The organism is uncultured Aquitalea sp. (assembly GCF_945957525.1).
Taxonomy (GTDB): domain Bacteria; phylum Pseudomonadota; class Gammaproteobacteria; order Burkholderiales; family Chromobacteriaceae; genus Aquitalea.
The window spans coordinates 1-53,334 of record NZ_CAMFLA010000026.1; the positions used below are offsets into that span (position 1 = coordinate 1).

The following is a 53,334-nucleotide window of genomic DNA, read 5'->3' on the forward strand; positions in this document are numbered from 1 at the left end:
GTGCATTGTGTTTGCCGGGTGGCCACGCGCCTGCCTTCGGCAAACCTCCCGCCCTTGTGTGCATTTGCACAAATGAGAACCGTCTTGTAAAACCGTTCTCATTTGATGAGATGTGGTGTGAAGCGCCCCCTGGTGAATATATGACCTTGATGCTGGCCCCGATGGAAGGCTTGGTGGACCCGATCATGCGGGATGTGCTGACCCGCATTGGCGGCATTGACCTGTGCGTTACCGAATTCGTTCGCGTAACTAATGTTTTATTGCCCGTTAAAACCTTTCATCGCTTGTCGCCAGAATTGCGTCACGATGGGAAAACCCGAGCGGGGGTTCCGGTAAGAGTGCAGTTGCTCGGATCAGATCCAGCGTGCCTGGCGCAGAATGCCGCCAGAGCGGCAGAATTGGGAGCTCCTGCCGTGGATCTAAACTTTGGTTGCCCCGCGCCAACAGTAAATCGTCATCGTGGCGGCGCCGTATTGCTGGATGAGCCGGAGTTGCTGCACGCCATTGTTGCTGCTGTCAGAGCGGCTGTGCCGGAGCGCGTGCCTGTGACTGCCAAAATGCGCCTGGGTTATGCGGACAAGTCCAAAGCTCTTGAGTGTGCGGCTGCACTGGCTTCTGCAGGCGCTGCGGAGTTGGTGGTGCATGCAAGAACCAAGGTGGAAGGGTATAGGCCGCCTGCGCATTGGGAGTGGATTGACCGCATCCGTGAGCATGTTCAAGTGCCTGTGATTGCGAATGGAGAAGTGTGGTCACTGGATGATTATGCCCAGATTCGGGCAAAAAGCGGCTGCGATCATGTGATGATTGGCCGGGGTCTGATTGCATCCCCGGATCTGGCAAGTCGTATTGGCTCCGGGCGAGGCGAGGAGCCGATGCCTTGGTCCGAGCTGCTGCCATGGTTGCAGGATTTCCTTGAGCAGTGCATCGCTCATGCTGGCGGTGATTCGCGCTACCCGGTGGCCAGACTGAAGCAATGGCTTGGGCAATTGAAGAGAACTTATCCGGAGGCCGGAATTTTCTTTGACCAGATACGCCGACTGACGGATGCGGAATCCATCCTTGGTCATCTGCGATTGGCTATCGGTAAGTAAATTTACCCATAGAAAATCAAGGGGTAACGAGATAGCATATCGCTGTGCCTGACTCTTGGTATGGAGGCAGGTACTGTAAGGCCGGCTGCCCTCAGCGCCGGTCGTTACACTTCCCCGATACCCTGTTGGTCCCTCCCCATTGCGGGAGGGCTTTTTTTTGCCTCTTTTCTGATGACCAGAAAAACGGCTTTGATCTTCAGAGTGATGATCTTGCGGTCAGCATAGCGGCGTGCTCTTCATTCTTTTGTCCAAGCACCCTTCATTTCCTTTTTCCGGCGGCCTCGCCGTTCCTGCCCTGGCGCGTTAACCGTTATTGATAAGAGCTTGGTAGAGTTGCAGCCCTTTTTGCTGGGCGGAGGTCAGGGCGCTGCCTGACGAGGTCGAGTTGTCACTGTTCAATGCCTCGGGCGCATTGTTGGTAATCCAGCTCATTGCCGAGCTCAGATTATTCATCTGCCAAGGTATTTCGTTGGCGTTGGTAGTATAAAACGTGGCGGACTGATTGGCCGCGGCGCCCATTTTATTCAGCACATCCACAACATTGGCCTTGTTGCTGTCCAGGCTTTGCGCAAGGATGGCGGCATTTACCTGCAGCAGACCATTGTTGTCCTGAGAAATGCCCAAAGAGGCGAGCGAGGCGAAGCTGCCCAGCGTTGAACCGTAGGTGGGCGAGGTTACGTCCCGGCTGATGGCGAAACTGGCTTGCGTCGCCCGGTCGCTGTTGGCCAGAGCGCCATTGCTGCCAAGGCTGGTCTGTATGCTTTGCTGGAACTGGTTGAAGCTATTGATGAAGGACTTGACGGCGCTTTGTATCTCGGCGGTTGAGGCGTTGTTGTCCAATGTGGCCATGCTTTGGGTTGCGGGAAGAATGTCGTTTTGTATCGATGTGCTTAACTGATTCAGCGCGTTGAGCTGATTGGTAAAACCGGTGTAGGCGGAATTCAGAAAGGCCAGCGTCGAGGAGCTGCCTGCAATCCAATTATCCAGGCTGTTGCCGCTGGTACCGGTGTTGCTTGCATTGCCGGACAGGATGTTGGCGACTTGCGCCTGGGTATCGGCCGGGTTTTGCGACAGTACGGCGAGCAGAGAGTCGAATGAGCCGTTGTCACTACTGTTGTCTGTGTTCAGCAGCAGTTGCAACAGATCGGGGTTTAGGGTGGTGCCTGTTACGCTGGACATGTCTCTCTCCCGGGTGGTGAGCTTTGTTTCTAAGCTTAGCAAAAGAAGGGTGTCCATGGCGCAGACAATGAAAAAGCCGGCTTTGGCCGGCTTTTTCATGCTCAGGGGCGACAGGATTGAACCTGACGACAGGCTCAGACGAATTCCACCGGCACGAAATAGCTGCGATTGGTGCGGGAGACCAGTACCTGCGGTTTGCCTTCCACGACGGTGCGAAAAGCGCGCGGCAGGCGACGCCAGTCCATGAATTTCATTTTGATGAGTGCATCTTCGAGCATCATGTGATTCTCCTTCACTCTACGGAATGGATTACCTTGGTCACGACACCCCAGATAAACAGGGCGGCTTCCTCGGGTACTTCAATCGGTTTGTAGGCCGGGTTTTCCGGCATCAGCCACAGGCCTTCGCTGGTGCGTTCCAGTCGCTTTACCGTCAATTCTCCGTTAAGCACGGCCACCACCACCTTGCCGTTGCGGGCAGGTAGCGAGCGGTCGACGATAAGCATGTCGCCATCGTGAATGCCGGCATTGATCATCGAGTCACCTTTTACCGTCACCATGAAGGTGGTTTCCGGTTTCAGGATGAGGCTGTCGTTCAGATCAATGTCCGCTTCTTTCAGATCGTCCGCGGCGACTGGCGAGCCGGCTGGTACGCGGCTGGCGAACAGCGGCAGGGAGACGTGGCTGAGCGTTTCGGCCAACATGCGGATGTCGCTGGCTTCCGACTCTTTTACCGAGCGTAGTTGCCGGTATTCCCCCAGCCAATTTTCAATCACGGGCTTGAGCGGTTCCGGTACGCGCATGGCGACGGTTTTGTCGCCGCCAAATGTAGACTTGCGCCCCGCGCCAGCCCGTTTGCCTCCTTGTCCCATGCTTGCATCCCATTCGCTGTTTCGTTGCGGTGATTCTGTACAAATTCAAATGCGCGAGCAAGAGTTTATTGAATTTTCTGGTTTTGGCTGTGGCATTTGCCGCAAAAGCGTTGAGCTGATTCTTTGTAACTATTTGAAAATATTGGATTGCTGCTCGCTTGTGAAAGCGGGTGGGACGCGATGTGTCGCTGGGGGGAGTGGTCGTGCTGGCCTGGGGGGCGGTTTCTGGGTAGAATGCGCGCTGTCATCAGGGAGTAGCCGCCCTCCGAAAGCGAGAGGGACGCGCGTCAACAGACTTGCCCGTTCGGGCATGGCGCGCGTGGTTGGAAAACTTGGCGAGACTGCTGACTGCGCTGCCTCCGTTTATGGCCGGGGATGCCGCGCGGTCATCAGTTGTCACCGAATCCGGCCATGGAGAACTTTCGATGCAGTCTTTTCTGGTATCCACCGGCGTCGTGGCTTTGGCCGAAATCGGCGACAAAACCCAGCTTCTCTCTCTTATTCTAGCTGCACGCTATCGCAAGCCGTTGCCCATCATTCTTGGCATTTTCGTCGCGACCATGGTGAACCATGCCGGCGCTGGCGGCGTGGGAGCCTGGTTGTCTTCTGCATTGTCGACGAATGTGCTCAACTGGGTTGTTGTGGCGTCGTTTGTGCTGATGGCGGGCTGGATTTTGATTCCAGACAAACTGGACGAAGGCGAGATTGCCATGCCCAAGCGGCAGATGGGTGTGTTCGCCACCACGGTGTTTGCTTTCTTCCTGGCCGAGATGGGCGACAAGACGCAAGTTGTAACCATTGCCCTGGCGGCGCGTTATCACGAGTTTTTCATGGTGGTGGCGGGCACGACGCTGGGCATGATGCTGGCCAACGTGCCGGTGATCTATCTGGGCAGCAAGTTTGCCGACCGCCTGCCGACCAAGGCTGTGCATGTGGTTGCCTCTTTGATTTTTGTGGTGCTGGGTGCTTTGGCGCTGATGAATGCGCTGAACGGTTCGTCAATGCTGGGTTAATGCCCGCTGTCAAAACCCCAGTTCCTGCGTTGCGCCTCCTTGCTGTACTGCGGGCCCTGCCTGTGTCGGCGCGCCTAGGCTCAGGGCCTCTGGTGGATTTGTCGGCGGCTTTGAGCCTCCTTGGTTGTCATTCTGTCGCATCCCTGTCAAAGCCCGCCTTGAGCGGGCTTTTTGTTTGCGCCTAGTTCTTTGGGAGTAGGGGCGGCTTCCAATCGGCCGAGCGCGGCTACTGCCAACGCGCCGGCTTCGGCCAACCTTCGGCGAATATCGGGCTGGACGGCTCGGGCATAAGCTTTCCAGCATGACAAACGGTCTGCCGCAAGCGTTGCCTTATTCTCCGGCGCGGCTTGCGGCCTTCGTCTGCAGACCCCGATACCGGAGGCAAAATGAGCCACTTCCTCGACAGATTGAATTTCCTCGGCAAGGTCCGGAGCACCTTTTCCGATGGCCACGGCGCTGTGGTCAATGAAGACCGCCAGTGGGAAAACGCCTATCGCCAGCGCTGGCAGCACGACAAGATCGTGCGCTCGACCCACGGCGTGAATTGCACCGGCTCCTGTAGCTGGAAGGTGTACGTGAAAAACGGCCTGATCACCTGGGAAACCCAGCAGACCGATTACCCGCGCACCCGCCCCGATCTGCCCAACCACGAACCGCGCGGCTGTCCGCGCGGTGCGTCTTATAGCTGGTATGTGTATTCCGCCCAACGCGTGAAATATCCGATGATTCGCGGCCGGCTGGCCAAGCTGTGGCGCGAGGCCCGCAAGAGCATGGGCCCGGTCGAGGCTTGGGAGCACATCAGCCAGAATCCGGAAACCGCGCGCCAGTACAAGAGCAAGCGCGGGCAGGGCGGCTTTGTGCGCGCCAACTGGGACGAGGCCAATGAGATTATCGCCGCGGCCAATGCCTACACCATCAAGGAGTTCGGCCCCGACCGCGTGGTGGGTTTCTCGCCGATTCCTGCCATGTCCATGGTGTCTTACGCCGCCGGCAGCCGTTATCTGAGCCTGATTGGCGGCGTGCCGCTGTCCTTCTACGACTGGTATTGCGATTTGCCGCCGGCCAGCCCGCAGATTTGGGGCGAGCAGACCGACGTGGCCGAATCGGCCGACTGGTACAACTCCACTTACCTGATGGTGTGGGGTTCCAATATTCCGATGACCCGTACCCCGGACGCCCACTTCTATACCGAAGTGCGTTACAAGGGCACCAAGACGGTGGCGGTATCGAGCGACTTTGGCGAAATGGCCAAGTTCGGCGATATTTGGCTGGCGCCCAAGCAAGGCACCGACGCCGCGCTGGCCATGGCCATGGGTCATGTGATCTTCAAGGAATTCCACCTCGACAACCCGTCGGCCTACTTCACCGACTACATTCGGCGCTACACCGACATGCCGATGCTGGTAACGCTGCGCCAGGACGGCGAGCGCTGGGTGCCGGATTACTTCCTGCGCGCCAGTCATCTGACTGGCAATCTGGGCGAGGACAATAACCCTGACTGGAAGACGCTGGTGATGGACGAGAGCAGCGGCGACTTGGTGGCACCCAATGGGTCCATCGGTTTCCGTTGGGGCCAGAGCGGCAAGTGGAACCTGGAGCACAAAAACGGCGGCGATGGTCGCGACATCCAGGCGCGTCTGAGCTTGAAGGAGGAGGCGGACGAGATTGTCGGCGTGGGCTTCCCTTACTTTGGAGCGGAGCACGACGAACTATTGACCCGCAATGTGCCGGCGCGTCGCATCGAACTGGCTGACGGCAGCAGCGCGCTGGTGGCCACGGTGTTTGACCTGATGGCGGCTAACTACGGCATCGACCGCGGCCTGGGCGGCGGCAATGTGGCTTCCAGCTATATGGACGACGTGCCGTATACGCCAGCCTGGCAGCAAAAGCACACCGGCGTGAAGCCGGAGATGGTGATTCAGGTGGCGCGCGAGTTCGCCGACAACGCCGACAAGACGCAGGGCAAGTCGATGGTGATCGTCGGCGCGGCGCTGAATCACTGGTATCACATGGACATGAGCTACCGCGGCATCATCAATATGCTGATGATGTGCGGCTGTATCGGTCAGAGCGGCGGTGGCTGGTGCCACTACGTGGGTCAGGAGAAACTGCGTCCGCAAACCGGTTGGGCGCCGCTGGCCTTCGCCGGCGACTGGGTGCGCCCGGCGCGCCAGATGAACGGCACCAGCTTCTTCTACGCCCATACCAGCCAGTGGCGCCATGAAAAGCTGGGTGTGAACGAGATTCTCTGCCCGACGGCGGATGGTCGCATGGCTGGCATGTCACTGATCGACTACAACGCCAAGGCCGAGCGCATGGGCTGGCTGCCCTCCGCGCCGCAACTGACCACCAACCCGCTGGAAGTGACAAGGTTGGCCGAAGCCGAGGGCAAGGACCCGGTGGCCTGGGCGGTGGAGAGCCTCAAGTCCGGCAAGCTGGACATGAGCTGCAACGACCCGGACAACCCGAAGAACTTCCCGCGCAACATGTTTGTGTGGCGCTCCAACATCCTGGGCAGCTCGGGCAAGGGGCACGAGTATTTCCTCAAGTACCTGCTGGGCACGCAAAACGCGGTGATGGGCTTGGAAGACGACTGCATCAAGCCGACGGAAGTGACCGTGCGTCCGGCTGCCGAAGGCAAGCTCGACCTGTTGGTGGTGCTGGACTTCCGCATGTCCACAACCTGCCTCTATGGCGACATCGTGCTGCCTACCGCCACCTGGTACGAAAAGGACGACCTCAACACTTCGGACATGCATCCCTTCATCCACCCCCTCTCCGAGGCGGTGCAGCCGCTGTGGCAGGCCCGCAGCGACTGGGAAATCTATAAGGGCTTCGCCCAGAAGATTTCCGAGCTGGGCAAGGACTATCTGGGCGTGCGCAAGGACCTGGTGCTGACCCCGCTGATGCACGACACCCCGCAAGAGCTGGGTCAGCCTTTCGATCCGCGCGACTGGAAAAAGGGCGAGTGCGAGCCGGTGCCGGGCAAGACCATGCCGGCCATGACGGTGGTGGAGCGCGATTACGCCGCCGTCTACGACAAGTTCACCTCCATCGGCCCCTTGCTGGAGAAAGTGGGCAATGGCGGCAAGGGCATCGCCTGGAAAACCGGCCATGAAGTGGACCTGCTGCGCGGCATCAACCAGACGGTCAAGGCCGGTATCGGCAAGGGTCAGCCCAAGCTGAACACCGCCATCGACGCCGCTGAGATGATTCTGACCCTGGCGCCGGAAACCAACGGTCATGTGGCCGTGAAGGCCTGGGAGGCGCTGTCCAGAGTGACGGGCCGCGACCATACCCATCTGGCCCGCCCGCGCGAGCATGATTCCATCCGCTTCCGCGACGTGCAGGCGCAGCCGCGCAAGATCATTTCCTCGCCTACCTGGTCTGGCCTCGAGAGCGAAGAAGTGAGCTACAACGCTGGCTACACCAATGTGCACGAGCTGATTCCCTGGCGCACCATCACCGGCCGTCAGCAGTTTTATCAGGATCACCAGTGGATGCGCGCCTTCGGCGAAGGTCTGTGCGTGTACAAGCCGCATGTGGATCTGAAAACCACCGAAGCCATCCTCGGCCGGAAGTCCAACGGCCACCACGAACTGGTGCTCAACTTCATCACGCCGCACCAGAAATGGGGCATTCACAGCACGTATTCGGACAACCTGCGCATGCTCACCCTCAGTCGCGGCGGCCCGCACGTGTGGCTGTCCGAAACCGACGCCAAGAAGGCCGGCATCGAGGACAACGACTGGATTGAAGTGTTCAACGTCAACGGCACGCTGACCGCCCGCGCCGTGGTATCGCAGCGGGTGCCTGAAGGCATGACCCTGATGTACCACGCGCAGGAGAAGATTGTGAACGTGCCCGGCGCCGAAACCAGCGGCAAGCGCGGCGGCATCCACAACTCGGTAACCCGCGCCGTGACCAAGCCCACGCACATGATTGGCGGCTACGCCCAGCAATCGTGGGGCTTCAATTACTACGGCACGGTGGGCGCCAACCGCGACGAGTTCGTGATCGTGCGCAAGATGAAGAACGTTGACTGGCTGGACAAGCCTCTGACTGAGTGAGGGAAGAGGGCGGGAGGCTCGTGGGCCGCCCGCTTCACCCTCTCCCTTCACCCAAGGAGAGAAACATGAAAATCCGCGCCCAAATCGGCATGGTGCTCAATCTGGACAAGTGCATTGGTTGCCATACCTGCTCTGTCACCTGCAAGAACGTCTGGACCAGTCGCGACGGTATCGAATACGCCTGGTTCAACAATGTGGAAAGCAAACCCGGCATCGGTTACCCGAAGGACTGGGAAAATCAGGAAAAATGGCAGGGCGGCTGGGTCCGCAAGCCCAACGGCAAGCTGGAACCGCGCCAGGGCGGCAAGATGCGCATTCTCGCCAACATCTTCGCCAACCCGAACCTGCCGGCCATCGACGACTACTACGAGCCGTTCACTTTCGATTATGAACACCTGCAAAACGCGCCGGAAATGCAGACGCCGCCCACCGCGCGCCCGGTATCGGTGCTGACCGGCAAGAAGATGGACAAGATCGAATGGGGACCGAACTGGGAGGACGACCTTGGCGGCGAGTTTTCCAAGCGCGCCAAGGACGCCTTGTTCGAAGGCATCCAGAAGGATATGTACTCGGCTTTTGAAAACACTTTCCTGATGTACCTGCCGCGTTTGTGCGAGCACTGCCTCAACCCGGCTTGCGTGGCGTCCTGTCCTTCCGGCTCCATTTATAAGCGGGAAGACGACGGCATCGTGCTGATCGATCAGGACAAGTGCCGCGGCTGGCGCATGTGCGTGTCCGGCTGCCCGTACAAGAAGATTTATTACAACTGGACCACCGGCAAGGCGGAGAAGTGCATCTTCTGCTACCCGCGCATTGAAGCCGGCCAGCCTACCGTCTGCTCGGAAACCTGCGTCGGCCGCATCCGTTATCTGGGCGTGCTGCTGTACGACGCGGACCGCATCGAAGCCGCCGCCAGCGTGGAAGACCCCAAGAGCCTGTACGAGGCGCAACTGGGCGTGTTCCTGGATCCGCATGCGCCGGAGGTGTTGGCCGAAGCCCGCAAGCAGGGCATTCCGGAAGCCTGGCTGACCGCCGCGCAGAATTCGCCGGTGTACAAGATGGCCATGGAATGGAAAGTGGCGTTCCCGCTGCATCCGGAATACCGCACCCTGCCGATGGTGTGGTACATCCCGCCGCTGTCGCCCATCCAGTCGGCCATGGAAAACGGCCTGATTGGTGAAAACGGCATCATTCCGGACGTGAAAGACCTGCGCATCCCTATCCGCTATCTGGCCAACCTGCTGACCGCTGGCAAGGAAGAGCCGGTGCTCAAGGCGCTGGAAACCATGGTGGCCATGCGGCGCTACATGCGCAAGAAGAGCGTGGAAAAGGTGGTGGACGAGACCACGCTCAAGGGAACGCACCTCAAGGCCGAGCAAGTGGAAGAGATGTACCAGATCATGGCCATCGCCAATTACGAAGACCGTTTCGTGATTCCGTCCAGCCACAAGGAAATGGTGGAAAACACCTTCGACGACAAAGCGTCCTGCGGCTTCAGCTTCGGCAACGGCTGCTCGGACGGCGTGTCCGAGCCCAGCCTGTTCGGCAAGAAGAAGGCCACCCCCATCGTGTTCCACGACCTGCGGCGCGACCGCAAGGCCAACGCCGGCCAGTAAGCCCGAGAAGGAGCAATCATGTCACTCTACAAAGCCCTGTCCGTGCTGCTGTGCTACCCGGAGCCGGAGCTGATCGACGCCATCGACGATGTGCGGGACCTGCTGGCGGACAGCCCCACGGCGGCCGCCATGCTGGAGCCTTTGCTGCTGACGCTGGAAGGCGGCGACCTCATCAGCCTGCAAGAACGTTATGTGCAGACCTTCGACCGCAACCCTTCCCAGTCGCTGCACCTGTTCGAGCACATCCACGGCGAAGACCGCTCGCGCGGTCAGGCCATGGTGGACCTGATCGAGGAGTATCGCCGTCACGATTTCGAACCGGTGACGCACGAACTGCCGGACTATGTGCCGCTGTTTCTGGAGTTCCTGTCCATTTGCGAACCCGGTGAAGCGGGCCGCTTGCTGGGCGACGCCATTCACGTGCTGGCCCATGTGGGCCAGAAACTGCGCGAGAGCCTGTCGCCCTATGCCGGGGTGATGGATGTGCTGGTGTGGTTGTCGCCGGTGGCACCGGAGCCCTTGTCCGTGCCGCCGGTGCGCGATATGGACGAGATGCTGGAAACCTTTGGCCCCGGCGCCGACGGCGTCGAGCCGCTGCTCAAGCCCGCCATGCCGGCCATCGCTCCCGTCAACTTCTACCCGTCCCGGCCGCGTGCCTGACCGACACCCGACCTTCGGCCAACCTTGCGGCGGCCGGAGCGGGGAAGGAGAGAAACCATGAGTTACCTGCATCAATTCGTTTTCGGGATTTATCCCTATATCGCCCTCAGCATTTTCTTGCTGGGCAGCCTGATCCGCTTCGAGCGCGAGCAGTACAGCTGGAAGAGCGAATCTTCGCAGCTGGTGTACCGCGGCAATCTGCGGCTGGGCAACATCCTGTTTCATATTGGCGTGCTGGGCCTGTTCTTTGGCCATCTGGTGGGCCTGCTCACGCCGGTGGCGGTGTGGGACGCGCTGGGTGTGAGTCACAGCTTCAAGCAGGTGTTCGCCATGAGCGCGGGCGGTGTGATGGGCAGCTTGGCGCTGATCGGCCTGCTCATCCTGTTGCATCGTCGTCTGAGCAACGACAGGCTGGCGGCTAACACCACCTGGCGCGACAAACTGGTGTTGCTGTGGATTCTGGCTACGCTGTTGCTGGGCCTGTCCACCATCTTCGTGTCCGCCCAGCATCTGGACGGCCATGAAATGGTGCTGCTGATGAGCTGGGCGCAGCATGTGGTCACCTTCCGCGGCGATGCGGCGCAATTCATCGTCGAGGCGTCCTGGGTATTCAAGCTGCACCTCTTTATGGGCATGAGCCTGTTCGTGATTTTCCCCTTCACGCGGCTGGTGCATGTGTGGAGCGGCTTCGGCGCCGCAGCCTACCTTGGCCGCGCCTGGCAGTTGGTACGCCCGCGCGCCTGAGGCTGATTGGCTTGCTCAAGCAGAACACCCCCCGTAATGCGGGGGGTGTTTTTTGCGCTTTCGTGGCGGCTACCCGCCGCGCCGCTTGAGCAGCGCAGCGCACAGGCATTGCCATTCCTCGCGGAAATAGCAACGGCAACAGAGAGTCAGCACCTGCTGACGCAGGCGGGCAAGGTGGGAGCGGCGGCTGCGCGTTTGCATGGCGGTGATGCCCGTGCTCAGGGATTCTGCGTCGAAGCCGCTCCATACCGGAGGCACCGGCGTCAGCAGATTGCTGCCGCAGTAGGGCGCTACCTCCTGAAACAGTATTTCTTCAATCAGCGCTTCCGGCAGGCCATCCAAGGCAGCGGCGATGTCGTCGTAGTCGATGTCATTGTCGACGAAAAGCCCGGACAGGGCTTCCCATGCTTGGGGTCGGTTTGCGGCAGCGGTCATGAGGGCAGATCCTTGGTATCCGCAGCGCCAGCGCCTCGTTTGGCCGCGGGGCTGGTGCGAGTTAGCGTTAATGGCTTCCGGCGGCGTCAGGCATGACGGTATTGTCCTTGCCGCTTGTGCCGGCGGCAAGGCGGGTATGGAAGACGCCCGAGTAACGGTAGATTTGTCCGAACAGCGGATGGGTGAGGCGGAAATCCATAGCGAAGCTGTCCGTGCCCCGCGCGGTTTCCTCGATGGTGGTGTGGCCCAGCACCAGGCATTCCGGCAGCGTGAGGCGGAGCCGCCCAAGTCGCAGCACATAGCAACAGCCGGCGTAGTGCAGGCGTCCTTCTCGCACTGTTGGCCGCATGCGCAGCGCGAGAAAGCGGTTGACGTACTCTTCCACCTCGCCGCTTGCCAGCGGCAGCCACTGGCTGTTGAAGGTTTTGACCACGCCGTTGGGCAGGGCGATGCGGCGTTGCCAGTATTGCCGGCCATCGCGCATTTCCTTGCGCACCTCGGTGGCGAGCCCGCGCCCTCGTTGATTGACGAGCGCGCCCAGTGCGTAGAGCAGGCTCAGCGGTGTTTGCATCCACACTGGGTAGTCGATATCCAGATGACCATGGTCGATGCAGGCTTCGCCGGCGTAGTGGGCTTGCAGGGCGGGCGGCAGTTTTGCCCAGTCCTCCGCCAGTGCGATTTGCATGGGACTTTTCATCAGAGTGCTCCCGGAATGTGTTTGTTTACCATCATGAACACCACCGCCAGCATGGCGATGAAGGCCGGCACGCCCAAGCAGAACCAGAGGCGGGCATAGCAGTGGTAGTGCGCGGGCAGGGGCTGCCCATCGCACAGGGCTTTGGCCGACAGGTCGCGCATACGGATCTGCAGCCACACCACCGGCAGCCAGCAAACGCCGGCCAGCGCATACAGCGCCAGCGAGGCGGCAACCCAGGGCGTGGCCAGCGGCAATCCCAGTTGCGACACCATCCACCAGCCGCTAAGGGGCTGAAACAGCACGGTAGGCGTGGTGAACAGCCAGTCGGCCAACACCACATGGCGGTTGGTGACGGCAATGGTTTCCAGCTGGCCGGAGCGGTCCGCCATCCATTTGTAGAAAGCGCTGCCCAAACCGGTGCCGAACAGCAGCACCATGCTGAGAATGTGCAGCGTCTTGATATCCAGATAGTTCATGCGGGTACTCCTTCGTTCATGGCGCAGGCTGGCAGCGGCGGCTGCGGCGCTCTGCCCAGCAGTTGTCTGAGCGGCCCGATGTCGGCACAGCTGCCGGCCTGCAGCATGTCGAGCGCATCGGGCTGCAACAGGGGAGACAAGCCTTTGCCCAGCAGACAGGCGGCGCGGCATAGCGAGAGCGGCAACGGGCAGAAGCGGGCGTCGCCCAGCCCCTCGGCGCGGCGCAAGGCTTGCAGCCAGCCTGCCAGCGTAAAGCGGGCAGGCCCGGCCACCTCGATGACCCGGCGGGGGGCTTGCGTCTCCAGCGTCAAGAGGGTCGCCATGGCGACATCGTCCACATGCACCGGCTGCACGGCTTGCTGGCCGTCTCCCGGCAGCGGAATCAGCGGTAGCCGCGCCAGGCGCCGGAGCAGACCGGCACTGGCGCCGCCTGCGCCCTCTACCAGCGATGGCCGCAATACCATCCACGCCAGCGGCAGGTGTTGCAGCGCGGCGTCGGCCTGTCCCTTGCTGCGCAGAAAGGGCGTGTCGGCATCACCGCGCGCTCCCAGCGCCGATATCTGCGTGACCCGCGCGACGCCGTGTTCAGCGCATGCTTGAAACAGTGCAACGGGAGCGGCGGTGTGGATCTCTTCGAACCGGGCCGTGCGGCAGGCGGAGAAAATGCCGACGCAATTGATGGCGGCGTCCATTTCCTTTAGCCAGGGACGCCACTGCTGCGGGCGAGTCATGGCGGCAAAATCGCAGCCATGACGGCGGGAGGCGGGCCGGACCCGGTGGCCGGCGGCTGTCAGCAGGGTCAAGAGGCGGCAGCCGATGAAGCCGTCAGCGCCGGTGAGGAGAATGTTCATGCCGCGCGCTCCTGCGAAGCTGCTGTTTCCGGCAACTTGCCGGGGGCGGCGATAAAACGGTCGATATGGCGCTTGATGTTGAACAGGCCCAGCAGCAGGCCACCCAGAATGGACAGCAGGCTGATGCGCAGATTGTTCATGGCGTCGGCGTCGTGGAACAACCAGTCGGCGATGATCAGCAGCACCAGCGGCGCCAGCGCAAGGCTGAGCCGGGTGTAGTCCAGCCAGAAGGCCGCGGCGGCTTCATCCGGGCACAAGCGCAGCAGCAAACCGCGCAGGTGGCGCAGCAGAATCCGGATGACGACGGCGCTGATGCCAAGGCTCAGCGCGCACTTGAGGGCGAAGGGAAGGATGTCGTTCATGATGGGCTCCTTGGTGTGTTTCGGAGCCCTCATGATGGTTTCGGCGGAAGGATGAAACCTCCGCTTGGTTCAAACCGAAGCTTTTTTTTGCTCCGGAATGATAAATACGGAGCGGATCATGCTGATTTCGGCGCACCGTGCAGCTTGCGGTATGCACCCGGCGTCATGCCCTGCACCTCGCGGAATGCCTCGTAGAAATTGGATTGCGAGGCAAAGCCCACGCTCAAGCCCACGGACAGCACGGAGGCGGATGGCTCCGCCAGCAACATGGCGCAGGCGGCTGCCACGCGCTGTTCCCGCAAGTAACGGGAGAAGCCCTTGGCCATCCTTGAGTTGAGCAATTCCGACAGCTGATGCGCGCTGAGGTCCAGCCGCCCGGCCAGTGTGGTCAGGCTGAGTTCGGCATCCTGATAAAGGTGCTGGTCCCGCATCAGTTGTTCCAGCTTCGCCAGCGCGCCGGCGCAATCCACATTGCCCAGCGTGCTGGTTTGATAAGCCTCGCTGGCGGCATCTGCGACCGCCTCTTGCACATCGGGACGCAGCCCCAGCATCAGCTGCGCCAGCCACAGCGCCGCGCCGATGGCGCTGGCGTACAGGGCGAAGAAAGTGTCGCGCGGCAGGGCGGCAGGCAGCAGGGCGCAGAGCGCCACGGCGGCGGCAATCAACATCACGCCGCCGGTCAGCGCAAGCTCGCGCTGGAAACGCTCGCGCTCGGCGCGCAAGCGATACACCGAGCGGGCAAACCACAGCAGGTAACCCATGCCGGCGACAAAGGCGAGGGGGAATGCCAACGGGAACGGCAGCAGCGCGCCCACAAGCACGGGCAAGGCGTGCGGCAGCCTGCTCAGCGGTGTGCCGCTGTCCAGCGAAGGGTGCAGCAGGGGGTGACTGTAGAGATAAAAGCACGGCGCTGCCGCAAAAAGGGCGGCGCGGTAGAGCGGCGAGGCCAGCCAGCCCGGCTGGCCCAGCAGCAGGCCGGCATTGGCGGCTTGCAGCGCCGATAAGGCCAGCAACAGCAGCAGGCCCATGTAGCGAGAGTGGGGATGGTCTGGGTAGCTGCCGGCGCGGAAATGCGTCAGCGCCAGCAACAGGCAGCTGAACAGAGAGTAGCCGGCCAGCAGCAGGCCGCAAGCGATGATCATGAAAACAATGCCGTTTGGGTGAAGCCCGGATTGTAATCGAGCGGGCCGCGCGCGTCATGGGCGCGCAGCCCGCGCTTCGGCCAACCTTAGGCCGAGACGAGGCGGGCTACTCTGCGATTAGGGCCAGTTTTTGCGCGGCGCAGGGGCTGAGGCAGCGCTGACAGGGTGCACGACGCGGCGGGTCCAGCGCATGCGGGTCAGCGTGCAGTCCTTGAGGGCGAATGGTGCCAGAGCGCTGCGCAGATGTGCAGCCTCAGCAGGCTGTAGATCAACCAGGCGAGCAGGATGAGCGCGCGCACGCTGTCGCGCACCAGCACCGGGCTGGCCTCCACCTGGCGCGGGAAGTCAAAACCCAGGCCGGGCATGGGTATGGTCAGCCCCTTGGCGTTGACAATGACCCAGCCGCCCATGCAGACGGCCAGCAGCAAGCCGTAAATGGCAAGGTGCGCGGCGTGGACGGCGCGGCGCTGGACGTCGGTGGCGGCGAGCGCGTCAACAACGCGGGCAAGTCCTTCGAGTACAAGCCCTCTCCGGCGCACTATGAGCCGGGCAAGGGCTCCCACTGGACTGATGCCTGGGTTGCGATGTAATTCCTGAGCTTTGATAAAACCAAAGCCTGAAGCCCCCGGTTCGCGGATGCGGACCGGGGACTTGTCGCATGCCGCCGCGTCACGGCGTTATGTCTGCGTCTTCGGCCAACCTCGGGCGCAGCAACGATTCCAGCCAGCGCATGAAAAGCTGAACCCGGCGCGGTTGGTGTCTGCGCTGGGCGTAGATCAGCGATACCGGCATCGGCGCCGCGCGCCAACGGGGCAAGATGGTCTCCAGCGCGCCGGCTTGCAGCGAGGCGGCCACGCCGGGGAAGGGCACTTGAATGATGCCGAGCCCGGCCAGGCAGGCGGCGTAGTAGGCGTCCGCGCTATTGACGGTGAGCGCGCCGCTCATCGGCAGAAAGCGTTTCTCGCTTGGGGTGTCGGGGTCGAGATATTCAAAGCCGGGGTCGCGGTTGCCGAAGCTGGAGACGTAATGCACTAGCCGGTGCGCGTGCAGGTCCTCTAGCGAACGGGGTTGGCCGAAGCGGGCGAGATAGGCGGGACTGGCGCAGTTGACCATCTGGTAATGCCCCAGCGGCCGGGCGATGTAGCCTGCGTCGCCCAGTTGGCCCACCCGCACCACGCAATCGAAGCCTTCGCGCACCAGATCGACGCGCCGGTCGGTGCTGGAGAGCTCAACTTCCAGCGCCGGATGCTCGGCAAGAAATTCCGCTAAACGGGGCAGCACCACATCGCGGGCGATGGCGCTGGGCATGTCCACCCGCAAACGGCCACGCAGGGCCGCGCCGTCGTCGCGAAACAGGTTTTGCGCATCTTCGAAATCCGCCAGCAAGTCCTTGCAGCGCTCGTAATAAGCCTGGCCGTCTTGCGTCAGTGCTACCCGGCGGGTGGTGCGATGCAAGAGCCGTGTTTCCAGCTCCGCTTCCAGTTGTTGCACGGCCACCGAAACGCTGGCTTTGGGCAGCGCCAGATTGGCGGCGGCCTGGGTGAAGCTGGCCTGCTCGGCGACTTCCACGAAGATTTGCATGGCTTCCAGCGTTCTCATGATGTGCTCTGTTCGTAATTTGCGAACAATTAAATCATGAATGCCTTGTTTATTGGTTCCTGTTGTATGAATAAGCTTCACACATCCGCTGTGACTGTCGCAGCGACCCCATTTACGCTCAGGAGCTCTGTCATGAATTCGCAAACCTCTCCCGCTTCCCGTATCGCACTGGTCACCGGCGGCAGCCGCGGGCTGGGCCGCAACGCCGCACTGCATCTGGCTCGCAAGGGGGTGGATGTGGTGCTGACCTATCGCAGTCAGCGCGAAGAGGCGGAGCGCGTTGCCGCCGAGATACGCGCGCTGGGCCGTCGCGCCGTGGTTTTGCCGCTGGATGTGGCCGACGCCGCTTCGTTTGCCGGGTTTGCCGAAGCACTGGCCGCGGCGTTGCGCTCCGAGTGGCAGCGCGACAGCTTTGATTACCTGCTGAACAATGCTGGTATCGGCATTCATGCGGCTTTTGCCGATACCACCGAGGCGCAGTTCGACCAGTTGGTGAACATCCATCTGAAGGGGGTGTTCTTCCTCACGCAACGCCTGCTGCCCTTGTTGGCGGACGGTGGTGGCATCCTCAATCTGTCCAGCGGGCTGACGCGCTTTTCCCTGCCGGGTTATGCCGCCTATGCCGCCATGAAGGGCGCGGTGGAGGTGCTTAGCCGTTATCTGGCCCGCGAGCTGGGCGCGCGCGGCATTCGCGTCAATACCCTGGCGCCGGGCGCCATCGAGACTGATTTCGGCGGCGGCGCGGTGCGCGACAACGCCCAGTTGAATGCCTTTGTCGCCAGCCAGACGGCGCTGGGTCGAGCTGGTCTGCCGGACGATATCGGCGCTGTGGTCGCCAGTCTGTTGAGCGAAGACTGCGGCTGGGTCAATGGACAAAGAGTGGAAGCCTCGGGCGGCATGTTCCTCTAAGCGCGGGCAAGAAAACTCCTGATGCTGTGTCGCGGCTCAGCCGCGATACGGTTTCTGTCAGCCGCGCCACGCTCCGTAACAAGCCCCCTGATCCTGCCGTGGCGCGTTTTGGCTCAGGGGCGTCTCCTTGCTGAGTGCGACTTTGCGCGGCAGCTAGTTCTAATGGACTAGCTGCCGGCGTGCTTCTGCCGGAGGGTAAGACAGGCCCGCTTTCCGTACAATTTCGGCATGAAGACAGTCTCCGCGACGGAGGGAACCATGCTGACAGACCGATTTGGCCGCACCATCGATTACCTGCGGGTATCGGTCACGGATCGTTGCGACCTGCGCTGCACCTATTGCATTCCCAAAGGTTTCAAAGGCTTTGAAGAGCCCGCCAACTGGTTGACGCACGATGAGCTGGTGCGCGTGGTGGCGGCTTTTGCGCGTCTGGGCACCCGGCGCTTCCGTCTCACCGGCGGAGAACCGCTGCTGCGGCGCGGCCTGGTGGGCCTGGCCGGTCGCCTGTCGGCTTTGCCGGGGGTGGAGGATTTGTCGCTGACAACCAATGGTACCCAGCTGACCCGCATGGCGCATGATCTGCGCGCCGCCGGCGTCAGCCGTCTCAATCTGAGTCTGGATTCCCTGCAGCGCGACTGCCTGCATACCATTACTGGCAGCGACAGCTTACCCGCTATCATGGATGGGCTGATGGCTGCCAAACAGGCGGGTTTTACGCCGATCAAGATCAATATGGTGGTGATGAAGGGCGTCAACGAGGCCGAGATCAGCCCGATGGTGGCTTTCTGCATCAAGCACGGCTTTGTGTTGCGTCTGATCGAAGCCATGCCGATGGGCGATACCGGCCGCAACGCGCACTATATGGATCTGCAGCCTGTGCTGGAGCGCTTGCGCAGCGAATTTTCCCTACGGCCGCAAGCCGCCACGCTGGGCGGCGGGCCGGCCCGCTACTGGACCGACGCCAACGGCCGCTTTTCGCTGGGTCTGATCACGCCCATCTCGCAGCACTTCTGCGCCACCTGCAATCGCGTCCGCTTGTCGGTGGACGGCACGCTCTATCTCTGTCTTGGGCAAGAGCAGCAATTGCCCTTGCGCGAGCCCCTGCGCGCCGGCATCGACGACGCCGGGCTGGAGGCGCTGATCCGCGAGGCGGTGGAACTCAAGCCGGAGCGGCATGAATTCATCGAAAAACCAGGCAAGGTAGTGCGCTTCATGTCGATGACGGGAGGCTGACATGCCATCCGTCGAACCGCTGCTGGAGGGTTTTCGCCGCTTTCAGGCGGAGTACTTCGGCGATAGCGCCGGTCTGTTCGATACCCTCAAGCAGGGGCAGAAACCCGGCACGCTGGTTATCGGCTGTTGCGATTCGCGCGTGCATCCGGCCACGCTCACCGGTTCGCAGCCTGGCGAGCTGTTCATCGTGCGCAATGTCGCCAATCTGGTGCCTCCCCATGAAAGCAGCCCGACACACGCTAGCGTGGCGGCGGCGCTGGAGTTCGCCGTGCTAAGCCTGGGCGTGCAGCGTATCATTGTCTTTGGCCACGCCTGTTGCGGCGGCATTCGCGCTTTGATGGACGACAGCGCCCCCGCCGATTCCGCGCTGGCGCGCTGGCTGCGCATTGCCGCGCCCGCGCGCGAGCATGTGCGCCGCGATGTCGCCGCTTCGCCGCAAGAGCGGCAGCGTGCGTGTGAAAAAGCGGCCATTCTGGTATCCATCAACAATCTGCTGTCCTATCCCTGGCTGCGCGAGCGTGTGGATGATGGCCGTGTGTTGCTGGACGGATGGTATTTTGACATGGAGCAGGGCGCGCTGTGGGGTTTTGACCCGCACGCGCGCGGCTTCACGCCGCTGGTGTGTCCTCTGGAGAAAAGCCGCTGATGCGTTTGCCGAACAACAGTGTCCTGCACGGCCCGCTGGGCCTGCGCCTCAGCGCCAAGATCGTTGGCGTGCTGATGGCTTTCCTGTTACTGGCGCTGACCGCTATCGGTTCCACCTTGTGGCTGTCCTGGCAGTTGGAGGGCGGTGCCGCCGCCATCAACGACGCCGGCAGCCTGCGCATGCGCATCACGCGCTTGTCGCTGGATTTGCGCCGGCTCTCGCAAACCGGCGTCTCGCCCGACGAAATCCGCGGCGATGCGGAATCCTACGAGACCACCCTCAAACTGTTGCGCCGCGGTGACCCGGCCCGGCCCTTGCTGGTGCCACGCGAGCAGACCATTCTTGCCGACCTGGCCGAAGTGGAGCAGGACTGGGCGCGTCGTCTCAAGCCCAGCGTTGACCGGGTGCTGGCGCAGGGCGGCTCAGACGCCGGCCTGCGCACCGAAGTCGAGCGCTTCACCCGCAGCGCTACCAGCCATGTGATGGTCATCAACCGCTTTGTCCAGCACATGGAGGACTACAACGCGCGCAATACCGAATACCTGCGCATGTGCCAGTTGCTGCTGGCCGCCATGGCCGTGGTGGCGACGGTGGGGCTGGTGTATCTGATGCTGCTGCTGGTGTTGCGCCCTTTGGACAAGCTGCATCAGGGCATCGCCAGGTTGGCCGAAGGCGATTACAGCGCGCAGGTACCGGTAGAGACCGACGACGAGTTCGGCCAAGTGTCCGAAGGCTTCAACCTGATGGCCAAGCGCCTGTCCGAGGTGCACGGCACGCTGGAAGAACGGGTGCGACAGAAAACCGCTTCCTTGCAGCAAAAGAACCAGGAGCTGGCGCTGCTGTACGAAATCGCCACCTTTCTCAACCAGGCGCAAACCATGGAAGCGCTGTGCAAGGGCTTTATCAATCGGGTGATGCAGGCTTTCGATGGCGACGGCGGCGCGGTGCGGCTGGTGGATCAGGGGCAGTCGCTTATCTACGTGGTGGCCGGCGACGGCATGCCCGACAGCCTGCTGCACAGCGAGGGCTGCATGAAGCTGGGCGATTGCCTGTGCGGCGAAACCGCCGTCAGCGCCACTACCCGCATCGAGGACACCACCCGCTACCCGGCGCGCGAATGCGGCCGCGAGGGCTTCCGCATCATCAGCGCCTTTCCCATCAGCACGCAAAACCGCACGCTGGGCCTGTTCAACCTGCATTTCCGTCAGGCGCGGGTCATGACGCCGCAGCAGACGCGCATGCTGGAGATGCTGGGCCAACACCTGGCGGTAGCCATAGAAAACCAGCGTTTGGCCGCCAAGGAGCGCGAGCTGGCCATTCTGGAAGAACGCAATCTGGTGGCGCAGGGTCTGCACGACAGCATCGCCCAGGGCCTGTCCTTCCTCAATCTGCAAACCCAGATCATGCGTCAGGCGGTGGATTGCGGCGACAAGTCGCTGGTGGATGACACGCTGGGCCTGTTCGAGGCCGGGGTGAAAGAGAGTTACGACGATGTGCGCGAGCTGCTCAACAACTTCCGCTCCCGCTTGTCGGAAAGCCTGCCGCAAGCAGTGGCGACGGTGGTGGACAAATTCCGCCGCCAGAGCGGCATCAAGGTGGAGCTGCGCTCCGAGGGGCTCAGCCTGCCGATGATGCCTGAACAGCAGCTGCAGATACTGTTCATCTTGCAAGAAGCATTGTCCAATGTGCGCAAGCATGCGGGCGCGGATTACGTGATGGTGCGCCTGTCGGACGATGGCGAGGTGTTCTCCATGGTGATCATGGACGACGGCCAGGGTTTTGACGCGGATGAGGTGCGCCAGCGCGGCGACGGCCATTTCGGCCTGTCCATCATGCAGGAGCGCGCCAGCCGGGCCGGGCTGCAATTGAGCATTGAACCGACGCCGGGCGAGGGCACGATTGTCTCGCTGCTGTTGCCGCGTGCCAGCAGGCAAGCCGCCTGAGGGGCCGTTGAGAGCCGCCCGCGGATCACGCCTTTGGCCGTTTTGCCCTTGCGCGTGAAAATTGGCGCCAACGCCAGCACAGCCATTTGATATCAAACCGAGGATTTTTCATGACCGAGCAGCCCATCCGCATCCTTCTGGTGGACGACCATACCTTGTTCCGCAGCGGTATTCGCGCCTTGCTGGCGCGCCAGCCTGGTTTCGAGATCGTGGCTGAAGCGGCGGACGGCGCGGAGGGCGTCAAGCTGGCGCGCCAGCACCAACCCGATGTGGTGTTGCTGGACTTGAACATGCCGGGTATTTCCGGCGTGGAGGCCATTACGCTGATGTTGCAGGATCAGCCGGGGCTTGCGGTGGTGATGCTGACGGTGTCGGAAGATGCTGAAGATCTGACTGCCGCGCTGAAGGCCGGTGCGCGCGGTTATCTGCTGAAAAACATCGACGCCGACTTCCTCAAACAGGCCGTAGTGCGCGCGGCGGCGGGCGAGTCGGTGATGAGCGATTCCATGACTGCCAAGCTGATGGCCCAGTTCCGCCACGGCGCTCCCGCCGCCGAGCCCGCCGATACCGGTGCGGAGCGGCTCACGCCGCGTGAACAGGAGATACTGGGTTATCTCGCGCAGGGCCAGAGCAACAAGGAAATCGCGCGGGCGTTGGATCTTGCCGAGAGCACGGTCAAGATTCATGTGCAGAACATCCTGAAAAAGCTGGGCTTGTCCAGCCGGGTGCAGGCCGCGGTGTATGCCGTGGAGCACGGGCTGTCGCGTCGCTGAGCAAGGGGCTCCGGCATCCGCCGCGCTGCGGCAATCAAATAACAACGGCTGAGAAGGCAATGTGCGCTTTCTCAGCCGTTTTTCTTGCCTGTCGGTTGTCGGGCGCGCTGCGGTGATGGCGCGCCGCACTCGTCATGCGGAGGCAATCAGGCTGGCGAGATTGTTGGTGGACTGTTGCATGGCCGACAGGGCGGAGTTGAGCGAGGTGTATTGCTGCAGCAGGGAGGTGCGCTCGGTGTTCAATCGGGTCTGCAGGGCCTGCTGGTGGTTGGTTTCATCCGTGATGTTCTGGTTGATGCTGGTTTGCTTGGTCGTAATGATGCCGTTCGCGCCAAGCAGATCATTCACAGCGGTGTTGAAACGGTCGGCAAAGCCCGTGCTGGCGCTGTTGCCGAACAAGTTCGCCACGGCGGTCGGATTATTGCTCAGCGCCTTGTTGAAGGCGGTCTGATCCAGTTTCAGTGTGCCGTCTTTCTGAATGCTGATGCCCACTTGCGCAAGATAAGCATACGAATTCACCGGGTCCGCCCCCGCGACGGGCGTTTCCAGAACCGAAATCAGCTGGTTCTGGATCGACAGAATGGAAGAATCGCCCTTTATCGAGCCGCTGTAAGCGCTGTTGGTGCTGCTGCGCACCTGGTTGTAGGCATCGACGAAGCTTTGCAACGAACTGGCTACGCTGGAGGAGTCCTGCGCCATGGTGATGCTGGCGCTGCCCACCTTCTGCAGTGTGACGGTGGCCCCGCTGATGACGCCGCTGACGCTGTTGCTGCTGGATGACACATTCACCCCGTTGACGGTCAGCTGGGCGTCGCCCGCCGCATAGGATTCGCTGGCGGCCGTGCTGCTCTGGCCTAGGCCGGCCAGGGTGTTGCCGCTGGTGGAGCCGGAGTCGGTTCCGCCGGCCGTGATGCTGAAAGCGTTGGCCGAACCGGAGTTGTTGGAGGCGATCACCAGCGAGTAATTGCCGTTGTATTGCACCACGGAGGCGTTGACGCCGGCGCCGGAGGAGTTGATGGCATCGGAAATGTTCTGCAGGCTTTCGGTGCCGTTGCTGCCGTTATTGAGCTGCACAGTGGTGCTGGTGCCGTTGACCGCGAAGGTGAGCGAAGAAGGCGCGCCGCTCAGTGCCGCCGTGGCGCTGGTAATGGCTTGCCCGCCGCTGGTTTGGTCGAACACCAATTGCCGCGATTGTGCCAGCTTGCTGACATTGAGCTGGTAAGTGCCGGCGATGCCGCCGCTGCTGGTGCTGACGCCGGCAACGGTGGAGTCTGAGGAGCTGGCCTTGAATTGTTGTAGGAATGAGCCCGACGACAGGGTGGTAACGGCGGATTGCAGGCTGGACAGCGCAGAGCTGATCTGGCCAACGCTGCTCAACTCGCTGTTGTAGTTGCTGATCTTGGTCTGGCTGTCGGTCAGGGGTTGGGAGTCCGCCTGCACCAGTTGGCTGACAATGGTTTGCACATCCAGCGGGCCTACCGATGTGGTGATGGAGGAAGAGCTCATGCGGATCTCCGTGCCTTGGCGCAGCGAGGCTGCAGTCCGGCGAAATAGTTTCTGTTTGAAATATTATCGACGGAGCAGGGGTACGGCTTGAGCGTCTTTACGCATCTTTACATAGTGAAAATGTTGCTGTTTGTTAAGCCTGCTCCGCTGGGTGGAGCGGCTTGCGCATCCAGGCGGGCTGCGGCTTTCAGTCCCGAGTCTCGCGCAGTTGGCCGAAAGCGGTGGTATAGCCTGGCGAGCAGTGTTCGCGCCGCATGCGCCAGTCGTCGGTCAGTAGTTCAGCACCCAGCTTCAGCGTGCCGTGGCCGTGCTCCCGGTTGAGCTTGTCCAGCGTTGCCATCAATTGCTGTCGTTCCGGCTTGGCCTGACAGAACAGGTCTTGCTGGATGACCGCCTTCTCGCGCAGGTCCGCCAGGTAAACGCCGGCTTTCTGGTAGGGAAAACCGGGCCGGTAAATGCCGCGCAGCAAGGTTTGCGCGAAGTGGTTGAGGGTGAGCGTGTCGTCGCTGGCTTGCGGCAGCGGCAGGCAGCCGTGACCGCGGTACTGGCCGGCTTCCCGAAACGGGCTGGTGCGGATGGTAACGCCTATCAAGGCCGCGACGCTGCCTTGCGCCCGCAGCTTTTCCGCCACTCTGGCCGCGTGATGCGCCACGCTGGCCGACAAGGTGGGCAGGTCGCTCACCAGTTGGCCGAAGGAGCGGCTGGACAAAATTTGTTGCTTGCCGGCCGCAACATCTTCCAGCTCCAGACAGGAAACGCCGTTCAGTTCGGCCACTGTGCGGCTGAGCACCACGCTGAAATGACGGCGCAGGGTGTCGGGACTGGCATCGCGCAATTGCAGGGCATTGCGAATGCCCTGCTTGTCCAGTCGTTCCGCCAGCCGGCGGCCGACACCCCAGACCTGTCCTGCGCCGCAGCGCTCCAGCAGCCGCTCTTGCTCCCGTTCTGTCAAGTCCTGCCAGTCCAGCACGCCTTCCCAGCGCGGCATGCGTTTGGCGAGGTGATTGGCCAGTTTGGCCAGGGTTTTACTGGGCGCGATGCCGACGCAAGACGGAATGCCGACGCCCTGCAGCAAGGTTTGCCGAATGATCTGGCCGTGCTGGCGGCCTGGCCAGCCTTCGTCCAGCGCAAGAAAACATTCATCGATGCTGTATACCTCTTGCTGCAGGCCAAAGCGCGCCAGCAAGCCCATCATGCGCCGGCTGATGTCGCCGTACAGCGCGTAATTGCTGGAAAACACCGCGACATGGTGACGCCGGCACAGAGGGCGTATCTGGAAATAGGGCACAAAGCCGGGAATGTCCAACGCCTTGGCTTCAGCCGAACGGGCCACCACGCAGCCATCGTTGTTGGACAGTACGATGATGGGGCGGCCTTCCAGATCCGGGCGGAACAGCCGCTCGCAACTGGCGTAAAAGTTATTGCCGTCCACCAGGGCGAAACGACTCACCGGTATTTCCTCACGCTGCCGCTGACCACACCCCAGATGCGCCATTCCTGTTCGCCCTGCTGTTGGATGACCGGATAGGCTGGGTTTTCCGCCAGCAAGGCGGCCCGGCCCTGTTTGCGCCATAGCCGTTTGACGGTGAAGTCGTTGTCGATGACGGCGACGACGATGTCGCCGTGTTGCGGGGCGAGCGAGCGGTTGACCACTAGGATATCGCCTTCCAGGATGCCGGCGCCGCTCATGGAATCGCCTTTCACCCGCATCAGGAAGGTGGTGAGCGGATTGTCGCTGAGGTAGTCGTTGAGGTTGAGCGGCTCTTCCAGATAGTCATCGGCTGGCGACGGAAAGCCGGCGCGCACCGAGTGGGCCAGCAGGGGCAGGCTTGCTGTGGGTGTGGAGAGAGACATGGTGGGTTCCGCTGCGTCAGATAGGGCTTTATGAAATTGTACAAATTCAAAAAAGCCGAATCAAGCTCATCGTGGAAACTTTTCCGCCGGCGAGAACGAAAAAACCGGCAGCCGCAAGGCGGACTGCCGGAAGGTGTGGTGTCGGACAGAGAAAATCAGATGCCGAGCTTGTCGCGCATGTCGTAATACCAGGCGCCCAGCGCGGTGAACGGCACGCTCAACATGTGGCCGCCCGGGAAGGGGTAGTGCGGCAGCGAGGCGAAAGCGTCGTAACGCTCGGTCTGGCCGCGCAGCGCTTCAGCGAGGATGCGACCGGCCAGATGGGTGTAAGTCACGCCATGGCCGCTGCAACCTTGCGAGTAGAAGATATTGTTGTTGATGCGGCCCACTTGCGGCAGGCGGGACAGGGTCAGCAGGAAGTTGCCGGTCCAGGTGAATTCGATTTTTACATCCGCCAGTTGCGGGAACACCTTCAGCATCTTCGGCCGGATGATGGCTTCGATATCGGCCGGATCGCGGGCGCCGTACACGACGCCGCCGCCGAAAATCAACCGCTTGTCTTCGCTCAGACGGAAGTAGTCCAGCAGGTAGTTGCAGTCTTCCACGCAGTAGTCTTGCGGCAGCAGGCTCTTGGCCAGTTCGTCGCTCAGCGGTTCGGTGGTGATGACTTGCGTGCCGCAGGGCATGGATTTGGCGGCCAACTCCGGCATCAGCCCGTTGAGGTAGGCATTGCCGGCCACTACCAGGAATTTGGCCTTCACGCTGCCTTGCGGGGTGTGCACCACCGGGTTGGCGCCGCGATCGATGCGCACGGCGGGGGATTGTTCATAGATGACGCCGCCCAGCGATTCCACTGCGGCGGCTTCGCCCAGTGCCAGATTCAGCGGATGGATGTGGCCGCCGCTCATGTCCAGCATGCCGCCGAGATAGCGGTCGGTGGCCACCACGCGGCGGATGTCGTCCTTGCCGAGGATTTCCAGCTGCTTGTGGCCGTAGCGTTCCCACAGTGCTTTTTGCGAGCGCAGGTGGCCCATCTGCTTTTCGTTGAGAGCGGCGAATACGCCGCCGTCTTTCAGTGCGCAGGGGATGTTGTACTTGGCGATGCGTTCACGGATGATGCGCCCGCCTTCAAAGGCCATGTCGCCCAGCAGCTTGGCCTGGCGCGCGTCTACGGTGCGCTCGATCACATCGATGTCGCGGCTGTAGCTGTTGACGATCTGGCCGCCGTTGCGGCCAGAGGCGCCGAAGCCGACGCGGGCAGCTTCGACAATCACCACCTTGAAGCCGTTTTCCAGCAGGGAGATGGCGGTGGATAGGCCGGTGTAGCCGGCGCCGATGACGCAGACATCGGCTTCAACATCGCCCTGCAGCGCCGGACGGGCCGGGGCGGTGTTGGCGGAAGCTGCGTAATAGGATTCTGGGTAGTTGATCTTGGACATGGCGTTGGGCTTCATGTTTAATATTTTGCACGATGCTGACTGGATGCTAGCCCACTCCGATTGCCCCCGCCAGTTGCACGCCCTTTGTGATCACTGATTGCGAGCGAAAACGATGAAACTGTCTGTTTCAGGCAACACATTTTCACATTTATGATCAAAAGATGGTCGTGCGAAGATCGGGGGTGATGTTGATCATTCCTTGTTCTGTCTGTGTTTTGCGGGGTGTTTGCCATGTATCACCTCACCAGCTTGGCTTTTTCTGATGTTGATTGATCAAATTTTCAGCAGCAAGCAGGCCGGCGGCAGCGGGATCTAAACGGCGCGGCAGACTGGCGCTCCGTGGTGAGCGCAACCCTGCCGAGCGACCACCTGGGGCTATCCAGGCTGGCCCTTACCACGCGCAACAAGACGCGTATGCTGTGCATGGGGGGATATCCATAGCGGCTGCTGCAACGCTGCGATTTTCTAACGGGAGGTGTCATGGCGTTGAACGGGTGGTTTTTCTGGGCGTCGTTATCGGCGGTGTTTGCCGCCTTGACCGCCATTTTTGCCAAGATCGGCATCAAGGGCGTGGATTCCGATCTGGCCACGCTGATTCGTACCGGCATCATCGGCGTGGTGCTGTCGGGTTTTGTAGCCTGGGCCGGCAAGTGGCAGAACCCCTTGCTGCTGCCGGGCAAAACCTGGCTGTTTCTGAGTTTGTCCGGCTTGGCTACCGGTGCCTCCTGGGTGTGTTACTTCCGCGCCCTGCAGATGGGCGAAGCGTCGAAAGTGGCCCCGGTGGACAAATTCAGTCTGGTGCTGGTAGCGGTGTTCGCCTCCGCTTTTCTGGGTGAGCGGCCCAGCCCGCGTGAATGGCTGGGCATTGGCCTGGTGGCAGCCGGGGTGCTGGTGCTGGCCTTCAAGCGCTGAGCCTTCGGCCAACATGGTTTAGCCCGGGCATTGCCGCCAACACAACGCCGCACAGGCAGGCAGTACGGCAAGACAGTGCGATGCAAGGTCGGGGAGGCTCCCGCCATGCACAAGGCCCTGCCGGATGGCAGGGCCTTGTTGCTTTTTACTTCAGGCGATCACGGCTCGCCCAGCGCGTTTTCGATCTCCTTGATATGAGCCTGATGGCGCTGGATGCGATCGCCTATCGGCGGGCCCTTGAAGGTTTTGCGCACGCCCAGGACAAACCAGAAGAACATCAGCACCGCCAGCAGCGCAATGGTGATGTACAGCACTTTTTCATTGGGCGGCTGCATGCCGACCACCGCCAGTACACCGCCGCCCAGCGTGGCCAGCAGAGCCATGGGCTTGGAGGCCGCGCCCAGGCTGAACGGGCCCTTGTGGGTCCAGCTGCGGCCTTCGGCGAAGAAGCCGGCTGCGGTAGGCAGTACATAAGAGATGTACAGGAATACGGCACAGGCGGTGGACAGCACCAGGAAGGCATCGCCGTACAGGGTGGCCACGATGGCGAGGATGGCGGATACCCAGATGGCCAGGCCCGGTGTGCGGTGCACGGCGTGCACTTGCTTGAGCTGATGCGAGAAGGGCAGGCCGCCGTCGCGGGCAAAGGCGTACATCATGCGCGAGGTGGAGGTCAGGCAGGCCAGGCCGCACAGGTAGTTGCAGAGAAAGATGCCGATGCCCAGCGTGGCCTTGAGCGGGGCGGGCAGGGTGCTCAGCAGCAGGTCGAGAAAGCCCATGCCTGACTTAACGCCGGCGGCCATGTCCGGCATCACCAGTACAAAGGTGCAGATCATCACATAGCCAAACAGCGCGGACCACAACACCGAACGGATGATGCCCTTGGGCACGTTGTGCGAAGCCTGCTGGGTTTCTTCCGAGGTATGGGCGGAAGCGTCATAGCCGGTGAGGGTGTAGACGGTCAGCAGCAGACCGGCCAGAAACACCATGACGCCGTTGTCCATCTTGGGCCAGGCGCCGCCGTCCGCGCCGGTGTAGTTGGTGAACTGGAACAGACGGGAGAAATCCAGCGGTCCCTTGGCGTACACCAGCAGCGATACGGTCAGTACGGTGGATACGGCGAAGATCAGATAGCCGGAGATGTCGGTCAGCTTGCTGGTGAGCTTGATGCCCTGATGGTTGAGCCAGGCTTGCGACAGGGTAATGCCGGCGATGAACAGCGTCTGGTGCGTCCAGGTGAGTTTGTCCGGGTTGATGCCCAGTAGCGGGGCCACCAATGTTTTGAAGAAGGGGTCGTACACGCCGAAGTTGACCGAGGCCACCACGAAGATCAGCCCCAACAGATTGATCCAGGCGGTAACCCAGCCCAAGCCTTTGCCACCCAGGATGGATGCCCAGTGGTACAGGCCGCCCGCCGTGGGGTAGGCGGAGGCAATCTGCGCCATGGAGGCGGCGACAATGCAGGCAAACAGTGCGCCCAGCGGCCAGCCTATGCCGATGGACGCGCCGCCAGCGGCGCTGAGACCGGCCGGGAAAGCAGTGATGCCGCCGGCCAGAATGCAGATGATGGAAAAGGAAATGGCGAAATTGGAAAAGCCGCTCATGCGCCGGGACAACTCCTGCGCATAGCCCATGCTGTGTAACAGTTTCTCGTCCTCGCCCGCGGGCGGGGCATCGTGCTGAACAGGGTTCATGATCATCCTCTTGAGTGTTGACTTACACTGACTGGACTGCACTTCTAGACACTACTTCTCCCTTTTACTGCTTGGCTTGGCCAGTGCGCAGGGCATCAGCCCTACTGCATGGCCGCATTGCTCGAGTCCGGCGTCGGACCTGGCGGTTGCCCGCCCGGTCCATCCCGTTGTCTGCCGCCGGTTTGCCGCAGGCAGGTTGGCCGAAGGCCGCCTGCTCTTGATGCTGCTTGCTTATGTGTTTGCCGCCGCCTCGGCGCTCATGCGGATCAGCGCTTCAAACAGCTTTTGTTGCGACGGGTCTTCTGCGGCGGAAAGCTCCGGATGCCATTGCACGGCGATGAGTTGCGGCTGACCGTCAATTTCTACCGCCTCGATGACGCCGTCCGGCGCCCAGGCCACCGGCACTACTCCTTCGCCCGGTTCGGCGATGGCCTGGTGATGCCAGGATTTGCTGGTGGTTTCCGTGCTGCCCAAGAGACCGGCCAGACAAGAGCCTTCCGCCACCCGCACCGCGTGCAGCGTCGGGTCGCGCGGAGGGACGCGATGGTTGACGTCTTCGCCCACCACGTCCGGCAAGTGCAGGTGTAGGGTGCCGCCCAGCACAGTGTTGAGCACTTGCAGACCGCGGCAGATGGCCAGAGTGGGTTTCTTGTGCGCCAGCAGGGCGCGGGCCAGCGCGGTTTCAGTACCATCCCGCTCTGGGCTGAGGTTGTAGATGGTGGGGTGCTCGCCGCCGTCGAACAGCGAAGGGTTGATATCGCCACCGCCGATCAGCACCACGCCGTCCACCCGTTCCAGCCAGGCTTCCACCATCTCGCCGCCCAGCGGCGGCAGCAGCACTGGCACGCCGCCGGCGCGGGCCACCGCGTGCACGTATTCAACCGGCGTGTGGTAGCCGTAGCCCTGCCCGGAAGGGTAGGTGGTCAGGCCGATGACGGGGGGCTTCATGGCAGCCTGCCTTCTACGGCGGCGCGGAAGATGGCGCTGTAATCCGCCGCGCTGAGGCTGACCGGGTTGCCGCCGTCGCTCGGATCGGCCTTGGCCATTACGCCGATTTCGTCGGCGCGGGCGGCGGTGATGCCGATGTCAGCCAGCGTGTGCGGAATGGCCAGATCCTGCCGCAGCTGGAGAATCCAGCTGAGGAAACCGTCGAAGTCCGCTTGGGCCAGGCCGATGTAGCGGGCCGCTGCGGCGATGCGCTCGCTGACCGCCTCGCGATTGCGCACCAGCACATAGGGCAGCAGGATGGCGTTGGCCAGACCGTGATGGGTATCGAATACCGCGCCGATGGGATGCGCCAGCGCATGCACGCCGCCCAAGCCTTTCTGGAAAGCGGTGGCGCCCATCATGGAGGCAGCCAGCATGTGCGAGCGCGCTTCGATATTGCCGCCTTCGGCGTAAGCGGCGGGCAGCCAGTCGTGCACCAGCTTCATGCCTTCCAGCGCCACGCCCTGGGCCATGGGGTGATAGTAGGGTGAGCAGTAGGCTTCTAGATTGTGCACAAAGGCGTCGATGCCGGTGGCGGCAGTCAGGTGCGGGGGCAGGCCGGCGGTCAGTTCCGGGTCGGCCAGCACCAGGCGCGGCAGCATGGAGGGGTGGAAGATGATCACTTTGCGGTGGTCTTCTTCATCGATGATCAGCGAGGCGCGGCCCACTTCGGAGCCGGTGCCGGAGGTAGTGGGTACGGCGATGGTGGGCGCCACGCCGGCCACGTTAACGCGCAGCCAGTTGTCGCCCACATCTTCAAAGTCCCACAGCGGGCGATCCTGCCCCACCATCAGGGCGATGGCTTTGCCAACGTCCAGCGCGCTGCCGCCGCCCACGGCGATCACGCCGTCGTGCTTGCCTTCCTTATAAGCGGCCATGCCGGCGTAGACATCGCGGCCCACCGGGTTGGGGCGCATGTCGCTGAAGACATGGGCTTCAAGGTTGGCCGAAGCCAGGTAATCAAGCAGGCGCGCCACCAGCGGAAGCTTGGCGAGGCCAGGATCGGTGACGATCAGTGGCCGGCGCATGCCCAGTTGCTGGCACAGGGCGGGCAGTTCACTGGCGCGGCCGGCGCCGAAGCGGATGCTGGTCGGATAATTCCAGTTGCCTTGCAGTTGCATGCTTTACCCCTTGAGATGGAAGGATTTGACGCGGGTGAGTTGGTGGTAGCCCAGCACGGACAGCGATACGCCGCGGCCGGTGTCCTTGACGCCTGTCCAGGCCAGCGCCGGGTCGAGGTAGTCGCAGCGGTTCATGAAGACGGTGCCGGTGGCGATATCGTTGCCCAGCCGGAGTGCGGCCGCGCGGTCTGCCGTCCACAGCGAGGCGGTCAGGCCGTAGGGGCTGTCGTTCATCAGCGCCAGCGCTTGTTCGTCCGACTCCACCGGCATGATGCCGATCACCGGGCCAAAGCTTTCATCGCGCATTACGCTCATGCCGTGATTCACGTTCACCAGCACCTGGGGCGCAAGATAGGCGGTGCCTTCTTGATCGGCGGCGAAGTGGCCGGGCGGAATCAGCGCTTTGGCGCCGGCGGACACCGCGTCGGCAATCTGTTTGCGCACAAAAGCCGCGGCCGAGGCGCGCACCATGGGGCCGAGGTTGGTGTTGGCGTCCAGCGGGTTGCCGAAGCGATAGCCGCGGGTAAGATCGACAAAGCCGTCGACAAACGCGTTGTACAGGCTGCTGTGCACATAGATGCGCTCGATGCCGCAGCAAGACTGCCCGGAGTTGAAGAAAGCGCCGTCCACCAGGTTTTCCACCGCGCTGGCCAGGTCGGCGTCGGCGCGGACATAGGCCGGGTCCTTGCCGCCCAGCTCCAGACCCACGCCGATGAAGCGCTCGCTGGCGGCGGCTTGCTGCACGGCGCGGCCACCGGCGACGGAGCCGGTGAAGGCGACAAAATCAATCTGCGGCGCAGCCACCAGTTTCAGGGTGTCCGCATGGCCAAGATGAAGGGTCTGGAATACGCCGGCAGGCAGCCCGGCGGCATCGAAGGCCTGCTGGAACAGCTCGGCCACCAGCGGGGTTTGCGAGCTGTGTTTGAGAATTACCGTATTGCCGGCCACCAGCGCCGGCACGATGGTGTTGATGGCGGTGAGGAAAGGGTAATTCCACGGGGCCAGCACCAGTACGGTGCCCAGCGGCTCGCGGCGCAGAAAGCGCTCGAAGCCTTCCTTAGGGGCGGGTCGTACGTCGGCGAGCCCTTCTTCCGCAATCGAAATCATGTAGCGCGCGCGCTCTTCCAGGCCGCGCACCTCGCCCGGCGACTGGCTGATGGGACGGCCGATCTGGCGGGTAATGGCTTCGGCGCAGCGGTCCTTGTTGGCCACCAGCCAGTCTACGGCCTTGCCTACCAGCGCCTTGCGTTCGGCCAACGTCGCATTGCGCCAGCCGCGTTGCGCCACCACGGCGCTGTCCAGCGCGGCGGAGACGGCGGAGGCCGTGGAGTAGGGGCGCTCCAGCAGGATGGCGCCGTCAACGGGGGAGACTACGGAATAGGATGTGCTCATTTAGATGATCTCGAAGTAGCGTTTCAATTCCCAATCGGTGACGTGGCGCTGAAACTCGCGCTCTTCCCATTCGCGGGTGGCGGCAAAGTGGTCGACGAAGTCGTCGCCGAACCAGTCGCGCGCCGGGGCGGAGCCCTTGAGGGCCTGTGCGGCGTCCCACAAGGTGCGGTGCAGGCGCAAGTGCTCGGGCGCCTCCATCAAATAGCCGTTGGCGGTGACGGCCTCTTCCGGCTCGATGGCGTTTTCAATGCCGTACAGGCCGGCGGCCAGGCCGCTGGCCAGCGCGAGGTAGGGGTTGGAGTCGGCGCCGGGCAGGCGGTATTCCACGCGTTGCGATTTGTTGCTGCCGGGAATTGCCCGAATGGCCACGGTGCGGTTGTCCACGCCCCATAGCGCGCTGGTGGGCGCCCAGTAGCCGGGCACTAGCCGACGGAAGCTGTTGATGGTGGGCGCGGCCATGCACATGAATTGCGGCATCAGGCGCTGGATGCCGCCAATGAAGTGGCGCATGGTGCGGCTCATGTTGCCGTGCGAGCCTTGCTCAAAGAAGGCGTTGTTGCCGTCGCGGTTTTTCAGCGAGATATGGATGTGGCCGCCCTGGCCGGAGAATTCCTGGTGCCATTTGGCCATATAGCAGATCATGCGGCCCTGTTTTTCCGCCATGACCTTGGAGAAAGTCTTGAAACAGGCGGCGTTGTCGGCGGCAATCATGGCCTTGTCCACGGTCATGGCGGCTTCCAGCGCGCCGGGGCCGGTTTCTTCATGAAAGCCTTCAATCGGCATGGCCATCTGGTCGCACAGATCCAGCAAGCCGCGATAGAACTCGGTGTTCACCGAGTTGCGGATCACCGAGTAACCGAAAGCGCCGGTGCCCAGCGGTTTGGGCTGCTGATAAAGCTTGTCCTGCAACGCTTCGTTGCTTTCGTCGGTGACGAGAAATTCGTATTCAAAGCCGGCCATCGGCTCGAAACCCATCTTGCGGGCGCGCTCCACTACCCGGCGCAGCACGCCACGCGGACAGAGGCCTTCCAGCCGGCCCACCACCTCGCCCTGCACAAAGATCATGTCGCCTTCCAGCGGCAGCTCGCGGCAGGATTCGGGAATCAGCCGGATTTCAGCGTCGCCGTAGCCGCGCCCCCAGCCGGTGAGTTTGGTGTTGTCGTACAGGCGGTCGCCCACATCCCAGCCGAATACCACGTCGCAGAAGCCGAAACCGCCTTCCAGCGCCGACAGGAACTTGTCGCGGGACATGTACTTGCCGCACATCACACCGTCGATGTCTATCAATCCCACCTTGATCTGCTTGAGGCCGCGTTCTTCGACCAGGGCCTTCAAGTCCGTCATCGTCTTTACTTGCCGGGGTTCCATGTTGCTGCTTCCTTCCGTGTCATTTTGATGGGTAACGCTGGATGGGTAGTGCAAACGGCTAGCTGTCCGGCATAGTATTGTTCGTTAGAAAAAATGACTGCAAGTCAATTTTGTAATAAAAATTAGATTGCGCAGCGCAATGTGGATGTAATGCGACAATGCCCCTACACCCTGTCGGCTGCTATCATTGCCGCTGGCCGGCCCGCCTTGCGCGGCGGGCCCGGACCGGCGCCATGCCCGGCCGTTACTGGAGACGCCTGTGAGCAACAATCGGTCGATTGCGGAAGAAATCCGCGTCCTTTTCGAAACCCTCACCCCCACCGAACGCAAAGTGGGACGCGTCTTGCTGGCCAACTACCCGGTAGCCGGTCTGGAGACGGTGGCGCAACTGGCCTTGCGGGCGGACGTCAGCGGCCCCACGGTGCTGAGACTGGTCAGCAAGCTGGGTTTCGACAGTTACACCGGCTTTCAGACCGCGCTGCGCGATGAGCTGGAGGTGCGCTTGCAGTCGCCGCTGGTGCGGCACGATCCGGGTCAGCTCAAGGGCGAAAACGACTTTCTGGTCAGTTACGCGTCGCGCATCAGCCAGCTGATGCAGGAAACCATCGCGCATCTGCCGCGTGCGGAATTCGATGGCGTGGTGGAGTTGCTGGGGGATCGCAAGCAGCGCGTCTGGTTGCTGGGCGGGCGGCTGACCGAGCCGCTGGCGGCCTACTTGGGCCACCACCTCAAGGTGGTGCGGCCGGAGGTGAACCATCTGCGCGGCGTGCCGGCCAGTTGGGCGGATTCGCTGGTGGACATGGGCAAGCACGATGTGCTGGTGGTATTCGATATCCGCCGCTATTGGGAAGGCGCGCTGCAAGTGGCGGAGATGGCCGCGCAGCGCAAGGTGAATGTGCTGTTGTTTACCGATCAGTGGCTGTCGCCCGTGTCGCGGGTGGCGCGGCACACGCTGGCGGCGCATACCGCCGGCCCGTCCGGCTGGGACAGCAATACCCCGCTAATGATGCTGGTAGATGCGGTGATTGCCGGCGTCAATACGCGTCGCTGGGGCGAGATCAGCGACCGGCTGCAAGAAGTGGAAGCGATGCGGGCCCGGTTGGGAGAAGGTTTGCCGAAAGAGGGCGGCGGGTGACAAGGCCTGTCGCTGACACTAAAATGGCGGCCAGCCAATATTGACCGATTTACAGGATTCCCCATGCCGTCTTTTGATATCGTTTCCGAAGTGAACAAGGTAGAAGTGCGCAACGCCGTGGACCAGTCCAACAAGGAAGTGTCTACCCGTTACGACTTCAAGGGCAGCGACGCCCGCATCGAACAAGGCGAAAAGGACATCACCCTGTACGCCGACGCCGAATTCCAGCTCGATCAGGTCAACGAAATCCTTGTGAACAAGCTCTCCAAACGCGGTGTGGACGTGCGGTGCATGGACTACGGCAAGCTGGAAAAGGTGAGCGGCAACAAGGTGAAGAAGGTGCTTACCGTCAAGGAAGGCCTGGAAAGCGATCTGGCCAAGAAGATCGTCAAGTTGATCAAGGACTCCAAGCTCAAGGTGCAGGCCAGCATCCAGGGCGACGCCGTGCGCGTGTCCGGCGCCAAGCGCGATTTGCTGCAGGAATGCATCGCGCTGATGCGCAAGGAAATCGCCGACGACAAGGAAAACGGCTTTCCGCTGCAGTTCAATAATTTCCGCGACTGATACCGGCCTTCGGCCAACCTTGTCGCAGCAATGACAAACCGGCCGCAGAGGCCGGTTTCTCTTTTGCGACACCCTTGGGCGCGGCACTCGTCCTCGCCCGTGATTGCCATTACAATACGCGCCTCGTTGACTAGACACCAACCCGGCCGCCCCGTACTTGATTCCGGGCGGCCCGCCGTTACTGGAATACCATGATCCGCATTGCCGAACTCAAACTCCCGCTCGATCACACGCCGGAGCAACTGGAAGCCGCCATTCTCGATCGCCTCGGCATCAAGCCGCAGGACCTTATCTCCCATACCGTTTTCAAGCGCAGTTACGACGCCCGTCGCGGCGTGATGAGCCTGGTCTACATCCTCGACATGGCCGTGAAGGGCGAGGACAAGATCCTGGCGCGCTTCAAGAGCGACATCCACGTGATGCCGACGCCGGACACCAGCTACCATTTTGTTGGTCGCGCGCCGGAAAACCTCGAGCAGCGACCGCTGGTGGTGGGTTTCGGCCCCTGTGGCATTTTGGCCGCGCTGGTGTTGGCGCAGATGGGTTTTCGCCCCATCGTGCTGGAGCGGGGCAAGAAAGTGCGCGAGCGCACCAAGGACACTTGGGGTCTGTGGCGCAAGAACACGCTGAATCCGGAATCCAACGTCCAGTTTGGCGAAGGCGGCGCCGGCACCTTTTCCGACGGCAAGCTCTACAGCCAGATCAAGGACCCGCGCCATCTGGGCCGCAAGGTACTGACCGAGTTCGTCAAGGCGGGCGCGCCAGAGGAAATCCTCTACATCGCCAAGCCGCACATCGGCACCTTCCGCCTGGTGAGTATGGTGGAGAAAATCCGCGCCGAGATCGAATCTTTGGGCGGTGAAATCCGCTTCCAGCAGCGCGTGACCGACCTGCACATCGAAGACGGCCATGTGCGCGGTGTGACGCTGGCGGACGGCGCGCAGATTCGCGCCGATCATGTGATTCTGGCGCTGGGCCACAGCGCGCGCGACACCTTTGCCATGCTGCATGAGCGCGGCGTGTTCATGGAGGCCAAGCCCTTCTCCGTGGGTTTCCGCATCGAACACCCGCAAACGCTGATCGACAAGGCGCGCTGGGGCAAGCATGCGGGCCATCCGCTGTTGGGCGCGGCGGACTACAAGCTGGTGCATCACGCTAGCAACGGTCGCGCGGTATACAGCTTCTGTATGTGCCCGGGCGGACAGGTGGTAGCCGCCACCTCGGAAGAGGGGCGCGTGGTCACCAATGGCATGAGCCAGTATTCCCGTGCCGAACGCAACGCTAATGCCGGCATGGTGGTCAGCATCAATCCCGAGGATTATCCGGGCGGCGCAATGGCCGGCATCGAGTTCCAGCGCGAGCTGGAAAGCCGCGCCTATGTGCTGGGCGGCGGCACGTACGAGGCGCCGGCGCAGCTGGTGGGGGATTTCCTCGTCGGCCGGCCGTCCACGGCGGTGGGCTCGGTGGTCCCTTCCTATCAGCCCGGCGTGAAGTGGACCGATCTCTCCACCGCCTTGCCGGATTTCTGTATTGCCGCCATGCGCGAAGCGCTGCCGGAATTCGCACGCAAGATTCGCGGTTACGATATGCACGACGCCGTGCTCACCGGCGTGGAAACCCGCACCAGTTCGCCGTTGCGTATCACGCGCGGCGAGGATTTGCAAAGCCTGAATGTGAAGGGCCTGTACCCGGCGGGCGAGGGGGCGGGTTATGCGGGCGGCATTCTTTCCGCCGGCGTGGACGGTATCCGCGTGGCGGAAGCCGTGGCGCAGGAGATTCTGGCCGGGCGTTGATGATGCGACGGTTTCAATCAGCAAACCCGCACGCCGTGCGGGTTTTTTGTTGCTTGCAGTCGGAAGGACGTGATCGCCGCGATACCGCCAGAGCTTGATCATGAAGCTCCCGATATGTGACTTTCGCCGCCTTTGCAGCTTGCCCAACTACCGATGCATGCAATTTTATTATCCCGCGAGGAATCCCCAATGCCCGCAGCAGGTCGTACGGTCAGAGCGCGGCGCGCATGAAAGGAAAATCATGAAACAGCCATTCAAGGTCATGGTGGTCATGGTCGCCTTCGGATTTTTTTCCAAGCCGACGGTTGCGGCAGAGTCAGACCAGCAGCGCATTGCCGACATCATCACACCGCTGATGCGGCAGCATGACATACCCGGCATGGCGGTGGCGGTAGTACAAGGCGATAAACGCTTTGTGCTGACATACGGCCTTGCCGCTGCCGGCGAAGGCAAGCCGGTTAATCGCGACACGCTGTTCGAGTTGGGTTCGATCAGCAAATTGTTTACCGGCTTGTTGGGCGCCTACGCACATGAAACCGGCAAGCTGGACTGGGATGCGCCCGCCAGCCGTTACTGGCCAGCCTTACAGGGCAGCGCCATGGACAAGATCATGATGAAACAACTGGCGACATACAGCGCAGGTGGCTTGCCCTTGCAGTTTCCTGATCGGGTAAAGAACAAGGAAGCCGATATCGCCGACTATTACCGTCAGTGGAAACCTTCCTACCCGGCCGGTGAGCAGCGACTGTATTCCAATCCCAGTATTGGCCTGTTCGGCTTTCTCACCGCAAAAAGTCTGGGCATGCCCTTCGACAAGGCCGTAGAGCAGGTTCTGTTGTCCAAGCTGGACATGCGCAACACGCGGATTGTGCTGCAAGCCGGGGACAAGGCCCGCTATGCTTGGGGGCATGCGGAGGGCGGACAGCGGGTGCGGGTGATGCCGGGGCCGCTTGATTCTGAAGCCTACGGCATCAAATCCAGCGGCGCGGATATGCTCAAGCTGCTTTCGGCCAACATTGACGGCGTGAAAGACCCAGCATTGCAAGCGGCATTGCAGGATACCCAGCGCGTGCGCTACCAGGCAGGCGATTTGCGTCAGGGGCTGGGTTGGGAAATCTATCGTTACCCTGTGGTCTTGCCTGCCTTGTTGGGCGGCAACAGCAACAACATGGCTTTCAATCCACACAAAATCGAATGGCTGAGCAAGCCGGAGCGGCTGCCAGCCGGTCTTTACAACAAAACGGGTTCCACCCGAGGCTTTGGTGCTTATGTGTTGATGGTGCCTGAGCAGAAAATCGGCATCGCCATGCTGGCCAATCGCAACTATCCGAACTCAGAGCGCGTCGCGGCCGGCTACCGTATCCTGTCCGTCTTGCTGGCTTCGCCAGCCAAGGGCTAGGTGCCGTCAAGCGCCAAGGGGCGGAGGCACCCCTTGGCCGCTTTTTATCAGGGCTGCCTGGGTTGTATTCAGGGTTTGCCGAAGCCGCCGCCGCCGGGGGTGTGAATCACCAATGCGTCGCCGGCTTGCATCTCGGCGCTGTCAGCGTAGCCCAGCGGTTGGGTTGCGCCGTTGGCGCGCTCCACCCAGTTGGCCCCCTTGCCGCCGGGCTCGCCGCCCGCCATGCCAAAAGGCGCGGTATCGCGGTTGTTGGCCAGCATGGCCACGGTCATGGGTGCCAGAAAACGCAGCCGTCGCACGACGCCGTCGCCGCCGCGCCAGCGGCCCGCGCCGCCGGAGCCAAGCCGGATGGCGAATTGCTCCAGTCGCACCGGGTAGCGCCACTCCAGCACTTCCGGATCGGTCATGCGCGAGTTGGTCATGTGCGCCTGCGTCGCGCTGGCGCCGTCAAAGCCCTTGCCGGCGCCGTGCCCGCCGGCAATGGTTTCGTAGTACTGGTATTGCGCGTTGCCGAAGGTGAGATTGTTCATGGTGCACTGGCTGGCGGCCAGTCGGCCCAGCGCGCCGTACAGGGCGTTGGTCACGCACATGGAGGTTTCCACATTGCCGGCCACCACTGCGGCCGGATAATCCGGATTGAGCATGCTGCCCGGCGGAATGCGCACCTCCAGCGGCTTGAGGCAGCCGGCGTTGAGCGGGATGTCGTCGTCCACCAGCGTGCGGAACACATACAGCACGGCGGCCATGGCGATGGCTCTGGGCGCGTTGTAATTGCTGGGCAGTTGCGCGGAGGTGCCGGCAAAGTCAATGACGGCAGAGCGAGCGGTGTGATCCACCCGGATAGCTACCCGGATGACGGCGCCGTTGTCCATTGGCAAACAGAACTCGCCATCCTGCAAAGCGCCGATGACGCGACGCACCGCTTCTTCGGCGTTGTCCTGCACATGGCCCATATAGGCGCGGACCACGTCCAGTCCAAAATGGCGCACCATCAGTTTCAGTTCCTGCGCGCCTTTCTCATTGGCCGCCACCTGCGCGCGCAGGTCGGCGATGTTCTGCTGCGGGTTGCGGGCGGGCCAGCGTCCGCTGTTCAGCAGCGCCAGCGTTTCCTGTTCGCGGAACACGCCGCCGGCCACCAGCCGCCAATTGGCGATGCGGATGCCTTCTTCCTCGATGTGACGCGAGTGCGGCGGCACCGAGCCCGGACTGACGCCGCCCACATCGGCATGATGGCCGCGCGAGCCCACGTAAAACAGGATGCGCTCGCCGGCCTCGTCGAATACCGGCGTCACCAGCGTGATGTCCGGCAGGTGCGTACCGCCGTGGTAGGGGTCGTTTAGTGCATAAACATCGCCGGCGCGCATTTGCCCGGCGTTGGCTGCGATCACCGCGCGAATGGATTCACCCATCGAGCCCAGGTGCACCGGCATATGCGGCGCATTGGCGATGAGGTTGCCGGCGTCGTCGAACAGCGCGCAGGAAAAATCCAGTCTTTCCTTGATGTTGACCGAATGGGCGGTGTTTTGCAGGCGCAGACCCATTTGCTCGGCGATGCTCATGAACAGATTGTTGAATACCTCCAGCAACACCGGGTCGGCTTGCGTGCCGATGGCGCGGCGGGCGGGCAGGGGGGCAAGGCGGGTGAGCAGCAAATGATCCTCGGCGGTAACCTCCGCCTGCCAGCCGTCTTCCACCACGGTGGTGGCCACCGGTTCAGCGATGATCGCCGGGCCGGCCAGGATGTCGCCCGGACGCAGCGCGTCCCGCTTATAGAGCCTGGCTTCGCGCCAGCTGCCGCCGCTGAACAGTTGTACGTTTGCGGCAGGAGCAAGGCCGCCCAGTCTCGGCGCGGGCGGCACCTGGCCATCCTGCGGGCTGTCGGCCAGTCCCAGCGCTTCCACCGATACCGCCTCGACCACCAGCGCGCGAGCCGGCATCAGGAAGGAAAAGCGCTGGCGATAGGCCGTTTCAAACGCCTCGCGCATGGCGCAAGCTTGGCCGAAGGGCACTTGCAACGCGCTGTCGCTACCCTGATAGCGCAAATGCGCGCGGCAGTGCGTTTGCAGTCTTGCCTCCGCCACCCCCTGACGGCGCAAGTCCGCCAGCGCCTGCTCCGCCAGATGATCCAGCCGCTGTCGCAGATCCGGCATCAGACTGTCGTCCAGTGTGGCTTCCACGCTTTCTTCACGCATGGCGCTCTGATGGGCAAGGCCCATGCCGAAGGCCGACAGCACCCCGGCCAGCGGGTGGGCGAAGACGGTTTTCATACCCAGGGCGTCGGCCACCAGGCAGGCGTGTTGGCCGCCCGCGCCGCCGAAAGTGCTGAGCGCGTAAGCGGTAACGTCATGCCCGCGCTGTACCGAAATGCGTTTGATGGCATTGGCCATATTGCCGACGGCGATGTCGATAAAGCCGGCCGCCACTTGTTCCGGCGTGCGGCAATCGCCGGTAGCGGCGTTGATGGCGCGTGCCAGTTCGCTGAAGCGCTGGCGGACGATGTCGGCATCCAGCGGCTGATCGGCGGTGGGCCCGAAGACGGCGGGAAAGTGAGCGGGCTGCAACTTGCCCAGCATCACATTGCAATCGGTGACGGTGAGCGGCCCGCCGCGCCGGTAGCAGGCGGGCCCCGGATTGGCGCCGGCGGAATCCGGCCCCACCCGGTAACGGCTGCCGTCGAAGTGCAGGATGGAGCCACCCCCGGCGGCTACCGTGTGGATGCTCATCATGGGGGCGCGCACGCGCACGCCAGCCACCTGGGTATCAAACTCGCGCTCGTATTCGCCGGCAAAATGCGACACGTCGGTGGAGGTGCCGCCCATGTCGAAGCCGATCAGGCGATCCAGCCCGGCCTGCTGGCCGGTGCGCGCCATGCCGACAATACCGCCGGCCGGGCCGGAGAGGATGGCGTCCTTGCCCTGAAAACGCCAGGCGTCGGTCAGGCCCCCGTTGGACTGCATGAATTGCAGATTGACACCCGGCATCTGGGCCGACACTTGCTCCACGTAGCGCCGCAGGATGGGTGACAAATAGGCGTCCACAACGGTGGTGTCGCCGCGCGACACCAGTTTCAGCAGCGGGCTGACTTCGTGCGACACGCTGATCTGGCGGAATCCGGCCTCGCGCGCCCAGTGGGCGACAGCCTGTTCGTGCTGCGGATAACGGTAGCCATGCATCAGTACGATGGCGATGGCGCGCCAGCCTTCGGCAAACGCGGCTTGCAGGGCGGCGCGTGTTGCCGTCTCGTCCAGCGGGGTTACCAGCTCGCCCGTTGCCGACAGTCGCTCGCGCACTTCCACCACCTTGCCGTATAGCGCCGTCGGCAGCGTCACATGCAGATCAAACAGTCGCAGCCTGTGCTGATAGCCGATGCGCAGCGCATCGCCAAAACCTGCGGTGATGAACAGCGCGGTGGGTTCGCCCTTGCGTTCCAGCAAGGAGTTGGTGGCCACGGTGGTACCCATCTTCACGCACTCCACGTCTTGCGCGGTGATGGGCTGGCCGGGCCGCAGTCCCAGCAGTTGCCGAATGCCGGCGACGGCGGCGTCAGGGTATTGCTCGGGATTTTCCGACAGCAGCTTGTGAGTTATCAGCGCGCCGTCCGGGCGCTTGGCCACGATGTCGGTAAAGGTGCCGCCGCGGTCGATCCAGAATTGCCAGCGAGGCGTGTCGGAATGCGCTGTGGTCATGATGTTCCTCGATGTCGGATTGTCGGCGGTCAGGCGGCGGGCGCTTGCAGTCGCGCGGCCAGATAATCGATCAGCGCGCGCACTTTGAGCGAGAGGTAGCGGTTGGGAGGATAGAGCAGCCAGGCCATGCCCTGATAGGCGGTGGTAAAGCGCCAGTCATCCAGCACGGTGCGAATCTTGCCTGCGTCCAGTGCGGCCTGGGCGGTGCATTGCGGCAGCGGCGCAATGCCGAAGTGCGCCAGCACGCCTTCCAACCGCAACTCGCTGTGGTTGACGGCATAGCGGCCATTGACGTTGACGGTGACGCTTTCGCCGCCGCGTTGCAGTTGCCAGCGCTTGTCGCCTTCATGCTCGGCCAGGTAGAGGCATTGATGTTGTGTCAATTCGCGCGGGTGAGCGGGCTCGCCGTGCTCCGCCAGATAGCGCGGCGTGGCGCACAGCAATTGGCGCACCGGCGTCAGGGGACGGCCGGCCAGACCGGGCGGCGGCGTATCGGTGATGCGAATGGTCAGGTCCAGCCCGTCGGCCAGCGGGTCCACGTCGCGATCGCTGATGAACAGCTCCAGTTCCACCTGCGGATGGCTGGCCAGAAAATCCGGCATCAGCGGCGCGATGACAAAGCGGCCAAACGCTTTGGGCATACTGATGCGCAGCTTGCCGCGCGGCTCGTCATGGCGTTGTTGCGCCTGTTGCACGGCTTCGTCGGCGGCGCTGAGCATGCTGCGGCAGTGTTCCAGCATGGCGCGGCCGGCTTCGCTAAGCCGCAGCCGGCGCGTGCTGCGCTCCAGTAGTTTGGCGCCCAGCGCGGCTTCCAGCCGCGCCACTTGCCGGCTGAGTGCCGAGGGCGTCATGCCCAGTTGTCTGGCGGCGGCGGAGAAGCTGCCCCGTTCGGCCACCAGCGCGAATACGGCCATGTCGGGCAACAGGGCAATCAGCTTATTTGTTCCCATGCAGCAAAATTCCTGTTCCGTTTGGCGGGATTATCATGCCTGGAAAAGGTAATGATAATGAGCTTATTGTCGATTTTCTGAAAGCCCCGCATGACTTACTCTCGCCTGCATCAGCGTTTCCCATACTTGCCTGATCTGTTGTTGCTGCTGGTTGCCATGGTGTGGGGCAGCAGCTACGGCATGGCCAAGCTCGCGTTGGCGTTTTACCCGGTGCTGGGCATGCTGGCCTTGCGCTTCGGTCTCAGTTTCATCCTGTTGCTGCCCGCCTTGCGCGCGCTGCGCGAAGCGGCGGTGCGCCGCGCCACGCTTGGCGCTTGCTTGCCGCTGGGCTTGGGTCTGCTGGCGATTTTTCTCTGCGAAACCTACGGCGTGGCGCATACCAGCGCCGCCAATGCTGCTTTCCTCATCAGCCTGTGCCTGGTGCTGACGCCGTTTGCCGAATGGTGGTTGTTGCGGCTCAGGCCCAGCGGCGAAGCGGTACTGATGGCCGGGGTGTCTCTGTCTGGCGCTTGGTTGCTTAGTGGCGGCGCATCATTGCAGCTGAATCTGGGCGATGGCCTGATGCTGCTGGCAGCCGTGCTGCGGGCCCTGATGGTATGCATGACGCGCAAACTCACTGCCGGCAAGCCGGTGGCCACGCTGGCGATGACCGGCTTGCAAGGCTTGGTGATCTGCGTGGGCTGTCTGTTGCTGGCACAGCTGCAGGGCGGTTTGCCGCCGCTGCCGGCCAATCCGGCGTTTTGGGGCAATACCCTGTATCTGGTGGTGTTTTGCACTATCTTCGCCTTTTTTGCCATGAACTACGCCCTGCGGCACAGCAGCGCCACCCGCGTGGCCTTGCTGACCGGCAGCGAGCCGGTATTCGGCGCTTTGTTTGCCGTGCTGTGGCTGGGCGAATCGCTGTCGGTTGCCAGCTGGGTGGGTGGACTGCTGATGGTGGCGGCCAGCCTGTGGACGGTGCGGCCGCGCCGGCAAGCCGCGCTGGCGGAGGCCTGACCCGGCTGCCTGCAAGGGCTTACTGCATGGGCTTGGTCGTGGGGCCGGGTATATGAAGAGCCTGATTGGTATTGATTTCCTGTTTTTTGGAATTAAAAATCCAGTATGGTGGAAAAATGCAAATCGATACTCTTCTGGCGCGCCGGGTGCGCGAGCTGCGCAAGCGGCAGGGCTTGTCGCTGGACGGCCTTGCCCAGCTGAGCGGCGTCAGCCGCTCCATGATCTCCCTGATAGAGCGGGAGGAAACCAGCCCCACTGCGGCTGTGCTCAATAAGCTGGCCGACGCGCTGGGCGTGCCGCTGGCCTCACTGTTTGCCGAAGAGCCGGACGACGCGCCGGCCTCGCCGCTCAACCCTGCCAGCCTGCAGGCAGTATGGCGCGACCCGGCGTCCGGTTACTCGCGCCGGCATCTTTCCCCCGGCGCATTTCCCTCTCCGCTGGAATTGGCGGAAGTAAGCTTTCCAGCCGGCCAGAGCGTGACGTTCGACAACCCGCTGCGCAGCATGACCACGCACCAGCAACTGTGGCTGATGGAAGGCGAGATGGTAATCGACCTGGATGGCGAATGCTGGCGACTGCACGCCGGCGATTGCCTGGCCATGGTGCTGGGGCAGCGCATCGTTTTTCACAATCCGGGCGCAGTGGCGGCGCGATATCTGCTGGCGCTGACTACCGTGCCTGCAACAAGGAGAAATTGATGAATGGACAGCGCATTGTGGCCTGCACCCATGAGCGGCATGCCGAGGCCATTCTGGCCATTTTCAATGACGCCATTCTGACGTCCACCGCGCTTTACGATTACCAGCCGCGTCCGCTCGACAGCATGACGGGCTGGTTTGAGGCCAAACGGAAGGGCGGTTTTCCAGTGATGGGTGTGGAGGACTCCAGCGGCCAGTTGCTGGGTTTTGGGAGCTACGGCGCTTTCCGCGCCTGGCCGGCTTACAAGTACACGGTGGAGCACTCGGTGTATGTGCGCAATGACTGTCGCGGGCAGGGGCTGGGCCTCACGCTGATGCGAGAACTGATTTCCGCCGCTCGCGCGCAGAACGTGCACGCGATGATGGGCGGTATAGACGCCAGCAACGCCGGCAGCATCGCGCTGCATGAACGCCTGGGATTTCGCCACGTGGGTACCTTGCCGGAAGTCGGCTTCAAGTTTGGTCGCTGGCTGGATCTGGCCTTTTATCAATTGCTGCTGGATACGCCCTTGCAACCGGTGGATGGCTGAGGCCGCGCACTCTGGCGCGGGCACTGCAGCGTGCAGTGTATGAAACGGTAAGAGATCAGGACTATGAGATCAGAACGGGGCGCGCCCCCGTGGAGGGGTGTCGGATGCAGCCTTATGCAAGTTTTGCCGAGTTTTATCCCTTTTATCTGTCGCAACACCGGCACCCGGTTTGCCGAAGCCTGCACCTTGCCGGGACCTTGCTCAGTCTCGCCCTGGCGCTGTTTGCGCTGTGGCAGGGCGCTTGGTGGCTGATCGCGGCGGCGCTGGCGCAGGGCTATGCCTTTGCCTGGGTGGGGCATTTCGTGTTCGAGCATAATCGCCCGGCCACTTTTCGTTACCCCTTGTACAGTTTCATGGGCGATTGGGTGATGGCTTGGCAAATCGTCACCGGCAGCCTGCCCGCCGCACAGGAGTGATAACCCTGGCGGCGTAGCGGCTTGCCCCGGGCGCAGTCAATGACGGCGCCCGGGGCGGGCAAGTTACCGACCAGTCTTGAACTGCGTCCAGAGCCGGGTTTGCAGGCGCTGGATGTCGGCGGGAATCACCTTTTCCATTTTCAGCGTGGCCATGACGCTGTCGGGCGGGAAAACCGCCTGGTCGTTGCGGATGTCGGCGCTGACCAAGGCCCGGCCGGGCAGGTTGGCGTTGGGGTAGAACACTTCGTTGGTGATTTCGGCCTGCACCTCGGGCTTGAGGATGTAATTGATCCAGCGCAGGGCGGCTTCCGGATGCGGCGCATCCTTGGGGATGGCCATTACTTGGAAGGACAGCAGGCTGCCTTCTTTCGGAATGTAGTATTTCAACTCATAGCCGCGATGCGCTTCGCGCGCCCTGCGCGCGGCCATGCTCACGTCGCCGGACCACGCCAGCGCAAAACAGATGTCGCCATTGGCCAGGTCATTGATATAACCGTTGCTGTTGAACTGGGTAATGTATGGCCGGATTTTGCGCAGCAGCTCGAAAGCTTGCTGGTAGTCGGTGGGATTCCGGCTGTTGGGGTCCTTGCCCAGATGAATCAACGCAGCGGCAAAGCCATCCTGCGGCGAATCCAGCATGGAGACGCCGCAATCTTTCAGGCGGGCCAGCAGGTCGGGTCGGAATAGTGTGTCCCAGTGGTCCAGCGGCGCGTCTTTGCCCAGCCGTTTTTGCACCATGGTCAGATTGTAGGCAAGGCCGGTGGTGCCCCAGGCCCAGGGCACGGTGTAGCGATTGTTTTTGTCCGCTTCCGCCAGAAATTTCATCAGGCGCGGATCAAGATTGCCCAGATTGGGCAGCTTGCTTTTGTCCAGCGGCTGATACACGCCGGCTTCAATCTGCTTGCCGGCGAAGCTGGCGCTGGGCACCACCACATCGTAGCCGGCCTTGCCGGTCAGCAGCTTGGCCTGCAGGGTTTCATCGCCGTCAAAAACATCGTATTTCACCTTGATGCCGCTCTCTTTTTCAAAGCGGGGCACGGTGGCTTTGGCAATGAAATCGGACCAGTTGTACAGATTGAGCCCAGCCGGTTCGGCGCGGCTGGTGTTGGCAACCGCCATGGCGACAAGGCCCAGCGTCAGCAGGGAAAGGGGCTTGGTCATTGCGCAGCCTCCGCGTGTGTATCGTGCAAGCCGATGGGCGCGGGACAGCCGGTGACGGCCAGTTTGCGCTGCCGCCACAGACAGAGCATGTCGAAGGCGATGTGCGCCGCCGCCAGCGCAGTGATGCCGGCCTGGTCGTATGGGGCCGATACTTCCACCACATCCATGCCCACAATATCCAGCCCGCCCAGGCCGCGCAGTATCTCCAGCGCCTGCGCCGTGCTGAGTCCGCCGCAGACCGGGGTGCCGGTGCCGGGCGCAAAAGCGGGATCAAGACAGTCGATGTCAAAGGTCAGATAGGCAGGGCGGTCGCCCACAATCCGCTGAATGGCGGCGATGACAGCCGCCGGACCATGTTGATGCACCCAGCGCGCATCGAGCACGTTCACCCCCATGAAGTCTTCGTTCCAGGTGCGGATGCCCACCTGGACGGAATGCGCCGGGTCGATCAGACCGTACTTGATGGCCTTGTAGAACATGGTGCCGTGATTGAGCGAGCCTGCCTCATCATCCGGCCAAGTGTCGCAGTGCGCGTCAAAGTGAATCAGCGCCAGGGCTTGTCCGGTTTTTTCCACATGCGCTTGCAGCAAGGGATAGGTCACATAATGGTCGCCGCCCAGCGTCAGCATACGTCCGCCCGCCGCCAACAAGCGCCGCGCATGGGCCACGATGCCGGCGTGCAGTGTGGCGGGCTGGTGCACGTCCAGCCAGCAGTCGCCCGCGTCGATGACCGCTAGGTCGTCAAAGGGATTGAAGCCCCAAGGGTAGCCGGCTTCTTCCGCCACTTGCACCGAGGCCGCTCGGATGGCGGCGGGGCCGAGGCGGGCGCCGGGGCGATAAGTGGTGGCTAGGTCCAGAGGGATGCCGCTGACGATAACATCAGCGTTTTGAATATCTGTAGAGTAATTGCGGCGAGCGAACGATAGCGCGCCGGCAAAGGTGTTCTCCGGGGTGTGGCCCAGAAGCGATGTGCGCTTCAGCGCGCCATCGCCTTTAATTTGCTGATTTTCCAATTGCAGTCTCCCTTACATTGCAGCGTCGTTGAATAAGACGCGCCTAGTATTTGGTAATCCTCACAACGCTGAAAAGCGATAAAATTGACTCAAGCAATCGAAAAATTTAATACCATGCACAAGCGACTTCCCCCCATGCAGAGCTTGCTGGCCTTTGAGGCCGCAGCGCGACACGGCAATTTTTCTCGCGCCGCTGAAGAGCTGGCCTTGACGCAATCGGCTGTCAGTCATCAGATCCAGTTGCTGGAAGATTGGGTGCGACAGCCGCTGTTTCGGCGCATTGGTCGCGGCGTGGCGCTTACCGGAGCGGGAGAGGTGTTTCTGCAAACGGCAAGAGATACCCTGCGGCTGATCAGCGAGGGGCGAGACCGTATTGAGCCGTATCGCAATATGAATTCCGTCCTGATCTGGTGCGGGCGGGATTTTGCGGCGGGCGCGCTCATGCAGTGGTTGCCGGGCCTGCACGCGGCGTTTCCGGATATTGAGGTGTGGGTGGTAACAGGCAGTGAACTGAGGGAATTCGATCGCATCGATGTGGACCTCATCGTATCGTCCCGGCCCATCCGGCATGACGATGTCTCGGTCTCGCCACTTTTGCAGGACCGTGAGCTGGCGGTGTGCAGCCCGACGTTGCATGCGCGACTGTCCCGGATGGCGTTTCCGCAATGTCTGTCCGCCGCCGCCTTGCTACATGACGAGCGGAGGCCGGATTGGGCGCCATGGTTGCCAGCGCTCAGGCAACAGGGTTTGCCGCTGCGCAGGGGAGCCACCTTCGAAGACGCTGCGCTGTTGATGGCGGCGGCGGAACGAGGGCTGGGCATTGCCAGGCTGTCGGCTTCACTGGTTGCCGGCGCGATCGAGGCCGGTAGCCTGGCGCATTTGAGCCAGGTGCCGACGGAGGTTGGCGATACCCTCTGGCTGATGAAACCCAAAGGCGCGGCGCGCACTCCTGTTGCCGAGGCGGTGTGGCGCTGGTTGCTGGAGCGGGGGCGGCTGTTTGACGAGATGGCATCGCCGAGTGCGTGAGCGCCGGCCTCCTTGTTGCTGACGGCCGAGCGAGGGGTGGAATGCCATTCTTGCACGGCTTCGGCCAACCTTCTTCTTGCCTTGATGCTTGTCGGCCCAGCTTTGCTGAGCTAGTCCATTGGCGGCTGTATCACGAAGGTCATCGGTAGCGAGCTGTGCCCTGCCGCCGACAAGGCGGACAACTGTCGCAAGGCGATCTGCCCCGGAGTTTCTCTGCCACTGCGCAGCTGGACCGCTTGCGTGCCTCCCTGTCGCCGCGTGCAGAAAACGCAGACGGCCTGCTCAATTCAACAGGCCTTCTGCCTTAATCATGCAAGGGTGGCGGTATGTCGCCTCTTGCCTGAACCTGTCATCCCGGTAGCCAGGACGATCGCAACGCGGGGTGGCGCTATCGGTGCGAATCCGACAGTCATGGCGCGTCCGGCTGGTCCTCAGTCTGCTGTTGCGCGGCGGCTTCACGCAACTTGTCTTTCTTGCTCTTGCGTTTGCCCTTGATGCCGCCGTTGCCGGTGTGGTCCACAGCCAGCCCTGCCTGGGCCGGGTTTGCGGTGTCGGTCGGCTCGAAACCGGCAATCTGTTCGCGCGGCAGTTGCAGCTGCTGGCGCTTTTCGATCAGCTTGAAATGGGCGGCGCAGTCGGCGCTGATGAAGCTGATGGCTTCGCCGCTGGCGCCGGCGCGGCCAGTGCGGCCGATGCGATGAATGTAGTCCACCGGCGAGCGCGGCAGGTCGTAGTTGACTACCACCGGCAGGCGGGGAATGTCGATGCCCCGGGCCGCCACGTCGGTAGCCACCAGCACCTGCAAGCGTCCGGATTTGATATCCGCGACAACCTGGCCTCGTTGTCCCTGGCTGCAGTCGCCATGCAGGGCGGCGGCGCTGATGCCGGCGCTTTGCAGCTTGCCGGTGACGCGGTCTGCAGTGTGCCGGCTGGCCACGAACACCAGCACCCGGTCCCAGCCATGGCTCTGGAGCAGGTGGCGCAGCAGCATGGTGCGCCGGGCGGCATCTACTTCAATGGCGCGTTGGTTAATGTCCGGCGCGGTGTCGGCGGTTTGCGCAATGTCGATGCGCAGCGGCTGGCTCAGCAGTTGCTCCGCCAACTGGCGAACAGCGGACGGGAAGGTGGCGGAAAACAGCAGATTTTGCCGATAGGGCGGCAGCATGGCCAGCAGGCTGCCCAGTTCATCCGCAAAGCCCAGATCCAACAGGCGGTCGGCTTCGTCCAGTACCAGAGTGCTGACGGAAGACAGCGTCAGGGCATTGTGGGCGATCAGGTCCAGCAGGCGGCCGGGCGTGGCAACGACGATATCGGCACCGCCGCGCAGAGCCATCATTTGCGGGTTGATGGATACGCCGCCAAAGACTACGGCCACCTTCAGGCGACGCGGCAGGGACAGGGAGAGGTCGCGCAGGAGGTGGCCGACCTGAACCGCTAGCTCCCGCGTGGGCAACAGAATCAGCGACTGAACCTGGCGTGGCGAGCCCTGGCGACTGTTCAGCCATTGCTGCAGCAGCGGTAGGCAGAAGGCCGCTGTCTTGCCGGAGCCGGTTTGGGCTGTGGCCAGTACATCGCGTCCCTGCAAAATGGCGGGAATGGCAGCGCTCTGAATGGCGGTGGGGGCCGTGTAGTCCTGATTGTGGGCGGCCTGGGTCAGTGCGGCTTGCAAGCCCAAAGATGTGAATGGCATGAATGGCGACGGGTGTGAGAGTGAAAGCCTGGCGGCCTTGGGCCGCAGGAGTATCGGCTGCGACCGCCATGCGGTCAAGGGCTGGGCCTGTGATTCGCGCGGCGGCGGGCCGGGCCATGGCGGCTGGTCGCGCATCCGGTCGGCGGACCGTGCCATTTGTGAGTAAAATCGGGGCTCACTACCAAATAAAGCAAGCCGCACATGCCATCAGAAGTCAAAGAGAAGCCCCGCTACGCCCTTGTGGCCTCGGTCCAGTTGCCGGAGGTCAGCGACGTTGAGTTCGAGGCCTCGCTCGCCGAACTGAGCGAATTGGCCAAGACGCTGGGTTTTCAAGTGCTGCAGACCTTTGTTCAAAAGCGCAACAGCTTTGATCGCACGGCCTATCTGGGCGTGGGCAAGCTGGAAGAAATCAGCATGTTCGTCAATCGCGGCATCCGCAATGACGAACTGGATGAAGAGCAGCAAGAACCGGACTCCGGTACTGTCGAGTTTGACGTATTGCTGGTGGACCATGAAATATCGCCATCGCAGGCGCGCAATCTGGAGCTGGCAGTGGGTTGTCAGGTGATGGATCGCACGATGGTCATTCTGGAGATTTTCCATCGCAACGCCCGCTCTCGCGCAGCGCGCGCGCAGGTGGAAATCGCCCGCCTCAGCTATATGGCCCCGCGCTTGCGCGAAGCGGCCAAGCTGGCCGGCCCGCAGGGCAGGCAACGCAGCGGCATGGGGGGGCGCGGCGCGGGCGAGTCGCATACCGAGCTGGACCGTCGCAAAGTGCGTGATCGCATTGCCGAACTGCAACGCGAAATCATCGCCATGGAGCTGGAGCGCAAAACCCAGCGCGCGCGCCGCGTTGAACGTCAGGGACAAGGGCTGGGCGGTGTGTCGCTGGTGGGTTATACCAATGCCGGCAAGTCCACGCTGATGCGGGCGTTAACCGGCAGCGAGGTGCTGGTGGCCAACAAGCTGTTTGCCACACTGGACACTACTGTGCGCGCGCTGTACCCGGAAAGCGTGCCGCGCGTGCTGGTGAGCGACACGGTTGGCTTCATCAAGAACCTGCTGCACGGTCTGGTGGCCTCTTTCAAGTCCACGCTGGAAGAAGCGCTGGACGCAACGCTCCTGCTGCATGTGATCGATGCCAGCGACCCTGGTTTCCAGCGTCAGCTGGAAGTGACGGACGAGGTGCTGCGGGAAATCGGCGCCGACGAAGTGCCGCGCATTCGCGTGTTCAACAAAATTGATCATGTTGGCAACGAGGCCGAGCAAGCAGCATGGGCCGCAGAGTTGCGGGAGCGCTACCCGGGTTGCGTGGTGATGAGCGCGCGTCGCCCGGAGGATGTGACCAGCCTGCGCGCGGCCATCGTGTCTTTCTTCCAGCAGGATTTGGTGGAAGACGAGCTGCTGCTGCCATGGTCGGCGCAGCAGCTGCGTGGTGAAATCTACGGTCACTGCCAGGTGCTGGAAGAGCGCGCCGAGGAAGAGGGCAGCTGGTTCCGCGTGCGCGGCGAGCCGGAAAAACTGCGCAGCCTGCGCGAGCAGCTCAATCCGGGCTCGCAAGGCCGGGTAAAGGAATATTGGGAGGTTTGAGGCGAGTGCCGCTTGCCCGGGTCTTTCCCGCGGGGGGCTTGGGGCTTGTTGGGCTTTGTTGCACAAATCAGCCACAGGTCGAACTACCCCAATCCCCAGACGGA

The 53,334-nt window shown here is 62.4% G+C and carries 47 protein-coding genes and 1 riboswitch; of the genes, 22 read left to right on the forward strand and 25 right to left on the reverse strand.

The window, feature by feature from the left end; translation table 11 throughout:
* Positions 1–1,091: tRNA-dihydrouridine synthase (locus Q0P52_RS17950; protein WP_366062682.1), on the forward strand; the 1,091-nt coding region annotated here is incomplete at its 5' end.
* Between the two features lie 303 nt (positions 1,092–1,394).
* Here Q0P52_RS17950 and Q0P52_RS17955 read toward each other — a convergent pair.
* From Q0P52_RS17955 to umuD (Q0P52_RS17965), 3 genes are read right to left on the reverse strand one after another with little or no spacing between them, the layout of a single operon-like run.
* Positions 1,395–2,369: a hypothetical protein gene (locus tag Q0P52_RS17955; protein WP_293765835.1), complete on the reverse strand. Its 975-nt coding sequence runs from the start codon at positions 2,367–2,369 to the stop codon at positions 1,395–1,397.
* Positions 2,370–2,404: 35 nt separating this feature from the next.
* Positions 2,405–2,551, reverse strand: a complete 147-nt coding sequence (locus Q0P52_RS17960) for a hypothetical protein (protein WP_293765836.1) — start codon at positions 2,549–2,551, stop codon at positions 2,405–2,407.
* A gap of 11 nt (positions 2,552–2,562) precedes the next feature.
* Complete coding sequence (gene umuD, locus Q0P52_RS17965; protein WP_293813789.1) at positions 2,563–3,045, reverse strand: translesion error-prone DNA polymerase V autoproteolytic subunit; 483 nt, start codon at positions 3,043–3,045, stop codon at positions 2,563–2,565.
* A gap of 333 nt (positions 3,046–3,378) precedes the next feature.
* Positions 3,379–3,552: riboswitch (yybP-ykoY riboswitch) on the forward strand.
* A 14-nt stretch (positions 3,553–3,566) separates the two neighbouring features.
* Between umuD (Q0P52_RS17965) and Q0P52_RS17970 the strand changes: the two genes are divergently transcribed.
* From Q0P52_RS17970 to narI, 5 genes are all read left to right on the forward strand, one after another.
* Positions 3,567–4,154, forward strand: coding sequence for a TMEM165/GDT1 family protein (locus Q0P52_RS17970; protein ID WP_293765838.1), 588 nt, complete (start codon positions 3,567–3,569; stop codon positions 4,152–4,154).
* Between the two features lie 386 nt (positions 4,155–4,540).
* A complete protein-coding gene (locus tag Q0P52_RS17975) occupies positions 4,541–8,224 on the forward strand; it encodes a nitrate reductase subunit alpha (RefSeq protein ID WP_293765839.1) in 3,684 nt (1,227 codons plus the stop codon).
* Positions 8,225–8,289: 65 nt separating this feature from the next.
* Positions 8,290–9,840 (forward strand): nitrate reductase subunit beta, encoded by a 1,551-nt coding sequence (gene narH / locus Q0P52_RS17980; protein ID WP_293765840.1) that lies wholly within the window; start codon positions 8,290–8,292, stop codon positions 9,838–9,840.
* Positions 9,841–9,858: 18 nt separating this feature from the next.
* Positions 9,859–10,500 (forward strand): nitrate reductase molybdenum cofactor assembly chaperone, encoded by a 642-nt coding sequence (narJ, locus tag Q0P52_RS17985; RefSeq protein WP_293765841.1) that lies wholly within the window; start codon positions 9,859–9,861, stop codon positions 10,498–10,500.
* Between the two features lie 57 nt (positions 10,501–10,557).
* A complete protein-coding gene (narI, locus tag Q0P52_RS17990; protein ID WP_293765842.1) occupies positions 10,558–11,244 on the forward strand; it encodes a respiratory nitrate reductase subunit gamma in 687 nt (228 codons plus the stop codon).
* A 69-nt stretch (positions 11,245–11,313) separates the two neighbouring features.
* On the opposite strand, the gene Q0P52_RS17995 is transcribed toward narI, so the two are convergent.
* The 8 genes from Q0P52_RS17995 to Q0P52_RS18030 all read right to left on the reverse strand — a co-directional run bounded on the left by Q0P52_RS17995 (position 11,314) and on the right by Q0P52_RS18030 (position 16,806).
* Entirely contained in the window at positions 11,314–11,679 is a 366-nt protein-coding gene (locus Q0P52_RS17995) for a hypothetical protein (protein ID WP_293765843.1), read from the reverse strand.
* Between the two features lie 67 nt (positions 11,680–11,746).
* Positions 11,747–12,364: a DUF4166 domain-containing protein gene (locus tag Q0P52_RS18000; protein WP_293813790.1), complete on the reverse strand. Its 618-nt coding sequence runs from the start codon at positions 12,362–12,364 to the stop codon at positions 11,747–11,749.
* An 11-nt stretch (positions 12,365–12,375) separates the two neighbouring features.
* The gene (locus Q0P52_RS18005) at positions 12,376–12,852 is read right to left on the reverse strand and encodes a DUF2269 domain-containing protein (protein ID WP_293765845.1); all 477 of its coding nucleotides are present in this window, start codon (positions 12,850–12,852) and stop codon (positions 12,376–12,378) included.
* On the reverse strand, positions 12,849–13,703 hold the full coding sequence (locus tag Q0P52_RS18010) for an NAD-dependent epimerase/dehydratase family protein (protein WP_293765846.1): 855 nt from the start codon (positions 13,701–13,703) through the stop codon (positions 12,849–12,851). The genes Q0P52_RS18005 and Q0P52_RS18010 overlap by 4 nt, the downstream gene beginning before the upstream one ends.
* Entirely contained in the window at positions 13,700–14,065 is a 366-nt protein-coding gene (locus Q0P52_RS18015) for a hypothetical protein (protein ID WP_293765847.1), read from the reverse strand. The genes Q0P52_RS18010 and Q0P52_RS18015 overlap by 4 nt, the downstream gene beginning before the upstream one ends.
* A gap of 116 nt (positions 14,066–14,181) precedes the next feature.
* A complete protein-coding gene (locus Q0P52_RS18020) occupies positions 14,182–15,207 on the reverse strand; it encodes a helix-turn-helix domain-containing protein (protein ID WP_293765848.1) in 1,026 nt (341 codons plus the stop codon).
* A gap of 197 nt (positions 15,208–15,404) precedes the next feature.
* Entirely contained in the window at positions 15,405–15,746 is a 342-nt protein-coding gene (locus tag Q0P52_RS18025; protein ID WP_293765849.1) for a hypothetical protein, read from the reverse strand.
* Between the two features lie 130 nt (positions 15,747–15,876).
* On the reverse strand, positions 15,877–16,806 hold the full coding sequence (locus Q0P52_RS18030) for a LysR family transcriptional regulator (RefSeq protein ID WP_293765850.1): 930 nt from the start codon (positions 16,804–16,806) through the stop codon (positions 15,877–15,879).
* A gap of 132 nt (positions 16,807–16,938) precedes the next feature.
* Between Q0P52_RS18030 and Q0P52_RS18035 the strand changes: the two genes are divergently transcribed.
* The 5 genes from Q0P52_RS18035 to Q0P52_RS18055 all read left to right on the forward strand — a co-directional run bounded on the left by Q0P52_RS18035 (position 16,939) and on the right by Q0P52_RS18055 (position 22,310).
* Positions 16,939–17,715, forward strand: coding sequence for an SDR family oxidoreductase (locus tag Q0P52_RS18035; RefSeq protein WP_293765851.1), 777 nt, complete (start codon positions 16,939–16,941; stop codon positions 17,713–17,715).
* Between the two features lie 258 nt (positions 17,716–17,973).
* Positions 17,974–18,948, forward strand: a complete 975-nt coding sequence (moaA, locus tag Q0P52_RS18040) for a GTP 3',8-cyclase MoaA (RefSeq protein WP_293765852.1) — start codon at positions 17,974–17,976, stop codon at positions 18,946–18,948.
* Position 18,949: 1 nt separating this feature from the next.
* Positions 18,950–19,594, forward strand: coding sequence for a carbonic anhydrase (locus Q0P52_RS18045; RefSeq protein WP_293765853.1), 645 nt, complete (start codon positions 18,950–18,952; stop codon positions 19,592–19,594).
* Complete coding sequence (locus Q0P52_RS18050; protein WP_293765854.1) at positions 19,594–21,537, forward strand: type IV pili methyl-accepting chemotaxis transducer N-terminal domain-containing protein; 1,944 nt, start codon at positions 19,594–19,596, stop codon at positions 21,535–21,537. The genes Q0P52_RS18045 and Q0P52_RS18050 overlap by 1 nt, the downstream gene beginning before the upstream one ends.
* Positions 21,538–21,647: 110 nt before the next feature.
* Positions 21,648–22,310, forward strand: coding sequence for a response regulator transcription factor (locus Q0P52_RS18055; protein WP_293765855.1), 663 nt, complete (start codon positions 21,648–21,650; stop codon positions 22,308–22,310).
* Positions 22,311–22,442: 132 nt separating this feature from the next.
* Here Q0P52_RS18055 and fliD read toward each other — a convergent pair whose 3' ends face one another.
* From fliD to Q0P52_RS18075, 4 genes are all read right to left on the reverse strand, one after another.
* Positions 22,443–23,816 (reverse strand): flagellar filament capping protein FliD, encoded by a 1,374-nt coding sequence (fliD, locus tag Q0P52_RS18060; protein ID WP_293765856.1) that lies wholly within the window; start codon positions 23,814–23,816, stop codon positions 22,443–22,445.
* Between the two features lie 187 nt (positions 23,817–24,003).
* Positions 24,004–25,266, reverse strand: coding sequence for a Y-family DNA polymerase (locus tag Q0P52_RS18065; protein ID WP_293765857.1), 1,263 nt, complete (start codon positions 25,264–25,266; stop codon positions 24,004–24,006).
* Positions 25,263–25,670: a translesion error-prone DNA polymerase V autoproteolytic subunit gene (gene umuD, locus Q0P52_RS18070; protein WP_293765858.1), complete on the reverse strand. Its 408-nt coding sequence runs from the start codon at positions 25,668–25,670 to the stop codon at positions 25,263–25,265. The genes Q0P52_RS18065 and umuD (Q0P52_RS18070) overlap by 4 nt, the downstream gene beginning before the upstream one ends.
* 155 nt (positions 25,671–25,825) lie before the next feature.
* Entirely contained in the window at positions 25,826–27,124 is a 1,299-nt protein-coding gene (locus Q0P52_RS18075) for an FAD-binding oxidoreductase (protein ID WP_293765859.1), read from the reverse strand.
* Between the two features lie 465 nt (positions 27,125–27,589).
* On the opposite strand from Q0P52_RS18075, the gene Q0P52_RS18080 reads away from it, so the two are divergent.
* Positions 27,590–28,021: an EamA family transporter gene (locus Q0P52_RS18080; RefSeq protein WP_293765860.1), complete on the forward strand. Its 432-nt coding sequence runs from the start codon at positions 27,590–27,592 to the stop codon at positions 28,019–28,021.
* Between the two features lie 158 nt (positions 28,022–28,179).
* Here the strand turns inward: Q0P52_RS18080 and Q0P52_RS18085 are convergent, their stop codons facing one another.
* From Q0P52_RS18085 to Q0P52_RS18105, 5 genes are all read right to left on the reverse strand, one after another.
* On the reverse strand, positions 28,180–29,715 hold the full coding sequence (locus Q0P52_RS18085; RefSeq protein WP_293765861.1) for an amino acid permease: 1,536 nt from the start codon (positions 29,713–29,715) through the stop codon (positions 28,180–28,182).
* Between the two features lie 231 nt (positions 29,716–29,946).
* Positions 29,947–30,663 (reverse strand): gamma-glutamyl-gamma-aminobutyrate hydrolase family protein, encoded by a 717-nt coding sequence (locus tag Q0P52_RS18090; RefSeq protein WP_293765862.1) that lies wholly within the window; start codon positions 30,661–30,663, stop codon positions 29,947–29,949.
* Positions 30,660–31,823, reverse strand: a complete 1,164-nt coding sequence (locus tag Q0P52_RS18095) for an iron-containing alcohol dehydrogenase (protein ID WP_293765863.1) — start codon at positions 31,821–31,823, stop codon at positions 30,660–30,662. Before Q0P52_RS18095 ends, Q0P52_RS18090 begins: the two co-directional genes overlap by 4 nt.
* A 3-nt stretch (positions 31,824–31,826) precedes the next feature.
* The gene (locus Q0P52_RS18100) at positions 31,827–33,215 is read right to left on the reverse strand and encodes an aldehyde dehydrogenase family protein (RefSeq protein ID WP_293765864.1); all 1,389 of its coding nucleotides are present in this window, start codon (positions 33,213–33,215) and stop codon (positions 31,827–31,829) included.
* On the reverse strand, positions 33,216–34,583 hold the full coding sequence (locus tag Q0P52_RS18105) for a glutamine synthetase (protein WP_293765865.1): 1,368 nt from the start codon (positions 34,581–34,583) through the stop codon (positions 33,216–33,218).
* 259 nt (positions 34,584–34,842) lie between these two features.
* Here Q0P52_RS18105 and Q0P52_RS18110 point away from each other — a divergent pair, with 259 nt between their 5' ends.
* The 4 genes from Q0P52_RS18110 (at position 34,843) to ampC (ending at position 39,474) form a co-directional block, all read left to right on the forward strand.
* Positions 34,843–35,718 carry a MurR/RpiR family transcriptional regulator gene (locus tag Q0P52_RS18110; RefSeq protein WP_293765866.1) on the forward strand — a complete coding sequence of 292 codons (876 nt, stop codon included), beginning with the start codon at positions 34,843–34,845 and terminating at the stop codon, positions 35,716–35,718.
* 63 nt (positions 35,719–35,781) lie between these two features.
* Positions 35,782–36,282, forward strand: coding sequence for a YajQ family cyclic di-GMP-binding protein (locus tag Q0P52_RS18115; RefSeq protein ID WP_293765867.1), 501 nt, complete (start codon positions 35,782–35,784; stop codon positions 36,280–36,282).
* Between the two features lie 191 nt (positions 36,283–36,473).
* Positions 36,474–38,075 carry an NAD(P)/FAD-dependent oxidoreductase gene (locus Q0P52_RS18120; protein WP_293765868.1) on the forward strand — a complete coding sequence of 534 codons (1,602 nt, stop codon included), beginning with the start codon at positions 36,474–36,476 and terminating at the stop codon, positions 38,073–38,075.
* 241 nt (positions 38,076–38,316) lie between these two features.
* A complete protein-coding gene (gene ampC / locus Q0P52_RS18125; RefSeq protein ID WP_293765869.1) occupies positions 38,317–39,474 on the forward strand; it encodes a class C beta-lactamase in 1,158 nt (385 codons plus the stop codon).
* A gap of 68 nt (positions 39,475–39,542) precedes the next feature.
* Here the strand turns inward: ampC and Q0P52_RS18130 are convergent, their stop codons facing one another.
* Together Q0P52_RS18130 and Q0P52_RS18135 are read right to left on the reverse strand one after the other, a co-directional pair.
* Entirely contained in the window at positions 39,543–43,160 is a 3,618-nt protein-coding gene (locus tag Q0P52_RS18130; RefSeq protein ID WP_293765870.1) for a hydantoinase B/oxoprolinase family protein, read from the reverse strand.
* 29 nt (positions 43,161–43,189) lie between these two features.
* A complete protein-coding gene (locus tag Q0P52_RS18135) occupies positions 43,190–44,110 on the reverse strand; it encodes a LysR family transcriptional regulator (protein WP_293765871.1) in 921 nt (306 codons plus the stop codon).
* A 90-nt stretch (positions 44,111–44,200) separates the two neighbouring features.
* Here Q0P52_RS18135 and Q0P52_RS18140 point away from each other — a divergent pair, with 90 nt between their 5' ends.
* The 4 genes from Q0P52_RS18140 to Q0P52_RS18155 all read left to right on the forward strand — a co-directional run bounded on the left by Q0P52_RS18140 (position 44,201) and on the right by Q0P52_RS18155 (position 46,750).
* Entirely contained in the window at positions 44,201–45,106 is a 906-nt protein-coding gene (locus tag Q0P52_RS18140; RefSeq protein ID WP_293765872.1) for a DMT family transporter, read from the forward strand.
* A gap of 116 nt (positions 45,107–45,222) precedes the next feature.
* Positions 45,223–45,804 carry a helix-turn-helix domain-containing protein gene (locus Q0P52_RS18145; protein ID WP_293765873.1) on the forward strand — a complete coding sequence of 194 codons (582 nt, stop codon included), beginning with the start codon at positions 45,223–45,225 and terminating at the stop codon, positions 45,802–45,804.
* The gene (locus Q0P52_RS18150; protein ID WP_293765874.1) at positions 45,804–46,334 is read left to right on the forward strand and encodes a GNAT family N-acetyltransferase; all 531 of its coding nucleotides are present in this window, start codon (positions 45,804–45,806) and stop codon (positions 46,332–46,334) included. The genes Q0P52_RS18145 and Q0P52_RS18150 overlap by 1 nt, the downstream gene beginning before the upstream one ends.
* Before the next feature lie 104 nt (positions 46,335–46,438).
* Complete coding sequence (locus Q0P52_RS18155) at positions 46,439–46,750, forward strand: DUF962 domain-containing protein (RefSeq protein WP_293765875.1); 312 nt, start codon at positions 46,439–46,441, stop codon at positions 46,748–46,750.
* A gap of 63 nt (positions 46,751–46,813) precedes the next feature.
* Here Q0P52_RS18155 and Q0P52_RS18160 read toward each other — a convergent pair whose 3' ends face one another.
* Together Q0P52_RS18160 and speB are read right to left on the reverse strand one after the other, a co-directional pair.
* The gene (locus Q0P52_RS18160) at positions 46,814–47,911 is read right to left on the reverse strand and encodes a polyamine ABC transporter substrate-binding protein (RefSeq protein ID WP_293765876.1); all 1,098 of its coding nucleotides are present in this window, start codon (positions 47,909–47,911) and stop codon (positions 46,814–46,816) included.
* A complete protein-coding gene (gene speB, locus Q0P52_RS18165; RefSeq protein WP_293765877.1) occupies positions 47,908–48,924 on the reverse strand; it encodes an agmatinase in 1,017 nt (338 codons plus the stop codon). The genes Q0P52_RS18160 and speB overlap by 4 nt, the downstream gene beginning before the upstream one ends.
* 114 nt (positions 48,925–49,038) lie before the next feature.
* On the opposite strand from speB, the gene Q0P52_RS18170 reads away from it, so the two are divergent.
* Complete coding sequence (locus Q0P52_RS18170; protein ID WP_293765878.1) at positions 49,039–49,950, forward strand: LysR substrate-binding domain-containing protein; 912 nt, start codon at positions 49,039–49,041, stop codon at positions 49,948–49,950.
* A 409-nt stretch (positions 49,951–50,359) separates the two neighbouring features.
* On the opposite strand, the gene Q0P52_RS18175 is transcribed toward Q0P52_RS18170, so the two are convergent.
* Entirely contained in the window at positions 50,360–51,640 is a 1,281-nt protein-coding gene (locus tag Q0P52_RS18175) for a DEAD/DEAH box helicase (RefSeq protein ID WP_293765879.1), read from the reverse strand.
* A gap of 201 nt (positions 51,641–51,841) precedes the next feature.
* Between Q0P52_RS18175 and hflX the strand changes: the two genes are divergently transcribed.
* Positions 51,842–53,230 carry a GTPase HflX gene (hflX, locus tag Q0P52_RS18180; protein WP_293765880.1) on the forward strand — a complete coding sequence of 463 codons (1,389 nt, stop codon included), beginning with the start codon at positions 51,842–51,844 and terminating at the stop codon, positions 53,228–53,230.
* Positions 53,231–53,334 lie beyond the last annotated feature (104 nt).

What these genes read in the sequence shown, in the direction of transcription:
- Q0P52_RS17955 (WP_293765835.1), bottom strand. Translation starts at nt 2,369, where the DNA reads ATGAAAAAGCCGGCCAAAGCCGGCTTTTTCATTGTCTGCGCCATGGAC.
- Q0P52_RS17960 (WP_293765836.1), bottom strand. Translation starts at nt 2,551, where the DNA reads ATGATGCTCGAAGATGCACTCATCAAAATGAAATTCATGGACTGGCGT.
- Q0P52_RS17970 (WP_293765838.1), top strand. Translation starts at nt 3,567, where the DNA reads ATGCAGTCTTTTCTGGTATCCACCGGCGTCGTGGCTTTGGCCGAAATC.
- Q0P52_RS17975 (WP_293765839.1), top strand. Translation starts at nt 4,541, where the DNA reads ATGAGCCACTTCCTCGACAGATTGAATTTCCTCGGCAAGGTCCGGAGC.
- narH (WP_293765840.1), top strand. Translation starts at nt 8,290, where the DNA reads ATGAAAATCCGCGCCCAAATCGGCATGGTGCTCAATCTGGACAAGTGC.
- narJ (WP_293765841.1), top strand. Translation starts at nt 9,859, where the DNA reads ATGTCACTCTACAAAGCCCTGTCCGTGCTGCTGTGCTACCCGGAGCCG.
- narI (WP_293765842.1), top strand. Translation starts at nt 10,558, where the DNA reads ATGAGTTACCTGCATCAATTCGTTTTCGGGATTTATCCCTATATCGCC.
- Q0P52_RS17995 (WP_293765843.1), bottom strand. Translation starts at nt 11,679, where the DNA reads ATGACCGCTGCCGCAAACCGACCCCAAGCATGGGAAGCCCTGTCCGGG.
- Q0P52_RS18000 (WP_293813790.1), bottom strand. Translation starts at nt 12,364, where the DNA reads ATGCAAATCGCACTGGCGGAGGACTGGGCAAAACTGCCGCCCGCCCTG.
- Q0P52_RS18005 (WP_293765845.1), bottom strand. Translation starts at nt 12,852, where the DNA reads ATGAACTATCTGGATATCAAGACGCTGCACATTCTCAGCATGGTGCTG.
- Q0P52_RS18010 (WP_293765846.1), bottom strand. Translation starts at nt 13,703, where the DNA reads ATGAACATTCTCCTCACCGGCGCTGACGGCTTCATCGGCTGCCGCCTC.
- Q0P52_RS18015 (WP_293765847.1), bottom strand. Translation starts at nt 14,065, where the DNA reads ATGAACGACATCCTTCCCTTCGCCCTCAAGTGCGCGCTGAGCCTTGGC.
- Q0P52_RS18020 (WP_293765848.1), bottom strand. Translation starts at nt 15,207, where the DNA reads ATGATCATCGCTTGCGGCCTGCTGCTGGCCGGCTACTCTCTGTTCAGC.
- Q0P52_RS18030 (WP_293765850.1), bottom strand. Translation starts at nt 16,806, where the DNA reads ATGAGAACGCTGGAAGCCATGCAAATCTTCGTGGAAGTCGCCGAGCAG.
- Q0P52_RS18035 (WP_293765851.1), top strand. Translation starts at nt 16,939, where the DNA reads ATGAATTCGCAAACCTCTCCCGCTTCCCGTATCGCACTGGTCACCGGC.
- moaA (WP_293765852.1), top strand. Translation starts at nt 17,974, where the DNA reads ATGCTGACAGACCGATTTGGCCGCACCATCGATTACCTGCGGGTATCG.
- Q0P52_RS18045 (WP_293765853.1), top strand. Translation starts at nt 18,950, where the DNA reads ATGCCATCCGTCGAACCGCTGCTGGAGGGTTTTCGCCGCTTTCAGGCG.
- Q0P52_RS18050 (WP_293765854.1), top strand. Translation starts at nt 19,594, where the DNA reads ATGCGTTTGCCGAACAACAGTGTCCTGCACGGCCCGCTGGGCCTGCGC.
- Q0P52_RS18055 (WP_293765855.1), top strand. Translation starts at nt 21,648, where the DNA reads ATGACCGAGCAGCCCATCCGCATCCTTCTGGTGGACGACCATACCTTG.
- fliD (WP_293765856.1), bottom strand. Translation starts at nt 23,816, where the DNA reads ATGAGCTCTTCCTCCATCACCACATCGGTAGGCCCGCTGGATGTGCAA.
- umuD (WP_293765858.1), bottom strand. Translation starts at nt 25,670, where the DNA reads ATGTCTCTCTCCACACCCACAGCAAGCCTGCCCCTGCTGGCCCACTCG.
- Q0P52_RS18075 (WP_293765859.1), bottom strand. Translation starts at nt 27,124, where the DNA reads ATGAAGCCCAACGCCATGTCCAAGATCAACTACCCAGAATCCTATTAC.
- Q0P52_RS18080 (WP_293765860.1), top strand. Translation starts at nt 27,590, where the DNA reads ATGGCGTTGAACGGGTGGTTTTTCTGGGCGTCGTTATCGGCGGTGTTT.
- Q0P52_RS18085 (WP_293765861.1), bottom strand. Translation starts at nt 29,715, where the DNA reads ATGAACCCTGTTCAGCACGATGCCCCGCCCGCGGGCGAGGACGAGAAA.
- Q0P52_RS18090 (WP_293765862.1), bottom strand. Translation starts at nt 30,663, where the DNA reads ATGAAGCCCCCCGTCATCGGCCTGACCACCTACCCTTCCGGGCAGGGC.
- Q0P52_RS18095 (WP_293765863.1), bottom strand. Translation starts at nt 31,823, where the DNA reads ATGCAACTGCAAGGCAACTGGAATTATCCGACCAGCATCCGCTTCGGC.
- Q0P52_RS18100 (WP_293765864.1), bottom strand. Translation starts at nt 33,215, where the DNA reads ATGAGCACATCCTATTCCGTAGTCTCCCCCGTTGACGGCGCCATCCTG.
- Q0P52_RS18105 (WP_293765865.1), bottom strand. Translation starts at nt 34,583, where the DNA reads ATGGAACCCCGGCAAGTAAAGACGATGACGGACTTGAAGGCCCTGGTC.
- Q0P52_RS18115 (WP_293765867.1), top strand. Translation starts at nt 35,782, where the DNA reads ATGCCGTCTTTTGATATCGTTTCCGAAGTGAACAAGGTAGAAGTGCGC.
- Q0P52_RS18120 (WP_293765868.1), top strand. Translation starts at nt 36,474, where the DNA reads ATGATCCGCATTGCCGAACTCAAACTCCCGCTCGATCACACGCCGGAG.
- ampC (WP_293765869.1), top strand. Translation starts at nt 38,317, where the DNA reads ATGAAACAGCCATTCAAGGTCATGGTGGTCATGGTCGCCTTCGGATTT.
- Q0P52_RS18130 (WP_293765870.1), bottom strand. Translation starts at nt 43,160, where the DNA reads ATGACCACAGCGCATTCCGACACGCCTCGCTGGCAATTCTGGATCGAC.
- Q0P52_RS18135 (WP_293765871.1), bottom strand. Translation starts at nt 44,110, where the DNA reads ATGGGAACAAATAAGCTGATTGCCCTGTTGCCCGACATGGCCGTATTC.
- Q0P52_RS18140 (WP_293765872.1), top strand. Translation starts at nt 44,201, where the DNA reads ATGACTTACTCTCGCCTGCATCAGCGTTTCCCATACTTGCCTGATCTG.
- Q0P52_RS18145 (WP_293765873.1), top strand. Translation starts at nt 45,223, where the DNA reads ATGCAAATCGATACTCTTCTGGCGCGCCGGGTGCGCGAGCTGCGCAAG.
- Q0P52_RS18150 (WP_293765874.1), top strand. Translation starts at nt 45,804, where the DNA reads ATGAATGGACAGCGCATTGTGGCCTGCACCCATGAGCGGCATGCCGAG.
- Q0P52_RS18155 (WP_293765875.1), top strand. Translation starts at nt 46,439, where the DNA reads ATGCAGCCTTATGCAAGTTTTGCCGAGTTTTATCCCTTTTATCTGTCG.
- Q0P52_RS18160 (WP_293765876.1), bottom strand. Translation starts at nt 47,911, where the DNA reads ATGACCAAGCCCCTTTCCCTGCTGACGCTGGGCCTTGTCGCCATGGCG.
- Q0P52_RS18170 (WP_293765878.1), top strand. Translation starts at nt 49,039, where the DNA reads ATGCACAAGCGACTTCCCCCCATGCAGAGCTTGCTGGCCTTTGAGGCC.
- Q0P52_RS18175 (WP_293765879.1), bottom strand. Translation starts at nt 51,640, where the DNA reads ATGCCATTCACATCTTTGGGCTTGCAAGCCGCACTGACCCAGGCCGCC.
- hflX (WP_293765880.1), top strand. Translation starts at nt 51,842, where the DNA reads ATGCCATCAGAAGTCAAAGAGAAGCCCCGCTACGCCCTTGTGGCCTCG.